The 57,671-nt window shown below is 44.7% G+C and carries 49 protein-coding genes and 2 pseudogenes (2 of these 51 cut by a window edge); 39 read left to right on the top strand and 12 right to left on the bottom strand.

What is annotated here, in order from left to right:
* The 6 genes and pseudogenes from helD to EC604_RS07275 form a co-directional block, all read left to right on the top strand.
* Positions 1-629: the end of an RNA polymerase recycling motor HelD gene (gene helD, locus EC604_RS07295; RefSeq protein ID WP_123063526.1), read on the top strand. 1,792 nt of this gene lie to the left of the window's left edge; only the last 629 of its 2,421 coding nucleotides appear in the window; its start codon lies off the left edge, out of view; it ends in the stop codon at positions 627-629.
* 339 nt (positions 630-968) lie between these two features.
* Positions 969-1,718 (top strand): gamma-glutamyl-gamma-aminobutyrate hydrolase family protein, encoded by a 750-nt coding sequence (locus EC604_RS07290; RefSeq protein WP_123063525.1) that lies wholly within the window; start codon positions 969-971, stop codon positions 1,716-1,718.
* A 330-nt stretch (positions 1,719-2,048) separates the two neighbouring features.
* Positions 2,049-2,393 carry a DoxX family protein gene (locus EC604_RS07285; RefSeq protein WP_123063789.1) on the top strand — a complete coding sequence of 115 codons (345 nt, stop codon included), beginning with the start codon at positions 2,049-2,051 and terminating at the stop codon, positions 2,391-2,393.
* Positions 2,372-2,509 (top strand): annotated as a pseudogene (locus tag EC604_RS30965) (response regulator); the annotation flags it as partial. The gene EC604_RS07285 and the pseudogene EC604_RS30965, both read left to right, overlap by 22 nt.
* A gap of 36 nt (positions 2,510-2,545) precedes the next feature.
* On the top strand, positions 2,546-2,875 hold the full coding sequence (locus EC604_RS07280) for a winged helix-turn-helix domain-containing protein (protein ID WP_161556877.1): 330 nt from the start codon (positions 2,546-2,548) through the stop codon (positions 2,873-2,875).
* A 277-nt stretch (positions 2,876-3,152) separates the two neighbouring features.
* The gene (locus EC604_RS07275) at positions 3,153-3,578 is read left to right on the top strand and encodes a MarR family winged helix-turn-helix transcriptional regulator (protein ID WP_123063523.1); all 426 of its coding nucleotides are present in this window, start codon (positions 3,153-3,155) and stop codon (positions 3,576-3,578) included.
* A gap of 159 nt (positions 3,579-3,737) precedes the next feature.
* Here EC604_RS07275 and EC604_RS07270 read toward each other — a convergent pair whose 3' ends face one another.
* Together EC604_RS07270 and EC604_RS07265 are read right to left on the bottom strand one after the other, a co-directional pair.
* Complete coding sequence (locus EC604_RS07270; RefSeq protein ID WP_123063522.1) at positions 3,738-6,059, bottom strand: MMPL family transporter; 2,322 nt, start codon at positions 6,057-6,059, stop codon at positions 3,738-3,740.
* A gap of 82 nt (positions 6,060-6,141) precedes the next feature.
* A complete protein-coding gene (locus EC604_RS07265) occupies positions 6,142-6,759 on the bottom strand; it encodes a TetR/AcrR family transcriptional regulator (protein WP_240036703.1) in 618 nt (205 codons plus the stop codon).
* A gap of 1,119 nt (positions 6,760-7,878) precedes the next feature.
* Between EC604_RS07265 and EC604_RS07260 the strand changes: the two genes are divergently transcribed.
* Positions 7,879-9,123: a saccharopine dehydrogenase family protein gene (locus tag EC604_RS07260; RefSeq protein ID WP_090915856.1), complete on the top strand. Its 1,245-nt coding sequence runs from the start codon at positions 7,879-7,881 to the stop codon at positions 9,121-9,123.
* Between the two features lies 1 nt (position 9,124).
* Positions 9,125-10,252 (top strand): carboxynorspermidine decarboxylase, encoded by a 1,128-nt coding sequence (gene nspC / locus EC604_RS07255; protein WP_123063520.1) that lies wholly within the window; start codon positions 9,125-9,127, stop codon positions 10,250-10,252.
* Between the two features lie 129 nt (positions 10,253-10,381).
* Here nspC and EC604_RS07250 read toward each other — a convergent pair whose 3' ends face one another.
* Positions 10,382-11,164 (bottom strand): SDR family NAD(P)-dependent oxidoreductase, encoded by a 783-nt coding sequence (locus tag EC604_RS07250; protein ID WP_123063519.1) that lies wholly within the window; start codon positions 11,162-11,164, stop codon positions 10,382-10,384.
* A 275-nt stretch (positions 11,165-11,439) separates the two neighbouring features.
* Between EC604_RS07250 and EC604_RS07245 the strand changes: the two genes are divergently transcribed.
* Positions 11,440-11,796, top strand: coding sequence for a MerR family transcriptional regulator (locus EC604_RS07245; protein WP_111268863.1), 357 nt, complete (start codon positions 11,440-11,442; stop codon positions 11,794-11,796).
* A gap of 143 nt (positions 11,797-11,939) precedes the next feature.
* Positions 11,940-12,812 (top strand): YitT family protein, encoded by an 873-nt coding sequence (locus tag EC604_RS07240; RefSeq protein WP_123063518.1) that lies wholly within the window; start codon positions 11,940-11,942, stop codon positions 12,810-12,812.
* A gap of 54 nt (positions 12,813-12,866) precedes the next feature.
* Here EC604_RS07240 and EC604_RS07235 read toward each other — a convergent pair whose 3' ends face one another.
* Positions 12,867-13,523, bottom strand: coding sequence for a cyclase family protein (locus EC604_RS07235; protein WP_240036702.1), 657 nt, complete (start codon positions 13,521-13,523; stop codon positions 12,867-12,869).
* Between the two features lie 187 nt (positions 13,524-13,710).
* On the opposite strand from EC604_RS07235, the gene EC604_RS07230 reads away from it, so the two are divergent.
* Both EC604_RS07230 and EC604_RS07225 read left to right on the top strand, forming a co-directional pair.
* Positions 13,711-13,908 (top strand): hypothetical protein, encoded by a 198-nt coding sequence (locus tag EC604_RS07230; RefSeq protein ID WP_240036701.1) that lies wholly within the window; start codon positions 13,711-13,713, stop codon positions 13,906-13,908.
* Positions 13,909-14,129: 221 nt separating this feature from the next.
* Complete coding sequence (locus tag EC604_RS07225) at positions 14,130-15,263, top strand: serine hydrolase domain-containing protein (RefSeq protein ID WP_123063515.1); 1,134 nt, start codon at positions 14,130-14,132, stop codon at positions 15,261-15,263.
* 139 nt (positions 15,264-15,402) lie between these two features.
* On the opposite strand, the gene EC604_RS07220 is transcribed toward EC604_RS07225, so the two are convergent.
* Complete coding sequence (locus EC604_RS07220; RefSeq protein WP_240036700.1) at positions 15,403-16,440, bottom strand: DMT family transporter; 1,038 nt, start codon at positions 16,438-16,440, stop codon at positions 15,403-15,405.
* Between the two features lie 267 nt (positions 16,441-16,707).
* Between EC604_RS07220 and EC604_RS07215 the strand changes: the two genes are divergently transcribed.
* From EC604_RS07215 to glyA, 9 genes are all read left to right on the top strand, one after another.
* A complete protein-coding gene (locus tag EC604_RS07215) occupies positions 16,708-17,697 on the top strand; it encodes a LacI family DNA-binding transcriptional regulator (protein WP_123063514.1) in 990 nt (329 codons plus the stop codon).
* Complete coding sequence (gene rbsK / locus EC604_RS07210) at positions 17,690-18,568, top strand: ribokinase (RefSeq protein ID WP_123063513.1); 879 nt, start codon at positions 17,690-17,692, stop codon at positions 18,566-18,568. The genes EC604_RS07215 and rbsK overlap by 8 nt, the downstream gene beginning before the upstream one ends.
* Positions 18,569-18,656: 88 nt before the next feature.
* Entirely contained in the window at positions 18,657-19,058 is a 402-nt protein-coding gene (gene rbsD, locus EC604_RS07205; protein WP_123063512.1) for a D-ribose pyranase, read from the top strand.
* 14 nt (positions 19,059-19,072) lie between these two features.
* Entirely contained in the window at positions 19,073-20,554 is a 1,482-nt protein-coding gene (locus EC604_RS07200) for a sugar ABC transporter ATP-binding protein (protein ID WP_123063511.1), read from the top strand.
* Between the two features lies 1 nt (position 20,555).
* Positions 20,556-21,527 carry an ABC transporter permease subunit gene (locus EC604_RS07195; RefSeq protein WP_123063510.1) on the top strand — a complete coding sequence of 324 codons (972 nt, stop codon included), beginning with the start codon at positions 20,556-20,558 and terminating at the stop codon, positions 21,525-21,527.
* A 15-nt stretch (positions 21,528-21,542) separates the two neighbouring features.
* Positions 21,543-22,475, top strand: a complete 933-nt coding sequence (gene rbsB, locus EC604_RS07190; protein ID WP_090915885.1) for a ribose ABC transporter substrate-binding protein RbsB — start codon at positions 21,543-21,545, stop codon at positions 22,473-22,475.
* A 230-nt stretch (positions 22,476-22,705) separates the two neighbouring features.
* Complete coding sequence (locus tag EC604_RS07185) at positions 22,706-23,449, top strand: YggS family pyridoxal phosphate-dependent enzyme (protein WP_123063509.1); 744 nt, start codon at positions 22,706-22,708, stop codon at positions 23,447-23,449.
* 20 nt (positions 23,450-23,469) lie between these two features.
* Positions 23,470-24,675, top strand: a complete 1,206-nt coding sequence (locus EC604_RS07180) for a benzoate/H(+) symporter BenE family transporter (protein WP_123063508.1) — start codon at positions 23,470-23,472, stop codon at positions 24,673-24,675.
* Positions 24,676-24,701: 26 nt separating this feature from the next.
* Positions 24,702-25,961, top strand: coding sequence for a serine hydroxymethyltransferase (gene glyA, locus EC604_RS07175; protein WP_123063507.1), 1,260 nt, complete (start codon positions 24,702-24,704; stop codon positions 25,959-25,961).
* A gap of 64 nt (positions 25,962-26,025) precedes the next feature.
* On the opposite strand, the gene EC604_RS07170 is transcribed toward glyA, so the two are convergent.
* Positions 26,026-27,456 carry a PLP-dependent aminotransferase family protein gene (locus tag EC604_RS07170; RefSeq protein ID WP_123063506.1) on the bottom strand — a complete coding sequence of 477 codons (1,431 nt, stop codon included), beginning with the start codon at positions 27,454-27,456 and terminating at the stop codon, positions 26,026-26,028.
* 253 nt (positions 27,457-27,709) lie between these two features.
* Between EC604_RS07170 and EC604_RS07165 the strand changes: the two genes are divergently transcribed.
* From EC604_RS07165 to EC604_RS07140, 6 genes are all read left to right on the top strand, one after another.
* On the top strand, positions 27,710-29,782 hold the full coding sequence (locus EC604_RS07165; protein ID WP_123063505.1) for a serine hydrolase domain-containing protein: 2,073 nt from the start codon (positions 27,710-27,712) through the stop codon (positions 29,780-29,782).
* 361 nt (positions 29,783-30,143) lie between these two features.
* A complete protein-coding gene (locus tag EC604_RS07160; protein WP_123063504.1) occupies positions 30,144-31,592 on the top strand; it encodes an amino acid ABC transporter substrate-binding protein/permease in 1,449 nt (482 codons plus the stop codon).
* The gene (locus EC604_RS07155) at positions 31,585-32,313 is read left to right on the top strand and encodes an amino acid ABC transporter ATP-binding protein (protein WP_123063503.1); all 729 of its coding nucleotides are present in this window, start codon (positions 31,585-31,587) and stop codon (positions 32,311-32,313) included. Before EC604_RS07160 ends, EC604_RS07155 begins: the two co-directional genes overlap by 8 nt.
* A 166-nt stretch (positions 32,314-32,479) precedes the next feature.
* Positions 32,480-32,842 (top strand): hypothetical protein, encoded by a 363-nt coding sequence (locus tag EC604_RS07150; protein ID WP_123063502.1) that lies wholly within the window; start codon positions 32,480-32,482, stop codon positions 32,840-32,842.
* Positions 32,843-32,928: 86 nt separating this feature from the next.
* Complete coding sequence (locus EC604_RS07145) at positions 32,929-33,519, top strand: TetR/AcrR family transcriptional regulator (RefSeq protein ID WP_123063501.1); 591 nt, start codon at positions 32,929-32,931, stop codon at positions 33,517-33,519.
* Positions 33,520-33,599: 80 nt separating this feature from the next.
* Positions 33,600-35,012: an MFS transporter gene (locus EC604_RS07140; RefSeq protein WP_123063500.1), complete on the top strand. Its 1,413-nt coding sequence runs from the start codon at positions 33,600-33,602 to the stop codon at positions 35,010-35,012.
* A gap of 125 nt (positions 35,013-35,137) precedes the next feature.
* Here EC604_RS07140 and EC604_RS07135 read toward each other — a convergent pair whose 3' ends face one another.
* The 3 genes from EC604_RS07135 to EC604_RS07125 form a co-directional block, all read right to left on the bottom strand.
* Positions 35,138-36,427 carry a glycoside hydrolase family 27 protein gene (locus tag EC604_RS07135; RefSeq protein ID WP_123063499.1) on the bottom strand — a complete coding sequence of 430 codons (1,290 nt, stop codon included), beginning with the start codon at positions 36,425-36,427 and terminating at the stop codon, positions 35,138-35,140.
* Between the two features lie 120 nt (positions 36,428-36,547).
* On the bottom strand, positions 36,548-37,429 hold the full coding sequence (locus tag EC604_RS07130; protein WP_123063498.1) for a helix-turn-helix domain-containing protein: 882 nt from the start codon (positions 37,427-37,429) through the stop codon (positions 36,548-36,550).
* Between the two features lie 59 nt (positions 37,430-37,488).
* Complete coding sequence (locus EC604_RS07125; RefSeq protein WP_123063497.1) at positions 37,489-38,349, bottom strand: AraC family transcriptional regulator; 861 nt, start codon at positions 38,347-38,349, stop codon at positions 37,489-37,491.
* A 157-nt stretch (positions 38,350-38,506) separates the two neighbouring features.
* On the opposite strand from EC604_RS07125, the gene EC604_RS07120 reads away from it, so the two are divergent.
* The 9 genes and pseudogenes from EC604_RS07120 to EC604_RS30410 all read left to right on the top strand — a co-directional run bounded on the left by EC604_RS07120 (position 38,507) and on the right by EC604_RS30410 (position 52,157).
* Entirely contained in the window at positions 38,507-40,495 is a 1,989-nt protein-coding gene (locus EC604_RS07120; RefSeq protein ID WP_123063496.1) for a hypothetical protein, read from the top strand.
* A 185-nt stretch (positions 40,496-40,680) separates the two neighbouring features.
* Positions 40,681-43,002: a glycoside hydrolase family 95 protein gene (locus EC604_RS07115; protein WP_123063495.1), complete on the top strand. Its 2,322-nt coding sequence runs from the start codon at positions 40,681-40,683 to the stop codon at positions 43,000-43,002.
* Between the two features lie 286 nt (positions 43,003-43,288).
* Positions 43,289-44,857, top strand: a complete 1,569-nt coding sequence (locus tag EC604_RS07110) for a response regulator transcription factor (protein WP_123063494.1) — start codon at positions 43,289-43,291, stop codon at positions 44,855-44,857.
* Positions 44,854-46,593 carry a sensor histidine kinase gene (locus EC604_RS07105; RefSeq protein WP_123063493.1) on the top strand — a complete coding sequence of 580 codons (1,740 nt, stop codon included), beginning with the start codon at positions 44,854-44,856 and terminating at the stop codon, positions 46,591-46,593. Before EC604_RS07110 ends, EC604_RS07105 begins: the two co-directional genes overlap by 4 nt.
* A gap of 119 nt (positions 46,594-46,712) precedes the next feature.
* On the top strand, positions 46,713-48,392 hold the full coding sequence (locus EC604_RS07100) for an ABC transporter substrate-binding protein (RefSeq protein WP_123063492.1): 1,680 nt from the start codon (positions 46,713-46,715) through the stop codon (positions 48,390-48,392).
* A 158-nt stretch (positions 48,393-48,550) separates the two neighbouring features.
* The gene (locus EC604_RS07095; RefSeq protein WP_240036724.1) at positions 48,551-49,492 is read left to right on the top strand and encodes an ABC transporter permease; all 942 of its coding nucleotides are present in this window, start codon (positions 48,551-48,553) and stop codon (positions 49,490-49,492) included.
* Positions 49,493-49,507: 15 nt separating this feature from the next.
* Positions 49,508-50,428, top strand: coding sequence for a carbohydrate ABC transporter permease (locus tag EC604_RS07090; RefSeq protein WP_123063490.1), 921 nt, complete (start codon positions 49,508-49,510; stop codon positions 50,426-50,428).
* Positions 50,429-50,516: 88 nt separating this feature from the next.
* A pseudogene (locus EC604_RS30960) lies at positions 50,517-50,856 on the top strand (hypothetical protein); the annotation flags it as partial.
* A complete protein-coding gene (locus tag EC604_RS30410) occupies positions 50,847-52,157 on the top strand; it encodes a carbohydrate-binding protein (RefSeq protein ID WP_429350823.1) in 1,311 nt (436 codons plus the stop codon). The pseudogene EC604_RS30960 and the gene EC604_RS30410, both read left to right, overlap by 10 nt.
* A gap of 157 nt (positions 52,158-52,314) precedes the next feature.
* On the opposite strand, the gene EC604_RS07080 is transcribed toward EC604_RS30410, so the two are convergent.
* Genes EC604_RS07080 through EC604_RS07070 form a run of 3 tightly spaced genes read right to left on the bottom strand, consistent with a single transcriptional unit; the run spans position 52,315 to position 53,962 of the window.
* Positions 52,315-52,590 (bottom strand): barstar family protein, encoded by a 276-nt coding sequence (locus tag EC604_RS07080; RefSeq protein ID WP_123063488.1) that lies wholly within the window; start codon positions 52,588-52,590, stop codon positions 52,315-52,317.
* Positions 52,591-52,601: 11 nt separating this feature from the next.
* A complete protein-coding gene (locus EC604_RS07075; protein WP_123063487.1) occupies positions 52,602-53,048 on the bottom strand; it encodes a ribonuclease domain-containing protein in 447 nt (148 codons plus the stop codon).
* A gap of 32 nt (positions 53,049-53,080) precedes the next feature.
* On the bottom strand, positions 53,081-53,962 hold the full coding sequence (locus EC604_RS07070; RefSeq protein WP_123063486.1) for an AraC family transcriptional regulator: 882 nt from the start codon (positions 53,960-53,962) through the stop codon (positions 53,081-53,083).
* A 205-nt stretch (positions 53,963-54,167) separates the two neighbouring features.
* Between EC604_RS07070 and EC604_RS07065 the strand changes: the two genes are divergently transcribed.
* The 3 genes from EC604_RS07065 to EC604_RS07055 all read left to right on the top strand — a co-directional run.
* On the top strand, positions 54,168-55,697 hold the full coding sequence (locus EC604_RS07065; protein WP_123063485.1) for a glycoside hydrolase family 43 protein: 1,530 nt from the start codon (positions 54,168-54,170) through the stop codon (positions 55,695-55,697).
* Positions 55,698-55,789: 92 nt separating this feature from the next.
* Complete coding sequence (locus tag EC604_RS07060) at positions 55,790-57,325, top strand: glycoside hydrolase family 43 protein (RefSeq protein ID WP_123063484.1); 1,536 nt, start codon at positions 55,790-55,792, stop codon at positions 57,323-57,325.
* A gap of 138 nt (positions 57,326-57,463) precedes the next feature.
* Positions 57,464-57,671 carry the 5' end (the start) of an extracellular solute-binding protein gene (locus EC604_RS07055; RefSeq protein ID WP_123063483.1) on the top strand. Its footprint extends 1,484 nt past the window's final position, so 208 of the gene's 1,692 nt are visible here — the first part of the coding sequence; its start codon is at positions 57,464-57,466; the stop codon falls past the right edge of the window.

The following is a 57,671-nucleotide window of genomic DNA, read 5'->3' as shown; positions in this document are numbered from 1 at the left end:
ATTTTGGGCAAGCGATCTATATGCAGGCTACAGAACTTGCTGCTACCGATTCTCCTTTAATCCGTCTATATGGAGACAAAGAAACGACGCTTATCCGGCTGGTACAGAGCTATCGCTCGACTCGCGAAATTGTCGAGTTTACCCGAGCAATGCTGCTAGGCGGCGATGAAATTGTGGCTTTTGACAGAAGGGATCAAAAACCGGCTTTAATCCGGGCAAAGGCAGGAGAGAATCAGCGTGATGAGTTCATCCAATCTGACGTTAAGGCGCTTCAGACAGAGGGTTTTCGTTCGATTGCCATCATAACCAAAACGGCAGCCGAGAGTTACCTTGCATATGAACGTTTACGAGAGATCGGCGTAGAGGGACTAAAGCTGATTACGAAAGGCACGGAGCAGTTTGAAAAAGGCGTGATGGTCATTCCCGTGTACCTTGCCAAAGGTGTGGAATTCGATGCAGTACTTGTATATGATGCCTCCGCAGCTCGATTTGGGGAAGAATATGACCGTAAACTGCTCTACACGGCTTGTACTCGCGCTATGCATCGGTTGCATCTCTATACTTTGAAAAGCTGGTCACCTTTTGTGCAGGCATTACCTGAAGATTTGTATGATGTAAAAAATGTCTAAGTTCACCTTTTCCATAGTATAAATCTCTGCCTCAACTGCGAATTTATTTAAATCGGCTGACATGCGGCTGTCCAGATGCAACAGTTGATTCAACGAGTTTCGCTTTTAATAACGTCATAAGAAAGTCGCTGCGATAGCGGCTTTTTTGGCGTTATTCTCTAATTTTCCTAATGCTAACAACGGATGTAACGGGTAGGGGAATGCAAGATTTTGTGCATTTTGTTCAACCGGAAGTCTGATAAAATAAAGCAAACATATGAATATAAATCTAAAGCAACATACATGACATAAACAACCAATGAAGCGTTGAATCCAATATAAATCAGGAGGTAGCTTGAGATGAACAAACCGATGATTGGGGTACTGCCTTTGTATGACACGGACAAAAAAAGTTACTGGATGCTTCCTGATTATATGAAGGCCATAGAAGATTCAGGGGGCATACCGATAATGCTGCCATTAACGACAGACGAGGACATGATCACAACGCTGGCGAACGCCTTTGACGGATTCCTGTTTACCGGCGGACATGATGTTCATCCGGAACTCTACAATGAAAGGTTGCAGAGCGTCTGTGGCGAGCTGTGCATAGAGCGGGACCGGATGGAGGTTGTTCTTTTTCAAAAAGTGATAGCGCTCGGTAAACCAGCCTTCGGCATATGCCGTGGATTACAGCTATTTAACGCAATCTTAGGGGGAACGTTATACCAGGACATCCCCACAGAATTTAATGCAGATCGGAAGATTATTCATCAGCAAAAACCTCCGTATACCAATCTCGTGCATTCCGTACATATTGAAAAAGATAATCTGTTTCATGATATCTTGCAGACGGATCAGATTCAGGTTAACAGCTATCACCATCAGGGCATCAAAACGCTGTCCGATCAATTAGTGGCTGTAGCGATTGCAGAGGATGGATTGGTTGAATCTGTCGTCATGCCGGGCTATTCGTTCGTACTCGCGGTTCAGTGGCATCCGGAGTATAGTTATGCCGTGGACGAGTACAGTCAGAAGCTATTTGCTGCTTTTGTCAGTGCCTGCAGTTCAGCAAGATTTAACAGTTCTGTGCAGGACATTACGGCTTGATTCTTGTTCGATGGATAGGGAGGTAGAACATAAAAATCACTTTCAAGTATATGTTATAGCATGCATTTGAAAGTGATTTGGCTTTTTTTATACAGATAGTGTATGAATGATTATATTTCTTAAAAGTTACACTTTAGAGTTGACATTAGATTAAATTTAAAACAAAATATATGCTATAGCATATAGATGAATGAGATTGAGGGGTGTTGTTAAACGTGAGAGATGCTAGTGAGCTGAAGAAGGATATTTCATATGCAGATCCACAAACCCAATACATGTTATAGCATGTATCCAATCTATATGTATAACTCAATTGAAAGAAGGTTTGTTATGTTCATTTTTATTACGGTTTTACAGGTTGTGTTAGGCCTCTTTTTCCTGGTTACAGGAAGCAAAATTCTTTCGGGTAAGATGGCCGATGAATTCAAACGTTTTGGATTGCCCTCATTTTTTAATGTTTTGACCGGATCGTTCGAGATTGTTGGGGCGATCGGTATGCTTGCTGGCATATGGATACCTGGTGTTGCATTTTGGGCCGGTTTGCTATTGGGAGGTACAATGCTTGCTGGAGCCTTTACTTTGATTGTTCTAGCTAAAGATCCAATTCAAAAGGCCATTCCTGCAATTGTTCTGTTTGTTCTTAGCTTGATTGTATCACAGTATTATTTTTTCTAAAGACAACCCTTATCCTTATTTTAACTGCAAAAGATAGTGAAAAGGATGTTATTCAAGGTTTTGAGTCAGGCGCGGATGATTATGTCACCAAACCGTTTAGTCCTCGTGAAGTCGTTCATCGTATTAAAAGTGTGGTTCGGGGAAAACAAGTGGTGAATCACGAGAACATTACTTCTCATCGAAGATTGAAATTGCGTGATTTTATTGTGGAAGAGGATCACAAATTGTCTTCCAAAGGGAAAGAGATTCATTTAACTCCTAAAGAATACGAATTGTTATTTTATTTAGCCACATCACCAGATAAGTTATTTTCGAGAGAGAATATTCTTCAAAATGTATGGAATTACGATTATAGTGTGGATTATCGTACCGTAGATACCCACATCAAACGAATTCGGGAAAAGCTGGATGACATTTCGGCGGGTTCATCCTCAATGATCAAAACGATATGGGGCTTAGGATATAAATTTGAAATCGATTAGGGTGTGTCTGAAAACGCTGAAGAAAGCAAATTTTGCCGAATTTTCGTTCCAAGCAAGGAAGTTTCCCGCAGGCGTGCCGGGGCACGTCAAGGGGAAGTGACGTAGCAGGGGGCGAAAAGGGGGTAAAAGATGCACTTCAGTAGGTTTCAAGACACGCCCTAGCTAGGCATATGCATAACAATCATTAAAGCCGCCCATTCCTTGATGAGTGTCGTTTGTAACATTCGTTCAGATCGCCTATAATTGGTGTAAGAAAATGATGAATGAGGGTACGACAATGGACTTATACAATGTGACTGGTTTTTTAATTCACCGGACGGATCTCAAGCTTACGAATTATTTTATCAAACAATTGAAACCTTACGAGGTCACGCCTGAACAATGGAGTATTATTTCTTATATGGATATCGATAAAGCTACGACTCAAAAAGAGCTGGCTGAGGCTATCGATCGGGATCAAACGACTGTCGTCCGAATGATTCATTCATTAGAACGAAAAGGAATGGTTCGACGAATCGTTAATGATCAAGATAAACGTTCACACCATTTGTATTTGTCTCCAAAAGGGGAAGAAGTGAAACAAAATTTGTTGTTAACAGTCAAAGACGCTCATAACTATGTTACACGAGGGATAGAACCCGAGGAACTCGAACAGCTCAAAGCCATATTAGAAAAATTGTATATGAATGTGCGAGAGGATTAGGTGAATTTAAGATAGGAATTTAAAGTGCCTCAATACATGCTATAGCATGTATTGAGGGGTGTGAGTTGTTTGTGTTAGAAAATAGGGTTAATGTAAAGACCTCCTCATGAACTGTGAACTGAGGAGGTCTTTTGTTGAATATATATTATTGAAAATCCGTTATGATTCGGAACCTGACTTCGACTTAACTTCGTTTTGGGTATTAAGGCTAGCAATTAGTTTTTCGCCTTCCACATCCAGATTAGGCAAGATACGATCCAGCCATTTCGGAAGAGTCCAAGCTTTATCGCCAAACATCGCCATAATGGCAGGCACCAGAGCCATGCGAATGATAAAAGCATCAACCAAAATGCCCACCGCGAGTGTGAATCCAATCTGTTTAATCATGACATCATCAGTAAAGATAAAACCAGCGAATACGGAAACCATGATAACCGCTGCGGCAACAACGACACGACTAACCTGATTATAACCATGTACGACGGATTCAGTTCCGCGGTGACCATGGACATAGGATTCGCGCATCGAGCTAACCAAGAATACCTGATAATCCATGGCAAGACCATAGAGAATACCTGTTACGATAATTGGCATGAAGCTAAGTAGCGGACCGCCTGTATCGAAACCAAAGAGGGAGTGCAACCAGCCCCATTGGAACACAGCGGTTGTCATACCAAACGTAGCTAGAATGCTAAGCAGGAAACCAATCGTTGCTTTGATCGGAACGATGATCGAACGGAACACAAGCAACAAGATAATCAATGAAAGTAAAATGATGATTCCTACATAGATCGGGAAAACCTGAGCCAGCTTGGCAGACATATCAATATTTACAGCGGTAAGTCCGGTCACGCCAAGTTTAACGTCATACGTTTTAGCCATGCCAGAGTCTGCCGACCGCAGGTCGTTGACTAGCGTTTTCGTTGCATTATCATTAGGACCTGTCTTGGGAATCAGACTGAAAATAGCCAGATCCTCCGTCATCCCTAAAGGTGAGACTTGAGCTACGTTATTCTGACCCTGCAGCTCCATGGCGAGTCCGCCCAGAAGCTCTGGTGTCATTTTGGCAGACGCATTACGTGGTTCAGCCACCAGGATCAGCGGTCCGTTAAACCCTTCACCGAAACCTTTCGAGATGGCATCATAGCTCTGTCTTGCGTCCGTATCCAGGTTTGCTGACGAAGCACCTGGAATTCCCATTTCCATTTTTGTAATCGGAGTAGCAGCAAAACCAAGAACAAGAATAATCGCAATAACGGTCGCCCAGCGATTTTTAATGACGAATTTGACCCATCTGTTGGCCACGCCATGACTTGAGGCATCTGATAAGTTAGTAGCTTTCGCACGAGCTTTCTTCGAGCAGATTCGTTCACCAACAAGGCCGAGCAAGGCTGGTAGCAAGGTTAATGCAACGAATACGTTGATCAGTACCGTGGCCGCTGCGACGAGTGCCATCGTGGACAAGAAAGTGAGTCCAATGACGAGCATACCGCAGAGGGCAATAATGACGGTTAAGCCAGCAAAAAATACGGCACTGCCTGATGTGCCAATTGCCCGTGCGGTAGCTTCCTGTGCGCTTAGGCGTTGGTCAATAATCATCCGGCGCTGACGGTTGACGATGAAAAGTGCATAGTCGATGCCAACAGCCAAACCTACCATCAGAGCTAGAACGGATGTCACACTCGGCATATCAACAAATTTGGAGATCGAGAATGCTCCCCCAACCCCAATAGCGACACCAAGAAGGGCTGTGATCAGTGGCAGACCCGCTGCAACAACGGAACCAAGAGTAATGAGCAGTACGATTACGGCGATAACCAGCCCCACAATTTCAGCGGAACCAACCCCGATGGACACCGATTTAAGCGTTTCACCAGGCAATACCTTAATCTGTGTACCTTCTTCAACTTTCATGACCGATTGAATGACAGAATCAAACACATCTTGTGTAATAGCGGACTGTTCAATCGTGAATTGGAACTGAAACAACGCTGTGCTGCCATCCGATGAGATCAACACACCTGGCACGGGAACATTATTCACCATGAAGGGCCCGTATGGAGGCGGAGAGGCCGTTGCCGACTGAGCCATATTCATCGCTTGAGCTGCGTCCGCAGATGCCCCTGAGTTATTCGCTTGGGCAGCGGCGTAGTCGGCTGGATTAATCACTTTCTCCAGTCCATATACTTCGCTGACACCTTTTATAATGGCAGCTGCACGTTCAGGTGTATCCAGCCGCTCGTTGACCGACGCTTTGAACACAACGCTTCCTTGACCGCCGGAGGCGGCAGGCAGTTCTTTTGCAAGCTGATCCAAAACTTTCTGTGATTCTGTTCCTTCAATTTTCATTTCCGAGCTGATGTGCACGCCATTGATGCTGATCATGGAGATGACGATCCCCAGAAGAATTACCCAGCCAATGATAAAATATCCGGGTTTGCGAAAAGCGGTTTTTCCTATTTTATATAATAAGGTAGACATTGCTCTTTTTTGCACTCCTTCTATATATAAGTATGTTGATTACGATGGTGGATTATTATTAAAAAACGATAAAAGAAGGGGGTTAAAACCCTTTTCGCAAATGATCAAACACCGTTTCCATAAACTGTTCAAACGGGACTGCCTCTGAACTTGAGTCGGCAGGGATTTGCTTTCCAGGCAACAACACATTTAGTCTTCCTTCGATTAAGGGCAACACGGTGCCATAAATGGCGCTAATCAGCAAGTACGTATAGATCTCGTCGTATTGGCCGTTCGACAGGTCTAGCAGGGTTTCCTGAGCCTGAGTTTGCAGCCTGTGCATCGCAGCCAAATAGTGAGGTTCCAGTACGGGATAGGTGCGGGACAAGATGACAAGTTGATGCAGTCTGCCAATCAATTCGGACGTGAGTTGCATTTTAACCAGTTCATACATAATTTCCAGCAGTGAGGCATGGTCCGGAATCTCTGTGATCAGATGTTCAAGCTCAGCCGTATTTGGCACTGATAGGGCTCCAAGCGCAACAGCTTCTTCCTTGCATGTAAAGTAGTTGGCAAATGTTCTACGCGAGCATCCAACCTGTTGCACGATATCTTCTACCGTGAATCCGTCAAGTCCATGCTCCAGCGTCAGATTAAATGCAACTCCGGCAAGTGCTTTCTCCGTGGCTTCTTTTTTTAAGTGTCGCAACGTTCGTTTCATAATGTTATACCGCCTATGCGTTCGCCTCCTTAAGATGAGTTAAAGGAAATAACCAAGTATCTCATTTGTGAAAATAATCATAGCAACATTTTGCCCATTGTGCAAATTTACTCATTGTGCAAGTTTTTGACATGAATGAATATCCAATATTAGTTTATTAATATACATCTTATTTCATTTTTAAAATTTGAGCTTTATGGATACAGTGCAGGCTCAGCTACTCTATGGATTACTTCCCAGCAAATTGTTGAAATTATTCGTAAATGACCGTCAGAGAACTATAAAGACAAATGGATAAACCACTTTTTCGAAAAAGTATGGCTACAACGGAAAGATGTATCGATTAATTCAATACAGTGGGATAGAGGTTGAAGTTAAAAATCAGCAGTCATTACTTTAAATTTAATTACGTGAGAAGTGGACTTGAATAAATGAGGGGGCATATTTATGCAGAAACGTTGATCTCAAATGAAGAACGCTGAAGATGATTTTAGAGGTTATGACGAGCAGTTCATACTTGATTAATTAAAACTAAAAAATAAATTTTGAAATATCGCTTGATTTTTCGGGAAACGTCTGATAGTGTAATACCTGTGATTTTGGAAAGTTGATTTATCAATATGAATTAGAGCTTTCCAGCAGATAATTTTTGACCACTTCTACCAAGGAGTTAAGGCCATACGGACAGCCGGGTCAAATGCCGATTGGCAACTTATGTTGCCTTATTGATTGAGTTCAAAGCTCAAATTTTATAAGTTGGTTACTTTACAACCAGTGCATCTGCACATCAACTTGTGAAACGGTCAATAAGAGTGGTAAAGGCGAATTATTTGCTATATAGACTCTGATCCAATATTGATATACATGAAGAAGCTTTCCGCTGAAGGGGTTCTTATGGACTTTTTTGGTCAAGGAGTCTTCACGTCTTTTTTATGATGTATATCGACAAGCAAGTGTGATGGTGTGCGCAAAAGTGCGACATTTTTCACCTTGCTTTTTTTATTGTATCAGGAGCGGGTGGACGTTGCATAATGAAACAATACAACTGCGAACGTCTTGGAATTTTACGAAAAAAACAAAAACTAAAAATCCTAATTATGGGGATAGGAGAATGAGAAAATGGGAAAAGCACTAATCATCGGAGCCGGCGGCGTGGCTTCTGTAGCAGTACACAAATGCGTTCAAAACAGCGAGGTTTTTGAAGAAATCTGTATCGCAAGCCGTACGAAATCCAAATGTGATGATCTGAAAGCAAAATTGGATGGCGGCAAAACAAAAATTACAACAGCTCAAGTAGACGCGGACAATGTAGAAGAGCTGATTGCATTGATTAACGAGTTCCAACCGGATATCGTGATGAACTTGGCGTTGCCATACCAGGATCTGACGATCATGGATGCTTGCCTGGCAACGAAAACAAACTACATGGATACAGCAAACTATGAGCCGGAAGATACGGCAAAATTCGAATATAGCTGGCAATGGGATTACAAAGAGCGCTTCGAAAAAGCAGGCATCACTGCACTGCTGGGCAGCGGATTTGACCCTGGTGTAACTGGCGTATTCTCTGCATACGCATTGAAACATTATTTTGACGAAATCGAATATATCGATATTCTCGACTGCAATGGCGGCGACCATGGTTACCCATTTGCTACCAACTTCAACCCAGAGATCAACATCCGTGAAGTTTCTGCGAACGGCAGATACTGGGAGAATGGTGAATGGATCGAAACCAAACCGATGGAAATCAAACGTGTGTACGACTTCAAAGAAGTTGGCGAAAAAGATATGTACCTGTTGTACCATGAAGAGCTGGAGTCCCTGGCGAAAAACATCCCTGGCTTGAAACGTATCCGTTTCTTCATGACATTTGGTCAAAGCTATCTGACTCACCTGAAAGCTCTGGAAAACGTAGGCATGACTTCCATCGAGCCGATCGAGTTCGAAGGCAAACAAATCATTCCTTTGCAATTCCTGAAAGCTGTTCTGCCTGATCCGGCGTCCCTTGGACCTCGTACAGTAGGTAAAACGAACATCGGTTGTATCTTCAAAGGTAAAAAAGACGGTCAAGACAAAACATATTATGTATACAACATCTGTGACCACCAAGAGTGTTATAAAGAAGTAGGTTCCCAAGCGATCTCTTACACAACTGGTGTTCCAGCAATGATCGGTGCAGCTATGGTAATGACAGGCAAATGGAACAAACCAGGCGTATACAACGTGGAAGAGTTCAACCCGGATCCATTCATGGAAGAACTGAACAAATGGGGACTTCCTTGGGTAGAAGACTTCAATCCGGTTCTCGTGGATGAGCTGCCAGAAGAGTCCAAAGCTAAAGAATCGGAGCTTGTTCGCTAACATGCGGTTCGAGCAATTACCGACACCCTGTTTTGTTGTTGACGAAGGTCTGATTGAGAAAAACTTGAAAATCCTGAACGGTGTAATGCAGCGTACAGGAGCGAAGATTGTACTCGCGCAGAAGGCGTTCTCCATGACGGCGATGTATCCGCTTATTGGAGAATACCTGAGCGGTGCGACTGCGAGCGGTTTGTATGAAGCGCGTCTCGGTCACGAAGAGATGGGCAAAGAGAATCATGTCTTTGCTCCGGCTTTTCGTGAGGAAGAGATGGATGAGATTGTTTCGATCTGTGATCACATCATTTTCAATTCCTTTTCACAACTGGCGAAATTCAAGGATAAAGCACTGCAAGCAGGATGTAAGGTTGGTTTGCGTGTGAATCCGGAATGCTCCACTCAGGAAGGACACGAGATCTACGATCCGTGTTCTCCAGGTTCACGTTTCGGCGCGAAGCAGGAGGATTTCCGTGCAGAGTTGCTTGAAGGTGTATCTGGACTGCACTTCCACACGCTGTGCCAGCAAAACTCGGACGACTTGGAAACAACGCTGAATGCAGTTGTTGAGAAGTTCGGACAGTGGTTGCCGCAGATGGAATGGATTAACTTCGGTGGAGGACACCATATTACCCGTGAAGATTACGACATTCCAAGACTGGAAGCATGCATCAAACGGATGCAAAATGATTATGGTCTGGAAGTGTACCTGGAGCCGGGAGAAGCAGTTGCCCTCAATGCAGGTTATCTCGTGACTTCCGTTCTGGACTTCCACAAGAACGGCATGGATATTGCCATTTTGGACACTTCCGCAACTTGTCATATGCCCGATGTGCTGGAGATGCCTTATCGTCCGCCATTGATCGGATCAGGTGAAGTGGGCAAGAAAGCACATTTGTATCGCCTGGGTGGCCAAACATGTCTGTCTGGTGATGTGATTGGCGACTATTCATTTGATGAGCCTTTGAAGGAGGGCGACCGTCTTGTATTTGAAGACATGGCGATCTACTCCATGGTTAAAACAAATACGTTTAACGGCATGCCGCTACCTGCGATTGCGGTTAAACGCAAAGATGGCGATTGCGAAGTTGTGCGTGAATTCGGATATCAGGATTTCAAAATGCGCTTGGCATAATACTTTATTATATATCCGAGCAATATAGAGATAGTACAATAGCGATAATCATAGTGCAGTACAAGTGAAAAGGCTGTCCAAGGTCACAACTTCGTGTGACCAGAGGACAGCCTTTTTTTGCTACTTCTATTATTCGTTTGAATCAACAGGTTTGCTTGCAGCTCTCGCGGCATAGGGGAAGATTGGATCTTTTAGTTCGAATTCATATGTTAGTCCATTCACAATACCCACGACATGTTTGCTGTCATACAGATCGAGTAAAAATCCTGCCATTTGCTCGGCTGTATGGAACTTGGGCACACGGCCTTCATATTGGAACTGATCCAGATCAAAGGCACGTTCAGCAAACTCAGTTTCTGTGGCAGCAGGTGCCAGTACTTTGGATTGCATTGGAGCGCCTTTGCTCTGGAGTTCTTGTGCGAGCCCTTCGGTAAAGGCGCTGACATAAAACTTCGTGGCGCAATATGTCACCGCATCTGGAACGATGGTGTAGCCGCCTCCTGAAGAGATGTTGATAATCTGCGTGCCCGGAGTATTGGCATAATCCCGAACATAAAGAGTGGAGAGAATCGTCAGTGCTTCAATATTCAGATGAAGCATTTGTTCGATTTTGGGCAGATGCTGTTCACCGACCGAAGCAAAGTTGCCAAATCCTGCATTGTTGATCCATGTTTCAATGGAGTAACCGTTCAAGCTTTCATAGAAAGCATGTACATCTGCGGCAATGGACAGATCCACTGTACGAACAACAACATCCAGTTCCGGGTTCAATTCGGCAATTTTATTTTTCAACATATCCAAAGCTTCTGTTCTGCGGGCTGCTAAAATGAGATGTTTGCCTCTGGCTGCAAATGCCAAAGCGGCTTCATATCCAATACCTGAGCTGGCACCGGTAATAACGGTATATTTCATGTGAATTCCTCCTGGGATCAAGGGCGTGTCTTGAAACCTACTGAAGTACATCTTTTACCCCCTTTTCGCCCCCTGCTACGTCACTTCCCCTTGACGTGCCCCGGCACGCCTGCGGGAAACTTCCTGGCTTGGAACGAAAATTCGGCAAAATCTGCTTTCTTCAGCGTTTTCAGACACGCCCTAATCAATCTATATTGTGGGATGACCACGGATTGATTATACTGATTAGAGTTTACTCTAAGTCAATCACTCTGGAGAAGGAGGTGAAAATAACAGTGCATACGATCGGAGAAGTCGCCGAGATGTTAGGCATTAGCGCACATACGCTGCGTTATTATGAGAAGGAACAGATCATCATCCCGCTGCGTGATGCCAGTGGAGACAGACGATACAACGAATCCCATCTGAAATGGCTGCAGTTTGTCATCAAATTAAAGGAAACACAGATGCCGATTGCTGTAATCAAGCAGTATGCTTCATTATTTCAGGAAGGTGAACATACCGCCCCTGAGCGGCTGAAGCTGCTGGAGGACCACAAGAAGTCAGTGGAGCAGCAAATGAATACACTCCATGCGGCAAATGAAATGCTGGAGCTTAAAATTACAGCATATCGATCCTTTATCGGGAAATAATGTAACGGAGATTGCATGCGATCGGCAGACTGAACTGCCTTTTGAAATGCCCTTCTATTGCCAAATGTGTGATTTTTGTTATAGACTATTTTTTATGTTTGTTAAAATTTATCGTGTTTATCGTCTATCAAGGGGGAAATGGAATGCATCAACACAAAGCACACAAGTCTAACCAGCTCAAAATCCTTTCCAAAGTGCTACTCATCATTATCGGGGGATTCATTACGGCCTATGGTCTGGAGGCCATATTGATTCCAAACCAGGTATCCGATGGCGGGGTTACCGGTCTCAGTATCGTCGGCTCAAATTTGTTTGGATTGCCACTGGGACTATTGATCGGACTGTTAAACATACCGTTTGTATGGCTTGGTTACAAGCAGATTGGTAAAAGTTTTGCGCTGTACTCCGTCATCGGAATTGCTTCACTGGCGATCAGTGCCAGTCTGATGCATCATGTGCCAACGATAATTAAAGGTGATACGTTGCTGGTTACGGTTGTGGGTGGTATCATCATCGGTTTTGGTATGGGTCTTGCACTGCGTAATGGCGGAGCGCTTGATGGGATTGATATGCTGGCCGTATTGTTATCACGTAAACTGCCGTTCGGAACAAGTGACCTGATTTTGTTCCTGAATATGTTTGTATTTATCGTTGTTTCGACTGTATTTGGTTTGCAAGGCGCTATTTTGTCAGGACTCGCTTATTTCATTGCCTCTAAAGTGATACATATTGTTGAAGAAGGTTTGAGCGGTTCGAAAACATTCAAAATTATTACGACACAACCGGAAGTCATGGTGGAAACTATTCGTGATCGATTGGGACGCGGAGCAACGTACACCGATGCGTACGGTGGATACTCCAACGAGCAGTTCAAGGAAATCACTTGTGTCATCAACCGGATGGAAGAGAGTAAAATCAAAGAAATTATTAACGAGATTGACCCTACAGCCTTTGTTGTTGTCTACGATGTAGCCGAAGTGAAGGGCGGCAATTTCAAGAAGAAAGACATTCACTAAGAACAAGCGTTGATAAGAGCATTCCTCTTGTCAGCGCTTTTTCTTACTCCAGCGTTAATCTTCCGTAAAAACAGTAGCAAAGCTGCTGTCGACACCTTCGATGTACAGAGGGATCGCGTAAACCCTAGAGATGTGGGAAAGTTCCTGATTCAGATTCAGATCTTCAATGACGAGAATGTACTTGCCATCGACCCGACCTTTGCCTAGTATAATCTGGTGAAAAGCAACGGCTTCCTCGGGATGATTCGCTGCACCAGCGGATATCATATCGATACCAATAGCACGCAAGGAATCAAAAATCATCAAGTACTGTGCTGCCGAGCCGGATAAACCCGGGTTATGATTGGCGTACCGCTCGGGATCAGATGATCGGATTTTGCCAAATCCCGTGCGAATCAGCAGCAGGTCGGCTCCAGCGATCTGATGCTCATAAGGCTCCAGATCAGCTTTGGTAATCAACTCATCATCACTTTTGGGAATATCAATTACCACGGGATGTGTAAAAATGAAATCATCTATCCGAATTTCACTGATTTTCTTGCCTTGAGGATTAAAATGCCACGGGGCATCAATATGTGTTCCATTATGATTGAGGCTTGAGACAATAAACTGGTTGTATGCATCACCTTGAGCGATACTGGATTGTTGCTTTATTACAACGGGAGGATTGTCTTTGTATACCGGCGTGTTCACACCCAACGGATAAGACAAGAGAAGGCGCATCATATTTAGAGTGATCTCCTTTCCTTTGTACGGACTTAAGATTACTTGCATAAGTAGGGCCTCTGTATGGAAAGCTTTTGTATATAAGTTGAACTTGGTTGGTTTGCAAACCCTCTTGAGTTCGGTTTATATAGTGCGAAGACATACAAGACATTTCAATATGGAGGTTAGTGTGATGACCAAGCAGGACCCGCAGGAACTTTTGAAGCAAAAGCATGAACAGGACGAACACAAAAGACAATTCACCAATTTCTCCCGCAACGTATCCGGTCATGGTGAGATGGAAGCAGGGCAGGAATTTAGTCAGGATCACGTAACGGATGACCAGAACCGCATGAAATCGGTTGAGAATAGACGAGCTTATCCAAATTAGTCTGCAAATATGATGGTAAGGTTATAAGCTGGTCCAGTTATGGATCAGCTTTTTGCCATTTGAATTGCAATACTTCACCTAACGAAATTAACATTTCATCAAACTAGTCAACAGGTTCAAAAGGTCGTATAGTAGTATATGTGAAAAGGAAGAGAAGTATATTTCACGAAGTACTCTTCGTGGCACGAACAAAACAATTTTACATATAAGGATGGGGAAAAATGGACTTTAAACCGGTTGCTTCATTAATTGATCGCTTAACCTCATGGAGAGTTCCATGGGCAGAAGTGCTTATTATGCATCAAAACGAAACCGTTTTCCAGTATCGCAATGGATTCGAAAATTTGGAGGAGAAGACCCCAATTCGCGACAACGCAATCTTTAATCTCTACTCCATGACCAAAATTATGACTTGTGTGGCTGCGTTGCAGTTGGTCGAGAAAGGAGATCTCCTTTTACTTGACCCACTTTCTCAGTATTTACCTGAATTTGCAGAAATGCAGGTGAAAAAGGCACTTCCGAATGGCGAGGTGTATTACGAGAAAGCGACAAGACCCATTACGGTTCGTGATCTATTTACGATGACTGCTGGTTTTTCATATGATATCCACGCACCAAGTATCAAGGAAGCGGTAGAGCGCACGAATGGAACGCTGCCAACGCGAGAGTTTGCGAGAGCTTTGGCGAAAGAACCGCTGATGTTTGAGCCGGGCACACACTGGAATTACAGCATGTGTCATGATGTGCTTGGTGCACTGGTAGAAGTCGTAAGTGGCAAACGATTCGGCACGTATTTGCAAGATGAGATTATTAAGCCGCTTGGCATGAATGATACCACCTTTGATCTGAGCGAAGATCAACAGTCTCGCTTGATTCCGCAATATCTTTTTGATGAGGAGCAAGATAAGGCGGTACGAATGGACGGCAACGGTTTCCGTGTAGGTACAGAACTGGATAGTGGCGGTGCCGGATTGTTATCCACCGTGAACGATTACGCCAAGTTTTTGAATGCACTGACCGGATTCGGTACAAGTCCTGAAGGCGTGCGAATTTTATCCCGGGCTTCCGTGGAGCTCATGAGAGCCGATCATCTGAATGACATGACACGACCAGACTTTTCATGGGATCATATGTATGGTTACGGCTATGGTCTCGGCGTTCGTACACATATCTCCACAGCAGGTAGTGGGTCACTGAGTCCAGTTGGTGAATTTGGATGGGCTGGCGCGGCTGGCTGTATGGCCATTATAGACCCGGATTCGGGGCTAACGGTGATGTATGCGCAGCATCTGTTGAACAGTCAGGAGCATTATGTGCATCGTCGTTTACGCAATACCGTATATTCCTGCCTATAAAACAGCTCTTTACATGTAAGTTAGTGTAAATATTATTAACTCATTTTGAACCCTGCTGAGGAGAACAGCAGGGTTTTTGTTTGTTTCCTAATTTGAGCTGACGTGGTCATGTTGTCATAGTATAAACAAAAGCCGCTAATTAGCGGCTTTTTGTCATTCGAAGTGAGCTTACACGGTTGACCAGATAAATGCCAACAGATACCAATATTAACGCAATAAGATTCTTAAGTTCCCAGATTGTTTCTCCAAGAAAAAGTGCAGATAACAAGGCACCAAAGATGGGGATCAGGAAGTTGTAAACCGATACTTTACCCACCTTGTTGTACTTCAGAAGCAGATTCCACAGGCAAAAGGCCACGGATGACAGCAAAGCCAGATACACCAGATTCAGGGAAGATTCCCATGTAAAATGAGTAACTTGACCTCCGAGTGACACGCCGAGTAAAGTCAGCACTAATCCGCCAGCCAGCAGACTGACGCCTGTGATCATCATAACATCAATAGCCGCAGTTAGACGCTTTGCATAAATGGCTGTAATGGAGAATACAAGGGCAGCCATAATGATAAACCCTTCTCCTGTGAAAGAGAATGAAAAGGTAAGTAAATCTGCATGAAAGTTGACGATAATGACACCAATGAACCCGAGCACACAGCCCATGATTTTGTTGCGGCTCAGCTTATCATTTTTATAGATAAAATGCGCCAATACAACACTGAAAAACGTCGTTGTTGCATTCATGATGGAGCCTTTTACACCGGTGGTGTTGGCTACGCCCACATAAAAAAACATATATTGCAGTCCTGTCTGCAATACGCCGAGTATACTCAAACTTGCCCACTCACGTCCGCTCAGCTTCAGCTTGCGTCTAAAACCAACGCGATATAGAAGTAGCAGCAATATACCTGCCAAACTGAAACGATACCCGGCAAAAACGTATTTTGATGCGATATCTTCGGGCAAAATATGAAAAGCAACATATCCGAGTTTGATGGAAGGATAGGCACTCCCCCATAACAAACAGCATAGACCTGCAACGAGCATGACAATGAAGGGATCGCTGAATTTGGTCCGATGTTCCTGTGCGTCTTGATTTTTGTTTCCTTGTGCTGTAGTTTCATTTAGCTTATGTTCTTTTGTTAACTTTGGGCTAATGAGTGTTGAATCTCTTTCGATCACGCTTAATCTTCTCCTCGCTTGATGTGCACATCTGTATGTATGAATAAACAATCATGCCTTATAGACCATATCATAAAAACCGGGTTTTGTGTTGGAAGAAAAAAGGGTTATTCGGGCATCCTTGATATGTTGTGAATGAGAAAAATAACAGAGAAGAACGTTAGAAAAGAGGATGTGGATGTTATTCCCAGTAAGATAGCGCTTGCCAAATGAAAAATAATGTGATAATTTATGTCTGTAACCGGTTACACATAAGGAGAACATTCCATGACAACAATTAAAGACGTAGCAAATCTGGCTGGTGTATCGGTAGCCACGGTATCCAGAGTGATTAATGACAGGGGCTATGTGCACGCAGATACTCGCAAGAAAGTTGAAGATGCTGTCAAAGCACTTCACTTTTCACCGAATGAAGTGGCACGCTCACTATACACACGCAAGTCAAAACTGATTGGTCTACTGCTCCCAGACATTGCGAATCCTTATTTCCCTCAGCTTGCGCGGGGTGTGGAGGATCGGATGCAAGAGCAGGATTACCGCTTAATATTTGGAAATAGTGATGAGGATGAACGGAAGGAGCAGGATTACATCCAGACGTTTATCCAGAATAACGTAGTGGGTGTGATCTCATCCACCAATTACCCTCACTCTTCGATATATGAAAAGCTGAAGATTCCCGTCGTCTTCCTGGACAGAACTTCGCTGGATCGACCTTCGGTCTATGCCGATGGCAGAGAAGGCGGAAGGCTTGCTGCCAAGGAGATCATTAAACGGGGCAGCAAACGAATTACCATTATGCAAGGACCATCCCACATTCGGCCGGCTCAAGATCGGTTTGAAGGAGCGATTGAATTCATCCGGGAAGCGGGAATGGATCATGAGGTCATTCAAACCACCTCGTTTTCATTTAATGAAGCAGGTGTATGGGCTGAGGAACTGTTTAAAAAATATCCGGATACGGATGGTGTTATTGCCAGTAATGACATCGCTGCAATGGCTGTATTACATGAAGCCTATCGCATCGGGAAGAATGTTCCGCAGGATGTACAAGTCATTGGGTTTGATGATATTCCGATGAGCGGATTGTTGTCACCGGCATTATCTACGATTCGTCAGCCGGCATATGAAATGGGCAGAGAAGCAGCAGGATTACTTATTCAGTTAGTAGAGCAAAATAAGATGGATAATAAAAACATACAGTTGCCCGTGTCCTTCATTGAACGGGGAACAACGAGAAAGGTGAGAAACGATGGCTAACATTTGTGTGATTGGAAGCAGTTCAATGGACTTGGTTGTGACATCGTCCAGAAGACCGGGCGCGGGAGAAACCGTGCTTGGTGAAAGCTTTAAGACAGTACCCGGCGGGAAAGGGGCCAATCAAGCTGTTGCGGCAGCACGATTGGGAGCTGAAGTGGTCATGATCGGCCGTGTTGGAGATGATACATTCGGTACAGACATTTTAGAAAACTTTAAAGCGAATCGTGTAAATACAAGCAATGTGAAACCGGTTACACATTCCGAGAGCGGTACAGCTCATATCATCTTGGCAGAGGGAGATAATAGCATTGTAGTGGTCGAAGCGGCCAATCGCGAAGTGACTCCTGCTTATGTGGATGAAGCTGCTGAAGCGATTCGTAACGCGGATATCGTTCTGATTCAGCAGGAAATTCCAGAAGAGACGGTGATTCATGTCAGCCAATTATGTGCCGAATATAAAACACCTTTACTGCTCAATCCGGCTCCTGCCCGTGCGGTTCCACAAGAGGTAATTGACAATGCATCGTATATTACACCGAATGAGCATGAGGCCGAAATTTTGTTCAAAGGCATGAAGCCTGCGGAAGCTCTACGTCAACATCCGAACAAATTATTCATTACGGAAGGCAGCAAGGGTGTTCGATATTTTGACGGTAATGAAGAGGTCCTTGTGCCAACCTATAAAGTTGAAGCTGTAGATACAACCGGAGCTGGCGATACGTTTAATGCAGCTTTTGCAGTCGCTCTGGCTGAGGGTAAATCGATTCAGGACAGTGTGCGTTTTGCCAATCGGGCGGCATCGTTATCCGTAACCAAGTTTGGTGCACAGGGAGGCATGCCAACTAGGGACCAAGTAGAGGAAAGTCTATAAAAAGAAGCTGAGCAAAGACTTCTATATAAGTTCAACTTATATAGTGAAATAGATGAGCATCCGCAAATGAAATAAAGGGGAACTTTATATGAAAAGAAACGGCATCTTGAACAGTCACATCTCTAAAATTTTGTCTGATCTGGGTCACACCGATCAGATTGCCATTGCGGATGCGGGCTTGCCCGTTCCGGATGGTGTGCTCAAGATTGATCTGGCACTCAAACTCGGTACACCAAGCTTTCGTGAAGTACTGGACGTCATTGCGGAAGACATGGTCATTGAAAAGGTGATCGTAGCTCGTGAAATCCAGGAAGGAAATCCGCAGACACTTGCCTACTTGAATGAAAAATTTGATTCGCAGGTCATTGATGATAGCCAGAACCATGAACGGTTTAAAGCGTTAACCCGGCAAGTGAAGGCCGTTATTCGTACAGGCGAGGCTACACCGTATGCCAATTGTATTTTACAATCGGGAGTTCATTTCGGTTAAAAGGAGGCAGCACTATGCACATTCAGATGCATAATATCCATAAAGCGTTTGGCACGAATCAAGTGTTAAGCGGTGTGGATTTTGAATTAAAAGAAGGCGAGGTTCATGCCCTGATGGGTGAGAATGGCGCCGGGAAATCAACGCTCATGAATATTTTGATCGGTCTGCACCAACGGGATCAGGGAACGATTGAGATTGATGGCAAAGAGACGTACTTCGGTAGTCCGAAAGAAGCTGAGCAGCTTGGGCTTACGTTTATTCACCAAGAATTAAATGTCTGGCCAGAGATGACAGTGCTGGATAACCTGTTTATCGGTAAAGAGATATCGTCCTCCATGGGGTTGCTTAACACAAAACAAATGAAAGCGCTTGCTAATGAACAATTTGCCAAACTATCGGTGGATATCCCGCTTGAGCGTCCTGCAGGAGAGTGCTCTGTCGGACAGCAGCAGATGATTGAGATCGCCAAAGCGCTGATGACCGAGGCCAAAGTCATTATTATGGACGAGCCTACAGCGGCCTTGACCGAACGTGAGATCCAGAAGTTGTTTGAGGTCATTCGTTCTGTGCAAAAAAATGGTGTATCCGTTGTTTACATCTCTCACCGAATGGAGGAAATTTTTACGATCTGTGATCGCATTACGATTATGCGTGATGGGCGAACTGTGGATACCAAAGCAATTCCTGAGACAAATTTTGATGAGGTTGTGCGCAAAATGGTCGGACGCGAACTCACCGAGCGTTACCCGTCTCGAAATCCGAAGTATGGCGAAATCGTACTTGAGGTGAAAGAAGCTAACCGAAAAGGATTATTCGAAAATGTTAGTTTTGATGTGAAAGCTGGCGAAATACTTGGTTTCTCTGGACTGATGGGATCGGGGCGTACGGAGATCATGAGAGCCATCTTCGGTCTGGATCGGCTGGATAGCGGTGAGATCAAGATCCGCGGAAAAAAAGTAAACATTCGCAAACCGGCGGATGCGGTGAAGCACGGCATCGGTTTTATTACAGAAGACCGGAAGGATGAAGGGCTAGTACTCGACTTTTCGATCCGTGAAAATATGGCACTGACGAACCTGTTCAGTTTTTCCAGCAGAGGTTTCATCTCGAATGTGAAAGAACAGGAGTTTGTGGACACCCTGATCAAACGGTTGCAGATCAAAACCCAATCTTCGGAAACCGCGGCCCGGAATTTATCCGGTGGGAACCAGCAGAAAGTGGTTATCGCCAAATGGGTGGGCATTGGCCCAAGCGTGCTCATTCTTGACGAGCCTACACGTGGGGTAGACGTTGGAGCGAAGCGTGAGATCTATCAGCTCATGAACGAACTAACGGATCGCGGAGTAGCGATCATCATGGTTTCGTCCGAACTACCCGAAGTGCTCGGAATGAGTGACCGTATTGCCGTTGTGCATGAAGGTCACATCACCGGCGTGCTGCTGAAGGAACAAGCGACACAGGAACACATTATGACACTAGCTACAGGGGGACAGTAACATGACAACAATGCAGGACACTAAAACAGCCAAAAGCGGGTTCCGCTTGTCTAGCGTAACACAAAAACTCGGTCCATTACTCGGATTAATCATCCTGATTGTTATCGTTTCCGTGCTCAATCCAAGCTTCTTGGAACCGCTTAATATTCTGAACTTGCTTCGCCAGGTTTCCATTAATGCCTTGATTGCGTTTGGGATGACGTTTGTTATTCTCACAGGCGGGATTGACCTGTCGGTTGGTTCTATACTTGCCTTATCCAGTGCGTTCGTAGCCAACATGATGTTATCCGGTCTTGATCCGATTCTGTCGATCATTATCGGGGTTTCGCTTGGCGGCGTCATGGGTATGGTCAATGGACTGATGATTACCAAGGGTAACATGGCTCCATTTATCGCAACACTTGCAACGATGACTATTTTCAGAGGTTTGACGCTGGTATATACCAACGGTAATCCAATCACAGGCCTGGGCGACAGTCTGCTGTTCCAGTTGTTTGGACGGGGATACCTGCTCGGTATTCCGGTACCGGCGATTACAATGCTGATTACGTTTGTGATTCTGTGGACGATTTTGCATAAAACGGCCTTCGGCCGCAAAACGTACGCCATCGGCGGTAATGAAAAAGCTTCGATTATCTCAGGTATCAAGGTATCCCGTGTCAAAATTATGATCTACTCCCTTGCAGGTATGCTTGCTGCGCTGGCTGGTGCAATTCTGACATCACGTCTGAACTCCGCTCAACCTACAGCAGGTACATCCTATGAGCTGGATGCCATCGCTGCAGTTGTGCTGGGCGGTACAAGTCTTTCTGGCGGTCGTGGACGCATTGTAGGTACATTGATTGGTGTGCTGATTATCGGTGTATTGAATAACGGTCTGAACCTGCTCGGTGTGAACTCTTTCTACCAGATGGTCGTGAAGGGTGTCGTTATTGCTATCGCAGTCCTGCTGGACCGCAAGAAAACCGCTTAAGGGAGAGAAAACAACATGAAAAAATGGACACTAACGCTTGTTAGCATGATACTGATCGTTGTTCTAGCCGGATGTTCGCTGGAGCCGCCAGGCTGGGCGAAACCAAAGTCAGCCGGAGGTAAGGAACAGAAAAAAATCGGCTTGTCGATCTCGACACTGAACAACCCGTTCTTCGTTTCACTGAAAGACGGTGTCGTAGCAGAAGCACAGAAACAGGGTATTCAAGTTGTTGTAGTTGATGCACAGAACGATTCTGCGAAGCAAACGAACGATGTGGACGATCTCATTCAGCAGGGCGTAGATGCCTTGCTCATTAACCCGGCAGATTCCGCTGCAATCTCTACAGCGGTTCAATCCGCTAATAGTGTCGGCATTCCAGTAATTACGCTGGATCGTTCTGCGGATAAAGGTGAAGTTGCAGCACTTGTTGCTTCCGATAATGCGAAGGGTGGGCGCATGGCTGCCGAATACATCGTTAAGCAATTAGGTGAAGGAGCCAAAGTGATCGAGCTTGAAGGTGTCCCAGGTGCATCCGCTACAAGGGAGCGCGGCAAAGGTTTCCATGAGATCGCAGATCAGAAGCTGGATGTGGTTGCCAAACAATCTGCTGACTTTGACCGATCCAAAGGTCTGAATGTCATGGAGAACTTGTTGCAAGGTAATCCGGGAGTGCAAGCCGTATTTGCTCACAATGACGAGATGGCTCTGGGTGCCATTGAAGCGATTCAAAGCTCGGGTAAAGATATCCCGGTGATCGGTTTTGACGGCAACGATGATGCCATTAAATCGATTCAGGATGGTAAACTGACTGCAACCGTAGCTCAGCAGCCCGAGTTGATTGGACAGCTTGCACTGCAAGCCGCACTCGATGTGCTGAGCGGCAAGCAGGTGGAGAAATCCATTCCGGCTGAGTTAAAGCTGGTTACCAAGGAAAACGTAAATCAATAATCAATATTTAAAAGGTAATACACGAATCCCGCTCTGGCTGAAAAAGCCGGAACGGGATTTTTTATCGTGGAAATTATAGATGGTTAAAAACTCAAATCAGGCTCATACCTGACTTCAATTGCAAATTATAACCTTTTGGATTGCTCGAAAATAATAACTTTGGATATACATATTCAGTCCATAGATTGTTATACTGTCATTCAAAAGGTGAGTAGAAAGGGGCATCCAGCTTGGATCATCCTGTTGAAGAAAATTTAAAAATGGTTAGAAAACAAATGGCACTGGCTTGCAAGGCTTCTGGACGAAATATTACCGATGTAAAGTTGCTTTTAGCCACGAAAACGGTACCGCTTGAGAAGTTACAGGTCGCTGTGCAGGCAGGTGAAAAGCTGTTTGGAGAAAACAAAGTGCAGGAACTGCGAGATAAATATCCTCTTATGGAGCAGTCCAAAGCGGTGGAATGGCATTTTATCGGACATCTGCAGACGAATAAAGTAAAGGAGGTTGTTAAGTATGTGACAATGATCCATTCGGTGGATCGTCTGAAGCTCGGGCAGGTCTTACATGACCAGCTTGTCAAAGAACAGCGGACAATGGACATTCTTGTACAAATTAATACGTCCTATGAAGAAAGTAAATTCGGAGCTTCTCCAGAGGATGCAGTGGAACTCGTGGAACAGTTATCTCGATTTGATACGCTGCATGTAAAAGGATTAATGACGATTGGGAAACTGCATGCATCAACGGATGAGACCCGTCAATGTTTTCGGTTGTTGAAACAGCTCAGTATACAGATCAGAGAGAGAAACATCCCACGCGTCGACATGGAAATGTTATCAATGGGCATGTCCGGTGATTTCAGTATGGCGATTGAAGAGGGGGCCACCATCGTTCGTGTGGGAACGAATGTGTTTGGCCCACGTTATGTACCCGATGAATACTACTGGAACGAACATACAAAGATAGAAGATTAGTTGAGGGGCAGGGGTTTACATTGAAAACAGCATCTAATAAGATTCGCGGACGCGATTTGATATCGCCAGTGACCGCTGCTTTAATTTCTGTAATTGTCAATTATGGAGGGACCTTCATTCTTGTGTTTCAAGCGGCCAAAGCAGCAGGGCTAAGCCCGGAAATGACCGCTTCCTGGATATGGTCCATTTCGATTGGCGTAGGGATCACGGGGATATGGCTTAGTTACCGCTACAAAGAACCTATCATTACTGCGTGGTCTACTCCAGCTGCAGCCTTCCTTGTCTCCATGCTGGCTGTAACTCCTTATTCAGAAGCCGTAGGTGCTTATATGATTTCAGCCGTTGGTTTTGTCATTTTGGGCATGTCTGGCTTGTTTGAACGGTTCGTCCGATTAATCCCGCCAGGGATCGCTTCTGGTTTACTTGCAGGAATTTTACTCCAGTTCGGTATCTCCGCGTTTGAAGGGGCCAAGGTCGAACCTGTACTGGTTATTCTGCTGTTTACCGCCTATATCGTGTTAAAACGGTTTACATCTCGTTATGCAATCGTTGGTATATTGATTCTCGGCCTGATTTATCTGGTAATTATGGGGAAAACCGATTTCAGCTCCATTCAGCTGGCTGTCGCTTTACCTGTTTTCACAGCTCCCGAATTCTCAATTCAGGCACTGCTAGGTGTGGCCCTGCCGTTATTTATTATTACGCTTACAGGGCAGTACATGCCAGGTATGCTGGTTCTCCGCAATGATGGTTTTCGAACGAGTGCTAACCCTATATTAACGGTCACCGGCTTGGGTTCACTTATCGCCGCACCATTCGGCTCACATGCATTTAACGTGGCAGCCATTACCGCAGCTATATGCACAGGGAAAGATGCGCATGAAGATGCGTCCAAGCGTTATATTGCGGGCATTGCCTGCGGAGTCTTCTACATAACTGTCGGAATTTTTGGCGTGACCTTAGCCGCATTATTTTTAATTCTTCCAGCGGCATTTATCGCCACATTAGCAGGGCTCGCTTTACTTGGAACGATCGGCGGCAGCCTGGCTAACGCTCTGGCGGACCCGAACGGACGGGAAACGGCATTAATTACATTTTTAGCAACAGCGGCTAATGTAACTTTGTTTGGCATCGGCGGTGCATTCTGGGGACTTGTGGCTGGAGTCATGGCACATCTTCTAATTCATCATAAATTTGCCAAAAAACAACTTGGGACAAATGCTTAAGAAACCAGAAAGGGATGATGATCAGGATGTTAAAACATATAGAGAGCCAAGATAAAACTGTGGCAACAGCAGCCCGTCACGAGCTTGCAAGACAGCGGGATACGATAGAACTGATTGCTTCAGAGAATTTTGTGAGCCAAGCCGTAATGGAGGCCACGGCCAGCGTATTAACCAATAAATATGCAGAGGGTTATTCGGGCAGAAGATATTATGGTGGATGCGAGCATGTTGATACGGTAGAGGATATTGCTAATGATCGCCTGAAACAACTATTTGGTGCTGAACATGCGAATGTGCAGCCTCATTCCGGTTCACAGGCGAATATGGCTGTATATCTTGCCTCAGTTGAGATAGGTGATACGATTCTTGGAATGAATCTTGCTCATGGGGGTCATCTGACGCATGGAAGTCTTGTTAATTTTTCAGGAAGATTTTATCATTTTGTTTCCTATGGTGTCGATCCGGAAACGGGTCTTATTGACTTTGACGAAGTGCGAAAACTGGCTCACAAACATCGTCCGCGAATGATCGTTGCAGGCGGAAGTGCATACCCGAGGCGTATTGATTTTGAACTTTTTGCTCAAATTGCTTCCGAAGTGGGAGCTTTACTGTTTGTAGATATGGCACACATCGCGGGCATTGTTGCAGCAGGATTACACTCTAACCCCATACCGCATGCACATATTGTTTCAACCACGACACATAAGACGCTGCGAGGTCCGCGTGGAGGTGCTATTTTGTGTAAAGAATCCTGGGCACGGGCCATCGATAAAGCTGTTTTTCCAGGAACGCAGGGCGGGCCATTTATGCATATTATTGCGGGAAAAGCAGTCGCTTTTGGGGAAGCAATGCAATCTGATTTCACTGTTTATATGAGAAACGTTCTGAATAATGCCAAAGTAATGGCGGAAACGCTAAGAAATGAAGGACTTTCTCTTGTTTCTGGAGGTACCGATAATCATCTTATTCTCGTTGATCTGCGCAGCGTTGGCCTTACGGGTAAAGACGCTCAAATGATGCTGGATGAAGCAGGCATCACGGCAAACAAAAATTCGATTCCTCACGATACAGCAAGTCCGTTAGTTACAAGCGGTATTCGGTTTGGAACTCCTGCCATGACAACCAGAGGGCTTGGTGCCGGGGAGATGAAAGAAATCGCCGAGCTTATCGCACTTGCTTTTAAAAATCCAGCGAATACTAAAGTAAAAGAGCACATATCAGGTTGTGTGCGCGAGATCACATCACGATTTCCTCTGTACGAAGCAGGAGCATCGTTCACCTCATAAATAGATACAGCCCGTCTGCAATCTTCTTATCGATTTTGGATTGCTGGCGGGCTCTATTCCATTGTTATAAAACGGTGCGGGCAAATCGGGAGATGCCTTCTTCGATACGTTCCTCATCTACTTTTGCAAAACCTAATACCCACCCCTTACGGTCACTTTCCAGGCAGTATCTGCTTAGCGGATAAACACAGACACCCTGCCTGCGGGCGGCAGAGGTTATTGTTGCTTCATCACATGACGCTTCTGCTTCAAGAAGTATATGTAATCCCGTTTCTACTCCACTTAACCTAAAACGCGAACTAAGGCCGGAAGAATGGATCGCTTTGGTCATGACCTCGTGTCTGCGGCGATAAATGTTACGAACTCTTCTCATGTGGCGCATAAATTGCCCCCGCTCAATAAAATGATTCAGCGTTAGCTGCTCCATTATGGGGAGATGGCGATAAGTCAGTTCATGAATCTGGGTAAGCCGCTCAACCGCTGCTTGAGGTCCTATAATTGCGGATAAACGTATACCGGGCGCAATCATTTTGGAGAAACTCATCATATAAAGCGTATTCTGAGGCAGTTGGCTGAACAGGGTGGGAATCGGGTCTCCACGATATCTGAATTCGCTATCGTAATCGTCCTCGATAATCCACATCCCACGTTTTCCGGCCAATTGCATGAATTGCTGTCTGCGCGGCTCTGACATTATGATTCCGGTGGCGCATTGGTGTGAAGGTGTGACAAATACGAGCCTCGATTCTGGGTGGATGCGATCTACACACAGTCCCTGCTCATCAACCGGTACGGCATCGATCTGCATACCGCGGTATTTCATGGTGGTCCAGGCAGCAGGAAAACCGGGGTCCTCCACGGACACTCTGTCTCCTTCAGTCAGAAGTGCCTGAGTAATCAAATCAATGCTGTGTTGTGCGCCTGAAGTTAACAAAATCTGATCAACTTCAATATGAATTCCTCGTTCTAGGGACAGGTAACGCTGGATCTGTTCTCGCAGCGGCAGGAAACCTCTGGCATCGCCATACGACCAGATATCAAGGTCGGGTTCAGCAGACACCTGCAAAAATGATTTTCTCCAGGATTGGGTGAACGTCTCATCGATATAAGGCTCGTGCGGGTTGAAATCAATGTCCACCTGCGGTGCATCTTGATCTCCAAACCAGCTCTGCAGTTTGGCAATGGATTCGTGTACTAAAGGCAGTGCGGGAGGTACAGGCCCGGACGGTGGCTCCTCTTCTGAAGAACGGAGCACCTGGATCGAATGGCTGACTCTTGTTCCACCGCGACGTGAGGTTACGGTATAACCCCGGCTGAATAATTCTTCGTAAACGATCTGAATTGTAGACCGTGAAACACCGATCCGCGCGGCTAACTCACGTGACGGAAGCAGCAGCTCACCTGGAGGCCAGTTCCCGGTTGTAATGTTGTGAATAGCCTGGTCAAGCAGTTGCTGCCAGATCGGGCGGTCATCATTTCGGTTCACTTTTAACATCATAACAACTCCGTTGTTGTTGAATTTATGGATTGTATATTACTTGAACATAATGAAAATTCGGACGTTCCATTGTATGGAATATTATCATGACAACGGTTCAAGCTGCAATGATGAATCAAGATTATAATAATGATTTGACTGTTCATCTCCAGTTCATATTCAAGACGTTTGCAGTTCATTTTCTTCGTTTATACTGCGTTAGGAAACAGCACAACACGATGATCACAGAGCAGAATAGGAGAAGATGAAGATGAGAAGAAAAAGAACGTCTATAATCGCGATGACCGTGGTGCTGGCGATGTTAACTCCCACGGCTGTATATGCAACCGAGATTCCAAGTGAATCAAATTTTGAACTAACTCAAAAAGCCGTCACTGCAAAAACGAAAACACTGACCGAAAGTTACGGTGTTGCCAGTGTTCAATACGCACTTATCGATGCAGGACAGATTGTTCTTTCCGGGCAGACAGGTATCAATGATCCTGCGGGGAATGTGCCCCTCACGTCAGACACAATGTATGGCATAGGCTCGACAAGTAAAATGTTTCTCACAACTGCTGTCATGATGCTGGTGGATCAGGGGAAAGTTAAACTGGATGATCCGGTAGTTAAGTATATTTCTGACTTTAGAATGAAGGACGAGCGCTATACTCAAATTACAGTACGTATGTTGTTAAACCATTCATCAGGACTTCTTGGCACATCAAGTAATAGTGCAATCCTATTTGAAGATCCGGATACACATGCACATGATACGTTACTGGATCAGTTGGCCTCACAGCATCTGAAGGCTGATCCTGGTGCCTATTCGGTTTATAGTAATGACGGGTTTTCATTAGCCGAGATTCTGGTGGAGCGAGTCAGCGGTTTGAGTTTTACGGAATTCATGCACCGTCATATCACAACACCTCTTGGCATGAATCATACCAAGACGCCACAAGATCCGCTCGATTTGAAACAAATGGCAACGACGTACTCCGCCAAGAAGGAAAGGCAGCCTTTGGAGACAACCAATATGATTGCTTCAGGCGGCATCTATTCCACAGCCGAAGATTTGGTGAAGCTGTCACAAGTGTTCACGAACGAGAAGAGTGGTGTTCTTTCCAAAGAATCGGCGAATGCAACGGGACAGGAAGAGTACAAAAGGGGACTGTGGCCAGAGGACGCCGATTCGTCTATTGCTTACGGGCTTGGATGGGACAGTGTGAACTTATTTCCCTTCAATCAATATGGGATCAAGGCATGGACTAAAGGTGGTAATACGATAGCCTATCACGCCTCTCTGATTGTACTTCCTGAGCATAACATGTCTGCAGCCGTTACATCTTCTGGAGGTTCAAGTTCAACGAATCAATTAATTGCAACGGAGTTGTTACTCAGTGCGCTGGAAGAAAAGCAACTAATTCCGGAGCGTAAAGCGGAGAAGTCACATGGGGTTCCTGTGAAGGCAGAGATGCCAAAAGAAGAGATGAAACATTCGGGAATCTATGGCGGCGGCGCCAACATGTTAATGAAACTGGAAGTGCAGGAGAGTGGCCAACTCACGATCTCGATGTTAACGGCTCCCAATAGTCCGAAGCAGAAGTACACATATATTGCTGAGGGCTCTTTTGTAAATGAAGCGGGTACGGAGAAAGTGAAGTTTGTTAAGGAAGATAACGGAAATACGTATCTGTGGACACGTTCGTACCAATCCGCACCTGGACTCGGGCAGCTTGCTTCCTCGGAGTACAAGGCACAGAAGCTTCAAGCGAACCCTTTGTCGGATGAGGCGAAAGCAACGTGGCAGTCACGTGCCGATAAAGCATATGTGCTCGTGAATGAGAAGCATACCTCGACATTATATAATACAGCAATGCCGCTTATCCCTATTCAGTTGTTGAGTGAACTGCCAGGCTATATTTACACCAACGCGATTACGGGTGCGGATCAAGCTATGAATCGATTACAAATTCCTGGTGTAGCCGGACGTGACACGATGGAATTTACATTTTTCAAACAGGACGGTATAGAGTTTGTTTCACAAGGAGGCAATATATATGCCAGCCAGGATATTGTGAAACCGATTTATGCAGGTCACCAATCGAAAACGACAATTCAGGCGAATGGTTATGCCAGATGGTTCTCTATCCCGACTTCGGCTGGAGGGAAAGAAATGAAAGTGAACGTCCCTTCAGATGGTTCTTTTGTTGTGTATGATGCGTCTGGAGTTAGCCTGAATCATAGCGTAGTTAGCGGTCAAACGACAATGATACTCCCGGAGAAAGGCAGCATTGTCTTTGCAGGTGAAGCGGGAGCTGTGTTTGAGATTACGTTGAAATAAAGGAGAACTCTGTTTATGGACGAGAGGGACATGTTTTCTTAATTACGATTGATTGATCTTGAGCATTAATGTTTTTTAAAGGAGAATTCATGCTTATCCATATGATCGCTAAAAAGTCGCGCTTTGCGGCTTTTTTTCATTTTAATGTTTCAAATTAATGTTTCAAATTTTAAATTCGGGTTTCGCTAACCTGACCTCCAGGGTAAGTATAAGAGGAGTTTTACAAGTGGAATGAAGAATTGCCATGGAAACAAAAGATGAAGGTGGGTAGAAAGAGCATTGATTGTTCAAGTGCTGAGAATAATAATGGAAGCAGGTTTGGAAACATAAGTATGGCATGACGTCAAGACGAGGAGGACATATGAAGAATAACAGGATTACAATACTTATACTTACCATGGTGCTGCTTCTGGTGTCCGGCTTCACAGGTTGGACGGGAAGTGTGCAGGCACAATCGCAATCGGTAAAAACCTATGTGATCGGTACCGACATTACCTTTGCACCGTTTGAATTTGAGGATATAAACGGAGAGCTTGTCGGCATTGACATGGATATCCTTGCAGCGATTGCGAAGGACCAGAATTTCAAATATGAGATCAAAGCCTTAGGTTTTAACGCAGCCGTGCAGGCACTGGAATCCAATCAGGTAGATGGTGTCATTGCAGGTATGAGTATTACGGATGAACGTAAAACCCAATTTGATTTTTCTGATATGTATTTTGAATCAGGCGTTGTTATGGGCATTAAAGCGAGCAATGATACAATAAAAAGCTATGAAGATCTCCGCGGTAAAAAGGTAGCAGTAAAAACGGGGACGGAAGGGTATCGTTTTGCTGAAGCGAACGCATCGAAGTATGGGTTTACCATTGTACCTTTTGATGATTCGGCGCTAATGTATGAAGATGTGAAAACGGGAAATTCTGCAGCATGTTTTGATGATTACCCTGTATTGAAATATGGGGAGAATCAAAAAAACGGACTGAAAGTTGTTACAGAACCAGAAAAGGGCGCGCCTTACGGCTTTGCTGTAAGTAAAGGTAAAAACCAGGAGTTGCTGCAGAAGTTTAACGCAGGCCTTGCAAACATCAAGGAAAGCGGTGAATACAAGCGTATTGTAGATAAGTATATAGGTGACAATGCAGAGACTGTTGCAAGCCTGGGACGAATGGAACTTGTGATCAAGTCTCTTCCAGCCCTGTTGAAAGGTTTGGGGAATACACTGTTATACACAATCATGTCTCTGTTCTTCGCGTTTATTATTGGTTTGATCTTCGCCTTTATGAAAGTAGGGCGTAACAGAGTTTTGCGCGGCATCGCCACCATTTTCGTTGATATTTTCCGTGGTATTCCGTTGCTTGTACTCGCGTTCTTCATTTACTTTGGTATTCCTCAGGCATTTGGCTTTACGATGCCGCTGTTCCTTGCAGCGATTCTGACGCTGAGCTTAAATGCCGGAGCGTACGTTACTGAGATTATCCGTGGGGGTATTCAATCGATTGATCGGGGGCAGATGGAGGCGGCTCGTTCACTCGGACTTCCGTATCGCAAAGCAATGATGAAAATTGTCATTCCTCAGGCGATCCGTGTGATGATTCCTTCATTTATCAACCAGATGGTTATTACGTTGAAGGATACGTCCATCTTGTCCGTTATCGGGCTGGTTGAGCTTACACAGTCGGGTAAAATCATTATTGCTAGATCCTTGGCCTCGTTTGACATTTGGTTAACGGTTGCGATAATGTACTTGATCGTTATTATTATACTGACTAAAATTGCCGATTATCTGGAGGTGAGAATCCGTCGTGGGTAAAATTAGAATAGAAGGTCTGAAGAAAAGTTTTGGTTCCAATCAGGTGTTGAAAGGAATAGACGTTACTGTGAACGAAGGAGAGGTTGTATGTGTGATCGGTCCCTCCGGTTCGGGGAAAAGTACATTTCTGCGTTGTATTAACTGTTTGGAGGATATCACCGCAGGCCGTGTTATTGTCGATGATCAGGACTTAAACAGCAAAGATATCGATATCAATAAAGCCCGTGAAAACATCGGTATGGTATTCCAGCATTTTAATCTGTTTCCACACTTCAGTGTGCTCAAAAATATAATGTTCGCGCCCATTGAACTTGGCAAATTAAATCAAGCACAGGCACGAGAAACGGCTCTTCGCTTGCTTGACCGTGTCGGTCTGTCAGATAAAGCAGGCAGTTTCCCAAGCCAGCTCTCCGGTGGACAGAAGCAGCGTGTAGCCATTGCCCGTGCGTTAGCGATGAATCCTGACGTCATGTTATTCGATGAACCTACTTCGGCACTTGACCCGGAAATGGTTGGAGAGGTACTTGGTGTGATGAAGGACCTCGCGCGCGAAGGTATGACGATGATCATTGTTACGCATGAGATGGGTTTTGCCCGCGAAGTTGCGGATCGGGTTATTTTTATGGATGGTGGATATATTGTTGAGGAAGGTAATCCTGAACAGATCTTCGGTAAACCGCAGCACGAACGCACAATCAGCTTTTTGGAAAAGGTGCTCTAATCCCAGTTTTATCATGGTTCAATAAAAAAAGTCGCGATATGCGGCTTTTTTGCTTTGTACATTTATTTCATAAGGGATATAATGAGCTTCGTGAAATGCAGGGCATATTAGCTTTAATATCCATATAATTGCCTAAATAAAAATACTTATAAAGGAGTATTATCCTATGACCGAACCCGTAACGGAGTTGATACAACGACAATCGATTGAAGCCTTTCAGTCTGTGATTCGTAAATCGGAGAACGCTCTGAAGAACATGGCGGGGAAAGAAGCAAATACAACTGTTATAGAGAAACGACTTCGTGCGCTCATTGTCAGTTTATATATATTGGAACACACCTGGAATGGGAGAGATGACCAACATTATAGTAGCTTGGAAATATCCGAGGCACGTCATGTGATGAACAATCTCCTTCCTTCTCTTAAACAAATGATGGATAAGTCTACAGCTGGAACACCCCAATATACCTTACTGGAGAGAAGAATTCGAGCTTTTCAACTTGCTGTGCAGGCGATGGAACAGAAATGAGCCTGAAGTACTTGACAAAGAGTGATTCAAAAGGTAGTCTTCTTTTATGACAGTGGTCACTGACATTGGGGTAGAAGGAGAGCTTAATGTCCAATTCAAGTAAACGGAACACAAGAGAGAAGTTAATGTTAACGGCGATCGAGTTGATCTCGGTAAAGGGATATAAAAGCGTTACAACGCAGGAGATTGCTTTAACCGCGGGCGTAAGTGAGAAGACGTTATTTCGCCATTTTGGTACGAAACAAAATTTGCTTGAGAGCGCATTTGATGAATATCATTATGCCGCAGAAATGACACGACTTTTTGAGGAAAAACTGGTATGGAATCTGCATTCAGATTTATTGTTGGTGAGCAGAACCTATCACGAAATCATGCATAAGAACCGCAAATTGTTTATGATCAGTCTGAAGGAAATGAATCATTTGCCGGATTTAAGAACACAAACGATACGACACCCCCAGCAGTTACTTGAACGGTTAACCCGTTATTTACAAACGATGTACGAACAAGGTAAGGTGATTCAGATCAATGCTGAATTACAGGCTTTTTCCTTCATGGCATTAAACTACGGCTTGTTTATTAATCATATGGAGGATCATGTACATTTTCCGTGGCTTTCATTAGAAGATGTGATTGCCGAAAGTGTATGGACGTTCACTAGGGCTCTTACGCCCTAGTTTTTTAGTCAGTTAAATGACAGTAAGTACTGACAGTCAACCGTTTGTATTTTAAGTAACGTATGGAAAAGAGGGAAACGATGAAGGACACAGAGAGTTTAGAAATCCAGGATACATCTTCAACCGGTAAAGAAACGGTACTACTTCGCGTGCTTGTCTTCACATTGATCATTTCTGTAATGAACGGAATGATGTTTAATGTTGTTTTACCCGTCATTGGGGATCAATTCGAACGGTCAGCTTCCGAAACAAGCTGGATCGTTACCGGATATTTAATTGTATATGCCGTCGGTACAGTCACCTACGGGAAGCTAACAGACCGATACAGCATTAAGCATTTAATCACTTTTGGGCTCTTATTATTGGCTGCTGGTTCTGCCATGGGGATTCTGTCTACTTCCTTCTTTATGATTATTTTGGCACGACTGATTCAGGCCGCAGGGGCTGCCGTCATTCCAGCTCTTGCCATGATTATACCGGTTCGATATTTTCCGCCGAACAAGCGTGGTCAGGCACTCGGTACCTCTGCGATCGGAATCGCCTTGGGATCTGCGTTAGGTCCTATTGTTGCCGGATTCGTATCCAGTGCACTGAACTGGAAGTTTCTATTTGCCATTCCGCTGCTTTCGCTTTTGACGCTCCCTTTCTATAGAAAATGTTTGAATGATGAGAAGAGAGTCTATGAAAAGATGGACTATCTCGGAGGGATACTGCTCGCAGTAAGTATTGGAGCCATTTTGCTCGCGCTGACTCAAATGAATTTGTGGTATTTGCTACTGGGGTTTGTAGTTTTAGCTTTGTTTATCCTTCGTATTCTTCACGCAGCATCACCGTTTGTGCAGCCAGCTGTTTTTTGCAACCGATCCTACACATGGGGAATGATTATTTCATTTGTGTTGGTCGCATGCGGATTTAGCATTCCATTTATTATTCCGCAACTGTTGACCCATGTGTATGATGCTTATCCGGCTCTGACAGGTCTAATTATGTTACCATCGGCTCTGATTGCAGCATTACTGGGAAGACGAGGAGGGAAGTTAGCTGATGAGAAAGGCAATGTCTATTTGATCTATACAGCCTCAACGATGCTCGCGATTGGCTTCATATGTCTATCGTTTGTTGCCGGTGTATCATTGTTTTTCGTTTCATCTTGTCTAGTCTTGGCAGTCCTTGGTCAATCATATATGCAAATTGCGCTGTCTAATACGATTGCACAGACACTTTCCAAAGAACAGGTTGGCATTGGTATGGGATTACTGTCGATGTTTAATTTCATCGCAGCTTCTGTATCTACAACGGTTCTTGGCAAGGTCATCGACGGGGGAGCGCAGCAGATGCATTTCAACCCTTTTATCAGCCTATCGTCTGCATTTGTATATAGTAATCTATTTATTGTGCTTGCCTTGTTGGTTGTGGTAATGACTTTTGTGTATAGATGGCATTTTGATCGTAAGTCTCAAGGACAAATGAATGAATCATCTACATTGTTCTGATAAAAGCTGAACGTGTTTACACAAGCCAAACGGTTACTATCCGTTGATTTTCAAAAAATTGAAAAGAAGAGGTTTGTCCTCAACGACAGGGCCTCTTCTTAGTGGAACGTTTCAGGAGAAATGGTTCACTTAAAATGGTACAGGCGCACACCGTGCGAAGGCACATTTGTTTGTAATATATCCCCGTTAACTTCTATCAAATCGCCACTCCATAATTCAATTCCTTGGCTTGCAACGGAAGGGGATAAACCAGCTGTTGTAAGATTAAGTTCCACCGGGAGCACTTGTTGCTCACCAACATTAAACACAGCTACATAAGTGGAGCCATCCACATGAGCAGCCGTCCAAACGATCAGATCGCCTTGACGTAACACTTCTCTTGCACTATGGCTCTCACGATGCATACGCAGAACTTCACGGTTCGTCAGCAAGGACAGTGTCCAGTCATCGTTATCCCGTAACTCACCGCCAAAGATGAGAGGAGAACGGAAAATACTCCACAGAGACATCATGGTCAATTGCTCATCCTTAGTGAATCTCGTCCAGCGGTCAGCTCCGCCTCCATCGACAGAGCGAATACCGATATGCCCCAGAGGCAGCATATCACAATCCGGCCAGCACCCCTCCTTAGGAAGGGCCTGCCAAGTGCGGCAGCGGTCGAACATATCCAGCAGCAGCGGCCATTGATCCCAGAAATCATCGGTGACCCGCCACATGTTAGCCTGTTCCGCGAAAAAATCAGCATATTCCACGGGGGCAGGACCGGGAGAAAGACTTAATACCATGGGACGTCCGGCACGTTTGATCGCCTTCGAGATCATCTCAATCTCAGGCTGATGTGTGTCATATAATCTGGAGGCAGCGATATCATCCACTTTGACCAGATCAACACCCCATGAAGCATACAATTCAAACAGTGAATCATAATAGGCTTGCGCGCCTTCTTTGTTGTGATCTACGCCATACATATCCGTGTTCCACGGACAGATGGAGTTGGTGTGAGCGATCTCACGGGCGGTGGAGCTGGTCCCCAATAGAGCTGTATTCGCATGAACTGCTTGCCTTGGAATTCCGCGCATTATATGAATGCCGAATTTTAGTCCCAAACTGTGAACATAATCAGCAAGTGGTTTGAATCCCTGACCGTCCGCAGCAGAAGGGAAGCGATTTTCTGCAGGCATCAGACGAGAGTACTCATCCATAATCAGTGGAGCGAACGGGCGGTATTGTGAGGAGTTTGCCAGAGGCTCATACCATTGAATATCAACGGTAATGTAGCTCCAGCCATATGCTTTTAGATGTGTAGCCATGTACTCCGCATTGCCGCGAATTTCCTTTTCAGTGACAGCAGCCCCGTAGCAGTCCCAGCTGTTCCAGCCAAGAGGAGGTGTTGGTGCAACAAGAGTATGATCCATTGAAAGGCTCCTTTACATGATGAACTTGGTTTAAATTATTGCTCTAGTTACATTCATCATAATGAAGGTGGATTCAATAATCTACAGTAATGTTAAGTCTACAATAGCAATTTATTGCGGTTAGTCAAAAAACAATCTGCGATATACGAGGCTCTCGCCGCCGCTTCGGAACTCCCCTGGGGTAAGCCCGGTTAAACCTCGAAAAGCCTTGATAAAATAACTTCCGCTGGAGTATCCAACCTGCAATGCGATCTGTTCAATGCTTAGTGTCGTGCCGCGAAGGAATTCCATCGCTTTCTCGATTCGAACGCGGGTAAGATAGGCACCTGGAGTGAGGCCTGTGCTTGCCGAGAATCTGCGAATAAAGTGATATTTGGATAGAGTAACACGTTCTGCAAGCTGATCCACGCTGATCATACTGGCGTAATCGGTCTCGATATACTTCGTGGCCTGCTGAATATGTTCCGGCCAGTTCTCCCGATTATGACGTGCAGTCGTCTGTAAGCGAACAAGCTCTGTCATGAACTGATACACACTGGATGAGGCAATCAAAGGGTCCGTTATCCGTCCAGCCGCGGCATCCGTTACAATCATGCGCAGCAGACGGATCGGAGCCGAATCCATGGGGAGAGTAGCAACCTCGCCTGCTTCTCGCACAAACTTCTGCCAATGAGCTTGAATGAGATCAGGACGGAAGAGTAGGAAGATGAAATGCCATGGCTCAGCACACTCTGGATGATAATAATATCGATGAGCGCTCGGGATCTCTGCAAGAAAAGCCTGTCCGGAGGTCACACGGTATGTACGGTCTTTACTTTCATAAATACCTTCTCCTGCAAGGGTGTACTGAAATAATAGAAGAGGACCATCCGTTCGCTCCAGGCCATCCCAATAATACGACGGATCAGTAATGATATCGCTCCCCGTTGCATAAAGCTTGCATAGGTCAAGTTCACGATCTTCTGCAAATCGAAAACCATAGGTACCTTTTAAAATATCCATCGCTTTCCTCCAATCTAGGATACTCTGCTCAATCTACACTCATTTTCGCTATTTAACTATCATTTAAGTTCTGGATCTGAAGGGTTACGTGCAAACTTACCGGGCGATGTTCCGACCAGCTTGGTAAAGGTACGAATAAAATTGGCATAATCGCCGAATCCAGACTGATAACAAACCTCTGTAATACTCATGCCTTCAGTCAGGCAACTTTTGGCGAGCTCAATCCGGCGAGTAAGAATATAGTTTCGAATTGTAAGTCCGGTGTGCTTTTTGAATTGACGACTGATATAACTGCTGTTGGCGAATAGATTTTCTGATAAATCTTGCAGTGTGAGAGAATCTGTCAGATGTGTTTCAATATAGTCCATGGTGTTACGAACTAAATCAGGCATAATGTCTGTGGGCACAAAATCCGTATGTTTAAAAAGCAGATTGGTCATGAGAAGAATCTTGGTTACCAGCATATTTCTCATGATATCAGCACCATAGTCTGAGGAGACCAAGATTTGCTCTAACTGAGATGTAAGATGGAGAAACTGCGATAGCTCCTTTTCATTCAAATGCGCGATATTGCCGTTGTCTTTATGACGATAATGAAAACAGGTGGACAGGTTAGTAGATGATGTGGACAAACGATGAAGATATGATTTTTGAAGATTGATTGTGATTCGTTCATATTCATCTTGATCTAGTGCAAATGATCGATGCATTTCCTCTGGACTTAGTACAATAAGATCACCGCGTTGAAGATGGTAACACCGATTCTCAATATAGAAGTTCACATTGCCGCGAAGGAAAATAAACAGTTCATATCCATTATGTCGATGGTAGAATGTACCCATATTATAGGTTGTAACACGATGCAAATACAGCAGATCTGTCTGAATGGGATCATATTGATACTCCAGTGATTCATCCATATCAAGAGAACCTCCTTATCGTTCCACGCAATAAATATCACAATCTAAGCAATGAAATTGCAAACTTGAACCTATAAAATGTTATCATCCTAACATTTTGGTTTAATATTTGCAAGCGTTTTCGAAATGAATAAGGAAAACAGAATTGGAGGATTCTATGGAGCTGATTTTTACCGCACGCAGCAGTTGGCAGGAGGGAACAGTGTACACCGAATTGGATACGCACAGACTTCGGGCTGAGGTGAATATGATTGCTGATAAAGACAAGTCCGAAGATCCGAGACAGGTGCAGGTTACAATTGAGAATGAGGGCAATCAGCGATGGAGCGGTGTGATTCATATCGAACTAGGTTTTGACAAACATCAACCCAGATTTTTCTTGCCTGCTTTTATTTATGGACATAATCGGGGAGAAGCGCCGCAAAATGTACCTAACGAATTTCCAAGAATTCGTACAGGACACCCTTCCCGGCCTTCATCCCCTTGGTGGATGGTCCGAAGTGATCGTTTATCCCATCCGGCTGCCCTAGTGTATGACACAGGCCGAATTGTCGGACTTAGCGCAAGCCCATATTGGCTTAATAACGAGCATACTGGACTGAAAAAACCATGGTATCCCGGTCAGAAAGGAAACTTTCTGCAGTATGCTGGCTTCACCTGTTCAATAGAAAAAGGTACTGTCGGTTACACTTTAGGGTATGAGAACGCTCCGCTGCTTTTTATCAAGTCAAGACTTGTGCATGAACGTGCACCTTTGGCAGAGAACGTCTTCGAGCTGGCAGCAGGAGAAGTGGTGGAGTTCATAATGGAATTATATGATTATGAATCATCTTCCCCGTTGGGCATTAATTCTGCAATAGAGTCAATCTATAAAAAATACCATGAGTATCCACGGCGAGGAAGCGATATCCGGAAAGCCGTATCCGACTTGTCCACAGCCATTCGTGACTATGCCTGGCTTCCAGAAGACCGTCACTATTCTACTTTTGTATATGAAGACGCTGAAAGCGGGAGCTACCGATATAACAAGATTATTTCCATCAGCTGGACGAACGGTATGACTATTGCAGCCCCCATGCTGATTGCAGCATTACGTCAGAACGATGAGCCTATGCGTCAGCAAGCGTTATCATGCATTACAAACATTATTGAAAATGCGATGAATCCCGAGTCAGGACTTCCTTATGATGCTTATCAGGATGGAATCTGGAGTATTAAAGGCTGGTGGTTCGACGGTATGCGTACACCGGGGCATTCATCCTATCTCGTTGCACAAGCCATGTTTTATATCCTCAAATGTTATGACTATGAGTACCGTATTCTACAGAACACCCATAATGAATGGTTGGATTATGTGAAGCAAGTATTAATTCGTTTGGAGCATAGTAAAAATGCGGATGGCGAGTATCCGACGATTCTGTCCGAGCACACTGGTGCGGGATTAGAATATGACGCTTTCAGCGGTGCCTGGTGCCTTGCAGCGAAAGCTTATTACAGCTGGTTGACCAATGATTCATCCGATTTGGAGGAAATGAGACGGAGTGAAAGACATTATTACACTGTCTATGTGAAACAGATGGAATGTTACGGTGCGCCACTTGATGCAGACAAAGCAGTGGATTCCGAAGGCATTCTAGCATATATCAAAGCTCTCCGTTTCCTGCATGCACTAACTGGGGAGGAGACGTTCCTTGATCATATGAAAGACGCCATCAAATACGAGTTCAGCTTCAAATTTTGTTATAACTCGCCTGTGCAGATCCCGCCGCTGAGTACATTGAAATGGTCGAGCTCAGGAGGAAGTGTCACTTCTGTAGCCAATCCGCACATTCATCCTATGTCCAGCAATTTGATCGATGAGCTTTTATATTATGTTAAGCAACGTAAGGATGACTACATCCATCAACGAATGAAGGATACGGTCGCTTGGGGCTGTCAAACCTATAATCGTATGGATAATGAATATGACTTTGGCAAAAAAGGATGGATGTCCGAGCGTTTTTGTCACTCGCAAGGGCTCGTCACAGAGACTTATGCCGATGGTTCGCCGGCAAGTACCTGGTTTTGTCTAATGCCGTGGGCCAGCGGGTCTATCATTGAAGGCCTTGTTGGTGACCTATGGGATGATGTCAATTTAACGAAATAAATAAAAATATTCCTTTACAATTCGGGTTAACATTGTGAAGCTTTAGGTTAGTTTTATTCATTTAGCTCGGCCGACTCACCGATTAAACTAAACATGTAACCTGTTATGGTAAGTCAAATTCGAATCAGCTCGATATATTGCGATTGTAGCATCGAACGCGATGCATTTCTTGTCGGAGGTGTAGGATGAATTCAAAACAACTATGGTTTGATCACGCTGCGGAGCGGTGGGAAGAAGCCTTGCCAATCGGAAACGGAACCCTCGGTGGTATGGTATTTGGAAGAACACATCTAGAGAGAGTGCAATTAAATGAAGATAGCCTTTGGTACGGCGGACCGATGGAACGGAGCAATCCGCAAGCACTTCAATCACTGGGTAACATAAGGGAACTTCTGTTTCGTGGACATATTCGGCAGGCAGAAGAACTTGCACTAACTGCATTAGTTGGAGTGCCGGATGGACAGCGGCATTACGAGCCGCTTGGTGATTTCTACGTGGCCATGCATCATGGAGACGAGGGAGCAACGGAGTACCAGAGATATCTTGATTTGGAACAAGGAATTGCTCGCGTTCAGTATACATCAGGCAAAACCAAATACAAGCGAGAATATTTTTCAAGTTATCCTGATCAGGTCATGGCAGTTCGTCTGTCTAGCAGCGTTCCAGGCGAGTTATCTTTCACAGCGTTGTTTGGCAGAGGTTCCGTGTTACAATGGTCGCCGTTATCGGGAGCGCTAAGACATCCGGTCGGATTCCAATCTTTGATTGATCGAATCGAACAACGCAGCAATGGTGATATGATCATCCGGGGAAGAAGCGGGGGAGAAGGGGGAATCCGTTTCTGCTGTGTGATTCGGGTCACGCATGAACAAGGAGAGATTCAGTATTCGGGTGGTCAGCTATCACTGTTAAATGCTGATTCAGCCACCGTGCTAATAGCAGCATGCACCGATTTTCGTTATGCCAAGGAAGAGTTAGAGGTGGAATGTTTACGAAGAATAGATGCGGCTTCTGCCAAGACATATGAACAGTTGCTTCAGGATCATATCACTGACTATCAGTCGCTCTTTAAACGAATGGACTTGCATCTGGAGGGTGAAATCACAGATACCAGTTATATGAATCTACCGATGAATCAACGACTCGCGCGGCTTAGAGCAGGTCAGGATGACCCTGAACTGGTCAGTCTGTATTTTCAGTTCGGGCGTTACTTGTTAATCTCCAGCAGCCGGCCCGGTTCGTTACCGGCCAATCTGCAGGGTATATGGAACAAAGATATGCTTCCGGTATGGGACAGTAAATACACCATTAATATCAATACAGAAATGAACTATTGGCCAGCGGAGAGCTGTAATCTGCCGGAGTGTCACATCCCGTTATTTGATTTTATCGAGCGATTACAGGTGCGTGGAAGGGAAACTGCAAGTAAGATGTATGGCTGCAGCGGATTTGTAGCACATCATAATTCTGACATATGGGCAGATCCTGCTCCCCAGGATGTATGTCTAACGTCGACCTTCTGGACGATGGGCGGCGCATGGTTGTCTCTTCACTTGTGGGATCATTATGAATACGGCAGAGACAAGAATTTTTTGAAAAAAGTGTACGAAACGATGAAAGAGGCGTCCTTGTTTATTCTGGATTTTCTTGTGCAAGACCCTGAGGGGAATCTCACGATTTGTCCTTCATCCTCACCGGAAAATATCTACATACTGGATAATGGTGAGTCGGGTGCACTTTGTTACGGGGCATCGATGGATAACCAGATTATTCGGGAGCTGTTCACTCGCTGTATCGAAAGTACATGCATTCTGCAACAGGATCAGGAATTTGCATCACAGTTGCAAGAAGCATTAACTCGCATTCCAGATATCGCTGTGGGAAAACACGGACAAATTCAAGAGTGGAGCAAGGATTATGATGAACTTGAACCAGGCCATAGACACATATCACACTTGTTTGCCCTCCATCCGGGATCACAGATAAACCCGAAAATGACTCCTGAATTAGCGAAGGCCGCCCGGATTACGCTGGATCGCAGACTGCAACATGGCGGGGGACACACGGGCTGGAGCCGGGCTTGGATTCTGAACATGTGGGCTAGACTGGAGCAGGCTGAACATGCACATGATAACGTTATGGAGCTGCTTCGCTCCTCGACATTGCCCAATTTATTCTGCGATCACCCTCCGTTTCAGATTGATGGCAACTTTGGAGGTACGGCGGGCATAGCCGAAATGTTGCTCCAGAGTCACGGCGGCGAGATTCGTTTACTTCCTGCATTGCCAAAGGCATGGCCAAATGGTTCAGTTCGAGGGTTGAGAGCACGCGGCGGATTTGAAGTCGATATAGAATGGTCCGAAGGCAAGCTGCTTCATGCCAACATACGCGCATGCGAAGCAAGTAAAGTCCACGTTTCTTATCTGGATCAACATATGGAACTGGATTTCCAGAGTGCAAAAGATTCAATTATTTTACAAGGAAAAGAGTGGAAGGTGACCTCTTGATTAGGAGGAGGATATAATGTAAATTTCATCTCCATTTCTTAAGCGAAACGTCCGAGTTTAGACTCGACTCCGTTTCGCTTTTTTTATATTATGAAGCAGCTAGCTGTACTTTCGCGCAATAAAATCAGCGATTCGTGCAATGAATTTGCAAACGGCAAACGATAGAATGGAAACCATCGCGTATAAATAACTGCAGAAATGTAAGCGGTTTCTAATTATAATTGGAATATACCGTTTTTTGTTGATTTTATTTAACGATTTCGCTTGAAGGGAAGGGGCAGATAATATGTTAAAAGTACTTCTGGTCGACGATGAGATGTATATCCGTAAAGGGATGCATGAACTGATTGATTGGCACAGTCTCGGCATGGAGATTGCGGGGGAAGCAGAGAATGGGCTGGAGGCGCTGAATAAGGCGGAATGTCTACATCCCGATGTCATTATTACCGATATCCGAATGCCTATTTTGGATGGACTCGAGTTAATTCGTGCTGTCGACAAGTCACCTACGCTAGAGCCTGTAATCATTATCATTAGTGGTTACCATGATTTCAAATATGCACAACAAGCGATAAGGTACGGTGTTCAGGATTACATCCTCAAGCCGATTGATGACGAAGAAATGACCGCAACGCTGCAAAAGGCGGCTAACCTGATCCAGAATAAGCGAAAACATGCATTTTTGGAGGAAGGACAGGCTAGTCGAATTATGTTAAAAGACATGATCAAGGGACAGATTCGAAAAGAAGATGAGATCCGATACGCAGAGATGTTAGGTATTGACCATCAGACGTCATTGATCATTGTGCTGTTTGAACTACAAACAGGTTCAGAGCATCGGAAAGTGACCCTTCACCAGGTTAATGACATCCTTCATCCGTTGGCAGATCATCGGTTCAACCTATACGTTATTGAGGAGCAGCTTGGTAGATTTGCCTTGATTGTTCTATTGAAGGAACCCTCTCCAAAACAACGTGTAGTTGAGAAAATTCAATGGATTCAAAACATGCTCGGCGACCATCTTGGCGCAGATGTAGGCTTGTATGCAGGTACATTGGTAGATGACATGACCGATGCACCTCGATCTTACGCGGAAGCAGAGGAAGCATCCAAGCATAAATTCGCAGAATCAGGAAGTGTTATCCATTATACAGAAGTGAAGGATAGAGCGTTATACGTATTTAACATAAATCAGGAAGAGGTTGATCCCCTGATCCTAAGTCTGGAAGAGCGAAATCGCGGGGCTTGTCATGAAATTGTGCAAGATATGTTCAACAAGTTTCACTCTCGCCGGTTTTCTACTCAGGCTGTTACAGGTTCCCTGCTTCGCTGTATTACGGGCATACTCGCGGTTGTGCATGAAATGGGAGGTACGGATGCAGGGTTGCAGAAACTCAAGTTATTAGCCGAACAAGGTCAGGATGGATGGAATTTGCGATTATTAAAACTTGCATTTTTGGATGCATTGGAGGAAGCGGAGGAGTATATTGCGCAGCTGCGGATGGAGCAGTCCAAAGGAGATATTAACAAGATCAAACGATATATCGATTCCCATTACATGGAGAATATCAGTCTCAAAAGCATAGCGGCCCAGTTCTATATGAATCCGGTCTATCTTGGTCGACTTTTCCGCAAAAGTTACAACCAGTATTTTAATGAGTACCTGCTGAATCTTCGGGTTCAAGAAGCACAGAAGCTGCTCCGCCAGACGGATCTGAGAATGTATGAGGTCGCAGCCCGGATCGGCTTTCAGAATGCGGACTATTTTGTGACGCAGTTTGAGAAAATCGTCAATATGACCCCAACAGCCTACCGTAATCTTCTGAAAGAGGATGGACAGCGGGGGGCCCAATGATTAGATGGAAATGGAATTACATGAAGCTTCGGGATAAATTGTTGCTGATGTACGTGTTATCCGTGTTCATCCCGATTGTTGTGACGAATGTCGTTTTCTATCAAGTAACCACAGCAAATATCCGTAGCCAGAAAACTCGTGATGCCGGAATGGCGTTAAACAACCTGAAGAACGAATTGCGTGTGACGATTGATCAAGGGGTAGGTCTGTCTTATTCGCTCTATGCTGATCCTGTATTTAATGACACGTTATCTCGTTCGTTCGAAAGTAACTCGGAGTATATTCGGGCATATAACTCCTATCTCAAAGGAGAGTTCTCCGGTCAACTGAGTCAAGGCATTCGCTGGTACCAAGTGTATACCGATAATCCAACGATTTTGTCCTCAGGCTACATTGAACACTTAAATGAAGCGGTTCGCAACAGTAGCTGGTACAAACAATTACAGGATAATGTTGTTCCTTATCCAACTTTGATTGCAACCGATCAGATGTTAAGTCTCGTGCAGCGGTTAAATAATCTGAACACGGGTGGTATCGAACAGCTACTCAAAATTGACTTTAATATGGATCTACTTCATGAGCAATTTCGTAACAGCGGCTTTGATGGCAAAGTGTATTTGGTTGATCCGGGGGGGCACATTCGCTTTTCGAATGATTCGAGAACAGAGAATGTTTCAGTTGGACAACTATACCGGGAGATGGAATTCCCTAATAAAACGATTCGATTTGATCGTGTTTATTCTGGCATTAACTATTTAGAAGGATGGTCCCTGCAAGGTGTGATGGACGAGGAAATTGTGTTACAGGAAGTTCGTAAATCACGATCCTTCGTCGTCTGGCTGGCCTGCATCAATTTTGTGCTGCCTTCTATTATCATTGCGGCGATGTCCCGATCCATTCACGTTAGACTGGTACGTATTCTCAAACATATGAAAAAAGTAAAAACGCAAAATTTTCAGACCATTCCTCCAGAAGATGCAAGGGACGAGATTGGTCAATTGACAACGGAATTCAACCGGATGACTGAGACGATTCGGAACCTGATTGATGAAGTATACCTTGCGGATATTCAAAAAAAAGATTTGGAGCTTAAACAGCAGCAGGCGCAGCTTCATGCATTGCATAGTCAGATTAATCCACATTTCCTGTTTAACACGCTTGAATCTGTGCGGATGCGCAGCCTGATCAAGGGCGAGAAAGAGACCGCTAAGATTGTGCATCATATGGCCAAAATGTTCCGTAAGTCCATTAGCTGGAATCAGCATGACGTGACTGTGAAGGAGGAATTGGAGCTAATCGACAGCTTTTTGCAAATCCAGAAATATCGCTTTGGAGAAAAACTTCAGTATTACATTGAGGCTGATCCTGCCGCATTAAAGTACCGAATTCCGAAAATGGTCATCCTGCCGTTTGTGGAAAATGCGAGCATACATGGTATTGAATCTACACCGGGTGAAGGAATTATTCGGCTATTTGTTCAATTGGAGGGTCAGAATCTTCATATCGGGCTGGAGGATAACGGTATTGGCATGTCCGAAGCCAGATTGAAAGAATTGGTAGGATATCTGGAACAGAATATGGATATAGGTGAGCATGTAGGAATGAAAAATGCCTATAGCCGGTTGAAACTTTGTTACAAAGATCGATTCTCTTTTTCTATACAATCAGAGGAAGACAAGGGGACATGTATTCAAATCTGGCTTCCACTGGATGGGGATGAGCCGGAAGGCGAATGATAGTTCGATATACTTTTTTAAGAACAATGTACAGTTTTGTAGGTAACTATGAAAGCGTTATCTTGATATATTGAAAATGCTTACATACATCGTTTAACTAAAAAGGGGGAACAAAACACATGTTAAAACCGCTTTTGAAAACGACAGGACTAGCCGTATTGCTGGCATCCCTGTTGGCTGGGTGCTCGTCTGGAAGCTCATCTCCAGGAGCCTCATCTACAGGAAAAGAAGATGATAACAGCCCTGTCACATTCTCGTATTATATGTTTTCTTCTGGCAAGAAGGACATTTTGGCAAGTGAAACGGCGATTGGTAAAGAGCTGCAGAAGCAGACGGGTGTGGACTTTAAAATGGAATATCTGGTTGGTGACAGTGCCACAAAGGCAGGGGTTATGATTGCGAGCGGTGACTATCCTGATGTTATCGCCTCCAGCGGAGAAATGTCCAAATTGCTGGATGCCGGAGCTTACATTCCGTTAGATGATCTGATCGAAAAATACGGTCCGAATATTAAGAAAGTGTATGGACCTTACTTCGACAAAATGAGAAACCCGGAAGACGGTAAAATTTATGCACTGCCTTATACAGCCAACCAGGGCGAATATTCAGGCAGTCCTAACATTGGCGGAGGAGCTTTCTGGATTCAACGTTCTGTACTGAAGGAATTTAACTATCCTAAAATTACGACGCTGGATGAATATTTTGATCTGATCGAGGATTACAAAGAGAAGCATCCGAAGGTTGACGGAGCAGAAACCATCGGTTTTGTGTCGCTTGCTGGTGTAGCCAATAACTTCTTCACCCTGCAGAATCCGGCCATGCACCTTGCAGGATATCCAAACGACGGCGGCGTTATGGTAGATATGAAAACCCATGTCGCAAGAACGGTTTCGGGCACGGAAGAACAGAAACGCTGGATCAAAAAACTGAATGAAATTAACGCAAAAGGTTTACTTGATCCGGAATCATTCACGATGAATAAGGATCAGTATTTAGCGAAACTGACCTCGGGTCGGGTTCTCGGTTATTTTAACTACGCATGGCAGGTTGGAGATGCAACCAATAACTTGCTTGCGGCAGGCATTGACGAGAAGCGGTATGCACCTCTGCCAATCGTCTTTGACAAAAACATCAAAGACCAATACATTGATCCTCCTGGCTTTGTAAACAACTATGCAACCGGAATTAGCGTGAATGCGAAAGACCCTGAACGGATCATCAAGTATTTTGATAATTTGCTCAAAGAAGAGAATCAGATCCTCGTGCAGTGGGGTATCAAGGATCAAACATACAGCGTAGATGAAAAGGGCCGCTTCTATTACGCCAATGATGAGCAGCGGAAAATGCATGACGATGTAGAACTGAGCCGCAAATTCGGCTTTGCTTATTTCGCCAATGACTGGCCGCGTTATGGTACAGAATCCACGCTGTCTGATGGGAACGCATACAATCCAGGTAATCAGCCGGAAGTTGTCGCAGCAACATATACCGAAGGAGATAAAAAATTCCTTGATGCTTATGGCATCGAAACGTTCAGTGAACTGTTCAACAAGCCGGAAGAGCGTCCGTGGTTCCCTGCATGGTCCATTGCTCTTGAGCAGGGTTCACCTGAACAGGTGTTCACCACCAAATCAGATGATATACAGCGCAAATATTTGCCTGAGATGATTCTGAGCGCACCTTCAAACTTCGACAATATTTGGAATGCTTACATGGCCGAATTCAGCAAGCTGGATAAAGCAGGTTACGAGAAAAAAATGACTGAGGTCATTCAAAATCGCGTTGCTGGCAAGTGGTAATTCGATCCAACAAAAATAAAAAAATATAAAACAAACTGTTACGTGCGCTGGAGAAAAAGGGGCACAGCCCTCTATAACAACCTTTCTCCGCGCACGAATAACAGAAAAGGGAAAGGAGTATCTGCATCGTGGAGGAACCAAACGTACCCCTTCAATCGATTCCACGGGCTTCCCGTCCAAAGGGTGATCGAGGAAACAGCTTCTACAAACGACTGCTGCAGCAGCGTAGCTTGGCATTTATGTGTATTCCTTTTGTGATTTGGGCGTTTGTATTTAAATATTTGCCGTTATGGGGCTGGACGATGGCGTTCCAGAACTTCAAACCGGCAAGAGCTTTCGCAGATCAGCAGTGGGTAGGAATGAAGCATTTCCAGACCCTGTTTGAAGATAATACGTTCTATCGGGTGCTGCGAAATACGCTGGTGATGAGTTCCATCAAGCTGGTACTCGGATTTGTTACAGCGATTACGCTGGCACTTCTGTTAAACGAGCTGAAAAATATCGTTTTTAAACGTTTTGTACAAACGGTCAGTTACCTGCCTCACTTTATCTCCTGGGTTGTTGCTTCAAGTATTGTGCTTACTGTACTTTCACCTGATGGTATCATCAACCTCATTCTTATGAAACTGCACTTGATAGACAGTCCAGTGCTGTGGATGGGCAAAGGGGAGTATTTCTGGGGCATACTTGGGGCCACCGAAGTATGGAAAGACGTCGGCTGGAACACGATCATCTATCTGGCGGCCATTACAGCCATTGATCCTGCTCAGTATGAGGCAGCTGAGATTGACGGAGCCAGTCGTTTCAAACGTATGCTGTACATTACACTGCCTGGTTTGAAGCCGGTTATCGTGATTTTGCTGATTATGAATATGGGAAGCATCCTCGAATCTGGGTTCGAACCTCAATATTTGCTGGGCAACGGAATGAATATGGATTATTCAGAGAACCTGGATATCTTTGTTTTGAAGTATGGTTTGGGAATGGGGAACTTCTCTTTGGGTACAGCGGCAGGGATTTTCAAAACTGTGGTCAGCTTCATCTTCCTCTTTACCGCCAACTATATCGCCAAAAAAATGGGAGAAAGCAGACTATTCTAAGAGGAGGCCTAGGCCATGCCAAAAGCAAAATCATCCCGCTTGCGGAACAGCAGTGCCGGGGACCGGGCGTTTGATGCCATTAATATCACTTTCATGATCTGTTTGATGATTGTTACAATTTATCCGTTTATTAATATGATCGCTGTTTCGCTGAATAATGCAAATGATGCGATTCGCGGAGGTATTTATCTGTGGCCTCGGGAGTGGACACTGGATAACTACAAATATATTTTTGGAGAATCCGACATCTACCATGCCACGCTGATCTCGGCGCTTCGTACAATTATCGGAACGATCGTGTCTGTTTTCTGTACGGCGATGCTTGCTTATACACTCAGCAGGCAGGAATTTGTGCTTCGTAAGTTCGTGACGATGTTTTTTGTCTTCACAATGTACTTCAGCGGAGGACTGATTCCGGGTTATCTGTTGATCCGTGATCTCGGCCTGATTGGCTCTTTCTGGGTCTATATCATTCCGGGTATCATCGGTGTGTTCAATATGATTGTCATTCGTTCCTTTATTGAAGGTTTGCCTGAAGGCATTCTGGAGTCGGCCCGAATTGACGGAGCCGGGGAATTTACGACATTTATTCGAGTAGTGCTGCCGTTAACGATTCCGGCCATGGCTACCGTTTCCCTTTTCGTCGCAGTCGGTCAGTGGAACTCTTGGTTTGACGTCTTCCTGTACAACTCTTCCAATAAGGAACTCAGCACGCTGCAGTATGAATTGATGAAGATTCTGCAAACTTCTACGACAGCAGCAACTTCATCAGCAAGTGATGTGTATCAGGCTGCCGAGAACAGCGGCGTAGCCGTGACGCCGACTTCCATTCGAGCAACGATGACCATAATAGCAAGTGTGCCAATCCTGATGGTCTATCCGTTCCTTCAGAAATATTTCGTACAAGGTATGACTATTGGAGGCGTAAAGGGATAAAAGTTAAGGTTAAGGTTGATGTGTTCGAATTTTAATTGTCGGGAGATGAGACATCGTGAATGCTTTGATCAAAAAATCACTCTGTACGATGCTTGCAGCTATGACAGCACTGCCTCTGTTTTACGTACCCGTTTCTTCTAAAGTGTCTGCTGCAAACGATGCTGTAATTAATGTAACTGCACCTAAACAAGTGATTCGGGGTTTTGGAGGTATGACGCATTCCGGCTGGATTGGTGATCTCACTGCGTCTGAGCGGGAGACGGCCTTTGGCAATGGACCTAACCAGCTTGGATTTTCTGTACTACGAATTCCGATTGATGAGAACAGGAACAACTGGCTACGGGAAGTGGAGACTGCGAAAAAGGCGATTGAGCATGGTGCGATTGTATTTGCATCTCCTTGGAATCCACCAACAGATATGACGGAACTGGTCACCCTGGGCACTACTTCGGGCGGTGGTTCAACGTATGAAGCTGAATCTTTGACAACGTTGACTGGTGCAGTAGCGGGGAGTTCTTTTACAGGATATACAGGATCAGGTTATGTTTCTTTCCAAAACGCGAGTGGCTCGGCTGTTCAGTGGAATACGATTCTGATTGGCAGCACCGGCACCAAAAACATTAAAATTCGATATTCACTTCCATCAGGAACGAGCAACCTGGATGTCTACGTGAACGGCACATTAGCGCTTAGTAACATACCATTTGAAGCTACAGGTAGTGGAAACACATGGAAGGACAAATCGATTCAGGTACCGATGGTGAATGGCACAAGCACGTTGAAGCTGGTTACTACAGGAACGGGTGGACCAAACATCGATAACATCAACGTAACTGCATATACACAGATTACACAGGCCAAACGACTCAAGTACGACAAGTACGAGGCTTACGCTCAATATTTGAATGAATTTGATACATTTATGAAAAATAACGGCGTGAACTTGTACGCGATTTCCGTACAAAACGAGCCGGACTATGCACATGACTGGACATGGTGGTCTCCAGAGGAAATGCTTCGTTTCATGAAAGAAAACGCGGGTTCCATCAACAATCGGGTCATTGCCCCGGAATCCTTCTCTTATGTGAAAAACATGTCGGACCCTATTTTGAATGATCCGCAAGCCCTTGCGAATATGGATATTCTGGGGGCACATACGTATGGTACACAATACAGCGACTTTCCGTATCCGTTATTCGAACAAAAGGGAGCAGGAAAAGAGCTTTGGATGACGGAAGTTTACTATCCAAACAGTGAAACTAATTCAGCAGATCGCTGGCCTGAAGCGCTCGGGGTAGCGGAGCATATGTACAACGCGATGGTTGAAGGTAATTTTCAGACGTATGTATGGTGGTATATCCGTAGAAATTATGGGCCGATTAAAGAAGACGGAACGATAAGTAAACGTGGCTACAGTATGGCTCATTACTCCAAATTCGTACGTCCGGGTGATGTCAGAGTAGATGCAACCAAAAATCCGGCAAACGGCGTGTATGTATCTGCATACAAGGGAGCGAATAACAAGATCGTTATCGTGGCTATTAACAAAAACACTTCAAGCGTGAATCAGCGATTCACCGTGCAAAATGGAACAGCCTCTGCTGTATCCTCCTGGGTAACCGACAGCACACGAAATCTGGCAGCTGGCTCTGCCCTGCAGATGTCCGGAAACGGATTCTCAGCAGATCTGCCAGCCCAAAGTGTAACAACATTTGTTGTGCAGCCTTAAGGCAGATGTGAATAAAGAGAACAAGGCAAGAAGTTAAAGAGCAAGTATAGATATAAGGAAGAGAAGAACGAGGAAAAGAAGTGAATAGAAGTCAAAAGAAGTTAAAAAAAGATAGTAGAAGATAGTAGAACGGGCTGCCCTTAGGCAGCCTGTTCTATTATGACCATAACTCTAATGTGAATTCGTCAATCTCTTGCTCTGCTTCGCGCATTAAATCAACCACCTGATCTGCATAATCACCGAGCTTTTCTCTGCTTATATCAAAATGACTCCAGCGGATCGTCAGCGGCATGTTGGCTTCACCTGTCAGGGCATCCCATAGTGCATCCAGATTGTGTCCGTAGTGCTCGTCCAATTGCAATTTATCCTGCAACCACTGATGGAGTGATTCCCGATTAAGAAGGTAACGACCGTCGATCTGAATGATATTCATGTGTTCCTCCGTTATTTGATCTGTTGAAAGGTCTTATAATGATCGGTGGTTTGATAGATTAAACCGTCACTTGAATATAGAATCCGGTCACTTCCACGTTTTCCACCAGTATAATGGATATCCGCTTCATACCAGATCCGACCTTTTTTATTGGGAAGCAACCCTTCGCGATTTCTGAATACGTCACCGCCAATGCTCTTTCCCGGAGCTACCTTATCCAGATTGCCTTCACTAGGCTCCCAGCCCAGCTTACGAGCCTCTTTTTTCGTAATGTAATTGGGCGGGAGTTCATGATGCTCTTTGATATAATCGGCGACCTCTTGAAATCCCATCTCTTTGGAGGGCTGACCAGCGTGAGAACCGGTATTGGTATTGGTAATGAACTGTGAGGTGCATCCTGCAACCAGCAATACGGAAAGCAAAATGAACAGTGGATACAACCATTTTCTTAAAAGCATGTTCTGATCTCCTTTTAATGATGACAATGCTTTTAATGGTAATCGGTTTCCGGCAACAAATCAATTCTAACCTCGGCTTGCCGATATCTCGTATATTTTCCTGGCGAGGTTCCAACGATTTTGGTAAAGCTGCGAATGAAGTTGGCATAGTCACTAAAACCTGACTGGAAGCAGACATCTGTGATACTCAGTCCATCTGACAGGAGTGTTTTGGCAAGTTCAATGCGTCTACCTAAAATGTAGGAGCGAAGCGTAAGTCCGGTATGCTTTTTAAATTGTCGGCTGATCGAGGTGCTATTCATATAAAATTGTTCGGCTAAGTCGCCAAGAGTTATATGTTGTGTGATGTGTTCTTCAATATATTCCATCGTTCTGCACACTAGTTCAGGCATGATATCTTGAGGTACAAAGGAATTATGCTGAAACCACTGGTTGATCAGAACAAGCAGTTGTGCCATGGCGGCATTGGTCTGCACATCTGAACCATATTTATTAGAATCGGCTGATTCTTCAATCTGACGGGTCCAATACAGAAGTTGGTTTAACTGATCCTCATGCAGATGAATGATGTTGCCACTTCCTTCAGGACGATGATCAAAACAAGATAATAAATTCGTTAAAACCGTGGAAAGCTGGCAGACATAGGTTTTCTTGAGGTTAATCGTGATTCGCTCATATTCAGTCTCGTCCACAATAAGTGTCCGATGCATCTCCTCAGGTGAAATGACAAGCAAGTCGCCGCGCTGCATGGGATAACAACGATGATCGACATAGAAGTGCACATTTCCTTTCAGGAATATGTAGATTTCATACGCATTGTGGCGGTGATAACGGGAATCGTATCTGTAAGTTGTTAGGGGGTGACGGTACAACAGCTCTGGCTGGATCGCATCATAAAAATAATCAGAAGACATATCGCAGAAGCACCTCCTGTCATTTGGCGCAATAAAACATGCAAACTACGCAATGAAATTGGACTTAGTTTCACTTAAAATGTAATCATCCTATCATGAAAACGTTTGAATTGCAAACGCTTTCTATTTGTTATGCCCTAATATTAGATATCAAAGTAGATTTGAAGATAATGGCAAGATCATTCTATTCACGGGAGGAAATGAAATGAATAAAGAAACGATGACACAAGCTGGCGAGCAGAAGTCTGAACCTGGCTTAACAACTGATTTGCAACATACAAAAAAGGAAATTGGGAAGCTTCGTCCCAACGCCAATCCTCTAATGGCACACAAATTTGGAGCCGATCCATATGCACTCGTGTTTAATAACCGGGTCTACCTCTATATGACCAGTGATAAACTGGAGTATGACGCGAATGAAATTCCTCAGAAAAACAGTTATCAGTCAATCAATAAAATTACAGTTATCTCATCGGATGATTTGATCAACTGGACAGATCATGGGGAGATCAAAGTAGCAGGTCCGGAAGGAGCAGCTACTTGGGCTTCCCAATCTTGGGCTCCAGCAGCGGCACATCGCAGTTTGAACGGCGAAGATCGTTTTTATTTGTATTTTGCCAATAATGCCAGCGGCATAGGTGTCCTGAGCGCACCAACACCTATAGGGCCTTGGACAGATCCAATCGGAAAGGCTTTGGTGACAAGAGAAACGCCGGGTGTTGAAGACGTAACCTGGTTATTTGATCCTGCTGTGCTTGTGGATGATGACCATCAAGCTTATCTTTATTTTGGTGGAGGCGTGCCCGAGGGGAAGCCAGAGCGTCCCGATACGGCGCGAGTGATGAGACTTGGAACGGATATGGTCAGTGTTGAGGGTAAAGCCAAGATCATTCCTGCTCCCTTTATGTTTGAAAATTCGGGGATACATAAATATGATAACATCTACTATTACACGTATTGCTCTAACTTTTTCCAAGTGGAACGTGACGAGGATAGCCCGTCGCCGGGAGAAATTGCATACATGACAAGTGCGCAGCCGATGGGTCCATGGACGTATCAGGGAACAATCCTTAAAAACCCGGGTCACTTCTTCGGAATTGGCGGTAACAATCATCATGCCATCTTCCCGCTGGCGAATCAGTGGTATATTGCTTATCATGCGCAGACTCTGTGCCAAGCGATGGATATTCCGGAAGGATATCGTTCCACACATCTGAACAAGGTGCAGTATGAAGATACAAGTGGAAGAATCAAAGCAATTCAAGCGGACTACAAAGGTGTAGAGCAACTGAAATCATTCAATCCATATCAAAAGGTCAGCGGGTCAACGATGGGCTGGAATGCGGGAGTAAACACGCGTCAATTAAGCGGCTCGGGTTCGGAGCAAGTAGAAAAAGGAGAGTCTGCGAGGCAAGATGAAGTTGTCAGTGTGTTGCATGGGGGAAGCTGGATCGCCATCTCGCGTGTAGATTTTGGTCAAAAAGGGGCGGCAAGTTTTACTATAACCGTATGCAGTCAAGGCGGGCCATGTACTCTTGAACTTCGACTAGGACGTGAAGACGGTGAGTTAATTGGGAAGGTACATGTTCCTGGATCAGCGGAAAGCCAAGAGTGGATCGAGACATTAACATCAGTAACTGGCGCTCAGCATGAACACGATCTCTATCTTGTACTGAAGCCATCAGAACAAAACCCGTGTATCCTTTTAAAGCACTGGATGTTTGAAGAAGCCTAGCATCATGAAGGGATTTATCCCATTGATTGGAGAGCTGGAGTCAGACAGAACAGATAGGATGCAGAACTCCAAAAAAAGAGGTGTTTTAAACGATGTATTCAAATCCGATTATATGGGCCGATTATCCGGATGTGGACGTCATTCGGGTTGAAGATACGTATTATATGGTAAGTACGACCATGCATATGATGCCTGGATGTGTTATCTTGCGCTCGTACGACCTGATCCACTGGGAAACAGCTGCGTATGTGTATGACAGACTGGATAACACACCAGCGCAGCGGTTGGAGAACGGGGAGCAGATCTATGGCAAAGGAATGTGGGCAGCTTCACTCCGTTATCATCAAGGCAAGTATTACGTCATCTTTGTAGCCAATGACACACGTAAGACATATCTGTATACTTCTGAAACGATAACAGGGCCTTGGACTAAACAGATTGTAGAAGGATTCTATCATGACTGCTCGTTATTTTTTGATGATGATGAACGGGTGTATCTGGTGCATGGTAATCGAGAGATTCACTTGACCGAATTAAAAACCGATCTGTCCGGTCCCAAGCCGGAGGGGAGGCATCGTATCATAGTGACAGACCATCAGCCACACTACTTGGGGTATGAAGGTGCACATTTTTACAAAATTGAAGGCATCTATTATGTCTTCCTGATCCATATGACGAAGGCAGCAGGGCGAAGAACGCAAGCTTGTTACAGGGCGGATACGCTGGATGGTACATTTGTTGGCGGAGAAGTGTTCGATGATGATATGGGATACTTTAATTCAGGGGTCGCTCAAGGCGGCATCGTGGATACACCGGATGGTGACTGGTACGCTGTGCTTTTTCAAGACCATGGGGCTGTAGGGAGAATTCCTGTTCTGGTACCGATGCGTTTCGAGGAGGGGGCACCCGTATTTTCAGAAGAGGCTCCGAAACAAATCGATCTGACCAGTACAAGGCCGGACTACCGTTACCAACCGCTGGTTGCAAGTGATCGTTTCGAATATACGTTGGATGATCAGGGCAAGGTGCGGCTTCGGGACGTTTGGCAATGGAATCATACGCCGCATGATGATTTATGGTCTGTTACGGAAGTACCGGGAGTGTATCGAATTCGGACGGGTCAACTTAGCCCTAACCTGACATTTGCAGTGAACACACTCACTCAGCGTGCCATGGGTCCGGCTTGTGCAGCGTCAGTAACATTGGATGGTAGTGGACTGAATGATGGTGATTATGCAGGTCTATGTTTTTTGATTGGCACCTATGGTTTGATCGCAATGACCAAGAATGCAGGTCAGTACTACCTCGTTATGCAGGCTAGAGTGAGTCAGGATACCAGCATATTTGGCAGTATGATTGACCAGGAGCCTGCCACAGAGTACGCCCGTATACCTGTATCAGGACCTCTAGTGAAACTGCAAGCCTCAGCCAATTTTGTAGATAATCAAGATGAATGTCGTTTTGCCTATCTCGATGGGCCAGAATGGAAGAACCTCGGGACTCCGCACAAAATGGTTTACAAGCTGGATCATTTTATGGGTTGCAGAATTGGATTGTTCCTGTTCTCTACACAAGAGATTGGAGGCATGGCCGACTTTTCGAATTTTGAATATCATATCGCTCCATAAATCCGTGCTCAGAGTTATAAATAAAAGTCGCCAAACGGCGGCTTTTTCGTACTCATGACAGGTCAAATGTTGTACAATGATAACAATTCTGGAAAAGAAAAAGATATGTTCATTTAATCAAAATGGGGGCATGTCACCATGCATAAGCGATGGATGTACAAAACAAGATGGACAATTATTATCTTTTTAACTGTATGCATACCCGCTGGACATACGCAGGGAGACTCCGGGCAAATTGACACCTTATCTAAAGATCAGCAGGCCTTATCTTCGTCGGCCTATTCCCCGCCCATTCAAGTATCTTTTGTCAGAGAAACGGGAGAGGATCTGCAACGTATGATTGAGC

The sequence above is a fragment of the Paenibacillus amylolyticus genome (assembly GCF_003719335.1).
Classification (GTDB): Bacteria; Bacillota; Bacilli; order Paenibacillales; family Paenibacillaceae; genus Paenibacillus; species Paenibacillus amylolyticus_D.
Note: the sequence above shows the minus strand (reverse complement) of the source record. Positions and strands in the feature narration are given on the sequence as shown.

Excerpts from the sequence above, each read along its gene's own strand:
- EC604_RS07100 (WP_123063492.1), top strand. The coding sequence starts at position 46,713 with ATGTTAAAACCGCTTTTGAAAACGACAGGACTAGCCGTATTGCTGGCA.
- EC604_RS07290 (WP_123063525.1), top strand. The coding sequence starts at position 969 with ATGAACAAACCGATGATTGGGGTACTGCCTTTGTATGACACGGACAAA.
- EC604_RS07265 (WP_240036703.1), bottom strand. The coding sequence starts at position 6,759 with ATGAAACGAACGTTGCGACACTTAAAAAAAGAAGCCACGGAGAAAGCA.
- rbsB (WP_090915885.1), top strand. The coding sequence starts at position 21,543 with ATGAAAAAATGGACACTAACGCTTGTTAGCATGATACTGATCGTTGTT.
- EC604_RS07240 (WP_123063518.1), top strand. The coding sequence starts at position 11,940 with ATGCATCAACACAAAGCACACAAGTCTAACCAGCTCAAAATCCTTTCC.
- EC604_RS07115 (WP_123063495.1), top strand. The coding sequence starts at position 40,681 with ATGAATTCAAAACAACTATGGTTTGATCACGCTGCGGAGCGGTGGGAA.
- EC604_RS07145 (WP_123063501.1), top strand. The coding sequence starts at position 32,929 with ATGTCCAATTCAAGTAAACGGAACACAAGAGAGAAGTTAATGTTAACG.
- EC604_RS07080 (WP_123063488.1), bottom strand. The coding sequence starts at position 52,590 with ATGAATATCATTCAGATCGACGGTCGTTACCTTCTTAATCGGGAATCA.
- EC604_RS07135 (WP_123063499.1), bottom strand. The coding sequence starts at position 36,427 with ATGGATCATACTCTTGTTGCACCAACACCTCCTCTTGGCTGGAACAGC.
- EC604_RS07130 (WP_123063498.1), bottom strand. The coding sequence starts at position 37,429 with ATGGATATTTTAAAAGGTACCTATGGTTTTCGATTTGCAGAAGATCGT.
- nspC (WP_123063520.1), top strand. The coding sequence starts at position 9,125 with ATGCGGTTCGAGCAATTACCGACACCCTGTTTTGTTGTTGACGAAGGT.
- EC604_RS07060 (WP_123063484.1), top strand. The coding sequence starts at position 55,790 with ATGTATTCAAATCCGATTATATGGGCCGATTATCCGGATGTGGACGTC.
- EC604_RS07090 (WP_123063490.1), top strand. The coding sequence starts at position 49,508 with ATGCCAAAAGCAAAATCATCCCGCTTGCGGAACAGCAGTGCCGGGGAC.
- rbsD (WP_123063512.1), top strand. The coding sequence starts at position 18,657 with ATGAAAAGAAACGGCATCTTGAACAGTCACATCTCTAAAATTTTGTCT.
- EC604_RS07105 (WP_123063493.1), top strand. The coding sequence starts at position 44,854 with ATGATTAGATGGAAATGGAATTACATGAAGCTTCGGGATAAATTGTTG.
- EC604_RS07200 (WP_123063511.1), top strand. The coding sequence starts at position 19,073 with ATGCACATTCAGATGCATAATATCCATAAAGCGTTTGGCACGAATCAA.
- glyA (WP_123063507.1), top strand. The coding sequence starts at position 24,702 with ATGTTAAAACATATAGAGAGCCAAGATAAAACTGTGGCAACAGCAGCC.
- EC604_RS07230 (WP_240036701.1), top strand. The coding sequence starts at position 13,711 with ATGACCAAGCAGGACCCGCAGGAACTTTTGAAGCAAAAGCATGAACAG.
- EC604_RS07125 (WP_123063497.1), bottom strand. The coding sequence starts at position 38,349 with ATGGATGAATCACTGGAGTATCAATATGATCCCATTCAGACAGATCTG.
- EC604_RS07070 (WP_123063486.1), bottom strand. The coding sequence starts at position 53,962 with ATGTCTTCTGATTATTTTTATGATGCGATCCAGCCAGAGCTGTTGTAC.
- EC604_RS07150 (WP_123063502.1), top strand. The coding sequence starts at position 32,480 with ATGACCGAACCCGTAACGGAGTTGATACAACGACAATCGATTGAAGCC.
- EC604_RS07285 (WP_123063789.1), top strand. The coding sequence starts at position 2,049 with ATGTTCATTTTTATTACGGTTTTACAGGTTGTGTTAGGCCTCTTTTTC.
- EC604_RS30410 (WP_429350823.1), top strand. The coding sequence starts at position 50,847 with ATGACGGAACTGGTCACCCTGGGCACTACTTCGGGCGGTGGTTCAACG.
- EC604_RS07225 (WP_123063515.1), top strand. The coding sequence starts at position 14,130 with ATGGACTTTAAACCGGTTGCTTCATTAATTGATCGCTTAACCTCATGG.
- EC604_RS07120 (WP_123063496.1), top strand. The coding sequence starts at position 38,507 with ATGGAGCTGATTTTTACCGCACGCAGCAGTTGGCAGGAGGGAACAGTG.
- EC604_RS07270 (WP_123063522.1), bottom strand. The coding sequence starts at position 6,059 with ATGTCTACCTTATTATATAAAATAGGAAAAACCGCTTTTCGCAAACCC.
- EC604_RS07075 (WP_123063487.1), bottom strand. The coding sequence starts at position 53,048 with ATGCTTTTAAGAAAATGGTTGTATCCACTGTTCATTTTGCTTTCCGTA.
- EC604_RS07215 (WP_123063514.1), top strand. The coding sequence starts at position 16,708 with ATGACAACAATTAAAGACGTAGCAAATCTGGCTGGTGTATCGGTAGCC.
- rbsK (WP_123063513.1), top strand. The coding sequence starts at position 17,690 with ATGGCTAACATTTGTGTGATTGGAAGCAGTTCAATGGACTTGGTTGTG.
- EC604_RS07195 (WP_123063510.1), top strand. The coding sequence starts at position 20,556 with ATGACAACAATGCAGGACACTAAAACAGCCAAAAGCGGGTTCCGCTTG.
- EC604_RS07065 (WP_123063485.1), top strand. The coding sequence starts at position 54,168 with ATGAATAAAGAAACGATGACACAAGCTGGCGAGCAGAAGTCTGAACCT.
- EC604_RS07140 (WP_123063500.1), top strand. The coding sequence starts at position 33,600 with ATGAAGGACACAGAGAGTTTAGAAATCCAGGATACATCTTCAACCGGT.
- EC604_RS07110 (WP_123063494.1), top strand. The coding sequence starts at position 43,289 with ATGTTAAAAGTACTTCTGGTCGACGATGAGATGTATATCCGTAAAGGG.
- EC604_RS07170 (WP_123063506.1), bottom strand. The coding sequence starts at position 27,456 with ATGTTAAAAGTGAACCGAAATGATGACCGCCCGATCTGGCAGCAACTG.
- EC604_RS07165 (WP_123063505.1), top strand. The coding sequence starts at position 27,710 with ATGAGAAGAAAAAGAACGTCTATAATCGCGATGACCGTGGTGCTGGCG.
- EC604_RS07250 (WP_123063519.1), bottom strand. The coding sequence starts at position 11,164 with ATGAAATATACCGTTATTACCGGTGCCAGCTCAGGTATTGGATATGAA.
- EC604_RS07275 (WP_123063523.1), top strand. The coding sequence starts at position 3,153 with ATGGACTTATACAATGTGACTGGTTTTTTAATTCACCGGACGGATCTC.
- EC604_RS07160 (WP_123063504.1), top strand. The coding sequence starts at position 30,144 with ATGAAGAATAACAGGATTACAATACTTATACTTACCATGGTGCTGCTT.
- EC604_RS07260 (WP_090915856.1), top strand. The coding sequence starts at position 7,879 with ATGGGAAAAGCACTAATCATCGGAGCCGGCGGCGTGGCTTCTGTAGCA.